The organism is Bacillus cereus, from assembly GCF_002561295.1.
GTDB lineage: Bacteria > Bacillota > Bacilli > Bacillales > Bacillaceae_G > Bacillus_A > Bacillus_A cereus_S.
Window position 1 is genome coordinate 1 of sequence record NZ_NTUG01000002.1, and the last position, 57,671, is coordinate 57,671.

Consider the following 57,671-nt stretch of genomic DNA (forward strand, 5'->3'; position numbering starts at 1 on the left):
ATTGGGGTGCAGTTCAAACTAGCTCTTTTTACCAAAAAATAAAGACACATATAAATCCAGAAATGGCTAAATAGCTATAATAATAAAAGACCTTTTCTCTTGTTTTTTCGTTCGTTCGAAATAATACAATGGTTGGTTCAATTAGTCCAATTGTAAAGCAAAGTAGACCAAGGAGCATACAGCCGATAGAAAAAGCATACAAGGCAACTTGTACTTGTTGGAATGGAATCATCCATTTTAATAAAAATGCAATAAGTGCGGTATAGCAGATGCTACCAATGTATTTGTTTAAAGCTGTATTAGAACGAAAACCAGGAAGCTTTTTCAAAAAGGATCGGGAAACAACTTCTGTTTGCAAAGAAGTATGTTCTTCGATTATTTTTTGGGCTTCTTTTCCTTTATGGAAGAGAGAAAGAATCCAATTACGCTTTCCTTGGAAAACAAATTGTGATGTTGTTAAATAATGATCAATTTTCACTTTGTTCCAATCGTTCCAAGGGTGACGTTCACATAGCTTTAGTTTGCTTTCTGTTGTTTTATCGTATTGATAAACACTAATCCCTTCCTCGTCAAAGGTAGCATAGTACGTTTCTCTTGAAAATGTGCCTAAATCAATTGGACAGTAGAAAAGTAATTCCTTTTTTAAATAAAAGTATTCTTTCCTTAAGTTTTTTTTCATCGTCTCTTGAATAGAGTGTCTTTTTTCTTTCTTCATGACATTTCCTCCGTATTAAGAAAATGCTCTTATCTTAACAATTCAACATCTTATCACTTTTCTGTATGGATGACTAGGGAATTGCGAAGGAAAAATTCGAATTGTAAAAAATATGGATTGTGTTGTCAAATAAAGTGCAACTTTAATCAGTGTGTTTTTCTTCATTCCCACTGATTATTAGCTTTCACCAATCGTTTTTTACGAGTCCATCCATCTTCATCGTTTCAGTGAGGTCTACTGCCCGTTAATGCGAGAGGATTGGCTGGTTCTAGCTAATGAAAGAATCATTAGTATAAGGGGGGAAAGAACATGGATTCAAGTTAGTATAAGATATTTGTAATGAAATTATGCTTACTATTCGTAAGTTATAAACATTTTTGTTCACAACTGTATGATGATGTTGTATAATGGGGAAGAAAATAGAATATCGGTCTATCTTCGGGGCAGGGTGAAAATCCCGACCGGCGGTGATGAACAGCTATTTTTTGTTCTAAGCCCGCGAGCCGTTAAGGCAGGATTTGGTGAGATTCCAAAGCCGACAGTACAGTCTGGATGGGAGAAGATGGAGGTTCAAGCGTTCAAAAAAGATAGATCTTTGAACGTCTGTTTGATGTGCCTAAAAATTCTCCCTTTGTGTAAAACGCAAAGGGTTTTTTTATGACAGAAATAGGCATAGCAGAACCTTTCCACTTTCCATGAGATGATCGATGGAAAAGGAGAGAGAAAGATGAAACAAAAAAACAGTGTGGTACAAATGGTGAGCGTGGCGATGCTTAGTAGTATTGCGTACTTGCTTATGATGTTGGATTTCCCGTTTCCGGGACTTCCACCGTTTTTAAAAATTGATTTTAGTGATGTTCCAGCTTTAATTGCGGCGATTATTTTTAGTCCGGTTGCGGGTGTAATTGTAGAAGCAATAAAAAATATTCTTCACTACGGAATTCAAGGGAGTTTAACAGGGGTTCCAGTTGGAGAAATGGCGAATTTTATTGCAGGATGTTTATTTATTGGGCCAGCAGCTTTCTTATTCCGAAAGTATCGTACAGTAAAAAGCTTAACAACGGGATTGATGTTAGGGACGGTTACGATGGCAGTGATTATGAGCGTGTTAAATTATTTCATCATTTTACCAGCTTACACTTGGTTTTTAGATCAGCCTGCTATGTCTAGTGGTGTTATGCGACAAACGATTGTAGCGGCAATTCTTCCATTTAATTTAATTAAGGGAATTGTTGTAACAATTGTATTTGTAGCGTTGTTCTCACGCTTGAAAGTGTGGGTATTTGCAAAAATGAAAAACGCATAGAAGTGTTGGCCATCAGCGAGAGAGAAGCGTTGATGGCTTTTTTAATTTGTGAGTGAGATGAATAACAAAAAATCCCCTCATAAAAATGAGGGGATTTTTTGAAGTTAATAAAAAGACTATTCGAATTTTAAAGCGTCGCCATCGAATGATTCGTCAGCAACTTTAATTGAATCTGTTGGACAACCTTCAAATGCATCCATCATGTCTTCGATTAATACATCTGGAATTTCAACGATACCTTGGTTATCATCTAATGTTACAAATGCAATACCTTCATCATCGTAATCATAAATGTCTGGTGCAGCAGCGCCGCATGCTCCACATGCGATGCAAGTGTCTTTGTCAACAATTGTATATTTTGCCATATTTTTTCCCTCCTGATAATATGTATGTGAAAACATTCGCTATAAAAATTATAACCTTATTGTAAAACGGTTTTTCAAACTTTTCAACATAAAATTATAATGATATTCCTTATCAATTAGAGTGTCAACTTATTTTTGATTTATTTCACAAGATTTTCAAAATGCCTAAATGCTGTACAGTTTGATACAATAGAAACTATAGATGTAATTGAAAGGTGGAAGCGGCGATGCAGTTACAATATACTTTATTATATTGTATGAAACAATTAAATGGCGAACGAACTGTTTCTTCCATTTATCACCTTTTAAAGGGGAAACGTTCTTCACAAACATTACAAGATGGAAATATATTTCATATTTCTTTTCTGTTTGGGATATACAAATCATTACAACGTTCTGATTATGATCTGGAAATTGAACAAGTCGTACATAAAGAATGGATTCAAATCGTACATGAAAATACATACATTTTAACTGATACGGGAAAACGACAGTTGGAAACTTGGGAAAAAACACTTTCTTTTCCGCAGTATTTACATGGTTTGCACTATGGGGATCTTGGTGAAATCTTTTGGAAACGACTTTCATTAATTATTCAAACGGTATCAAATTTACAACAGCAAAATGCGAGGTTTATTCCAATCCAACAAGATACAGAGGTAATGATGTGGGTTAAGCAGTTTCTCATTGGGGTGCCATACGCAAGAAGTGAGCTTGCAAAAGGTTTATGGAAAGAGATGCATATGCTGTTAAAAAATATGTCGCCAATAGAGGCAACGATTTTTACGTATCGACTAACTGGGTATGAGCGAATTGGATATACTTTAAAGCAACTTGCAGAAATTACAAACCAAGATATATTTCGTGTATATCTTCTATTTTGGGGTACTGTTCATTTCTTTATTCAATCTGTTCGAGATAATGGGAGCGACTTTCCGTTACTGGCTAAGATTATTTCGTATCCGAATGAAAGAGCAGATTTGTTTAGTTTATCAACACAAAAAACGTATCAACTTTGGAGACAAGGACGTTCTTTGGATGAAATTGCAACAATTAGAAACTTAAAGGTCGCAACAATAGAGGACCATTTTGTTGAGATTGCATTACGAGAAAAAGATTTTTCAATCGAAATGTTTATGGAAAAAAATAAAATTAAGCATGTACAGCGCATTATTGCAACGTTACAAACACGTAAGTTACGTGTGTTAAAGCAAGCAGTAGGAGAGACGGTTTCTTATTTTGAAATTCGTCTTGTGTTAGCGCAAATGGGGGTTGTAAATGAGGCTTGAGGATTATTTGTATAAGTGGTTTGGTTATAACGAATTTCGTCAAGGACAGAAAGAAGTTATTGCGGATTTATTACAAGGAAAAGATGTTGTAGCGATGCTTCCAACTGGAAGAGGAAAATCAATGTGTTATCAGCTTCCAGGCCTTATGCAAGATGGGACAGTGCTAATTGTTTCACCACTGCTTTCCTTAATGGAAGATCAAGTAACGCAGCTTAAATATGTAGTGAAGGATCGTGTGATTGCGCTTAATAGTTTTCGTACATTAGTTGAAAAAAAGAAAGCTATAAAAAGATTATCTTCTTATAAATTTGTCTTTGTCTCGCCTGAAATGTTGCAATCTGAAGTAATAATAAGAGAACTAAAAAAGATTCGTATTTCGTTATTTGTTGTAGATGAAGCACATTGTATTTCGCAGTGGGGTTACGATTTTCGAACGGATTATAAAAAAATAGATCAAGTGATAGAAGAGATTGGACACCCCTCTGTATTAGCATTAACAGCCACTGCAACAAAAGAAGTATTACAAGATATTGTAAACAGCTTAAAGCTTACGAATGTAGTAGAGCATTTGTACTCGATTGATCGTCCGAATATTGCAATGGAAGTACAATTTGTACAAACAATAGAAGAGAAAAAAGAAGCACTTCTCACGCACGTAACTTACTTACAAGGACCAGGAATTATTTATTGTTCAAGTAGGGCATGGACGGAGCGTCTGACAGAATATTTAAGGAGTAAAGGTATAGCAGATGTTGCATTTTACCATGGTGGAATGGAACATGAAGAACGGATGCTAATTCAACAACAATTTATGAATGATCAATTGCAACTTGTTATATGTACAAGTGCATTTGGTATGGGGGTAAATAAGGCGAATACAAGGTATATTATTCATTTTCATTATCCAGCAAATATTGCTTCTTATTTACAAGAAATTGGTAGAGCGGGAAGGGATGAAGAGGCGAGTATTGCAATTTTACTTTGTAGTCCATTAGATCATGATTTGCCGATTTCTATTATTGCGGATGAATTGCCAAATAAACAACAAATTCAATTTTTATTTTCCTTACTACAAGAAAAAATGTTTCACACGAAAGTATTATCAATAGAAGAGGTAGAAGAAATTTGTTATAATGCTGCGAGGTTTAGTGAGCAACATTGGCGTTTTGTACGTTATCATTTGGAAAAGATGAACGTTATACAACAGAAGAAGCTCATTATGGAATCCTTGTCAGATGAGGTAAAGCAAAAATTACTGTTAGAAATAGAGGAACGTCTTCAGAATAAATATAGTCAACTAGAAAGTATGAAATCGTGGTTGCAGTATAAAGGCTGCCGGCGAGAAAAAATGCTACATCAATTTGGATACGAGAAGGAAGTTCAGATAAAAAATTGCTGTGACTACTGTGGTATTTCAAAAGAGGATTACAAAAAAAGACGAGCAAGGGAATCAATTTTCGACTATAATTGGGAAGCAGAGTTACAATTGCTCTTTGGTATGAGGGAACGGAGGAATGATGAACATTCAAAGGCGTAGTATTGAAGACATAAGTCCGAAAGAAATACGGCTGAATCTATATATAACACAATTAATAATTATTGGTGTTGGCTGTGTGTTAGCCTATATACTATTTCCAAATAGGAATGAATTTTTTGATTTATGGAAATGGGAACCCATTTCCATTCTTGTAATAGGTACATTGGTAGCAGGTGGTATCGTCTTATTTGATTTTATTGCAATGCAAGTGTTGCCGGAATCATGGTTTGATGATGGTGGAATTAATGAACGAATGTTTCAAGGGGTTTCTATAATACAATTATTCATTATTACGTTTGTTATTGGGTTTGCTGAAGAGTTTTTATTTCGAGGTGTATTACAGACATATTTTGGGCTTTTTATTGCAAGTGTTATTTTTGCTGTGTTACATATTCGATATGTGAGGAAACCATTTTTATTTTGTTTTGTATGTACGATTAGTTTTCTGTTTGGATATGTATTTCAATGGACAGGAAATTTGTTTGTAACGATATTTGCACACTTTCTTGTTGATTTTATAATGGGACTTCAATTAAGAAAATAAGTGGAAGGTGGTGGTGAACAGCATGAGAAAACAAATTCCCGATTTTGAAGAAGAGTTAGAAGAAGAGTTGGAAGAAGAGCAAACAGAAGAAGGTTTACCGCCGCGAAGTGAGATTCATAGAAATAAAGAGAAGAAAAAATCTAAATTTAAGATTAATCACTTTTTTGTTCGTGTTTTAACATTTTTATTTATTTTGTTACCGCTTAGTATTTTGTGGTATACCGATAAGTATATTGAAGTGAAAAGTGCACAAAAGAGTGATGCAACTGGAAAAAATGCGTTCGAAGTGATTTTTTTCGATTCAAATAAACATGGTCAGGGAGAAAAGAAGCAGCCGGGAAAATTTGAGACGCATACTGTAAAAGAGGGAGAAACATTCGAAAGTATTGGGAAACAGTACTTCCCGAATGGTGATGGAGCTACAATTATAAAAAACTATAACAATTTACAAGATGATCAGTTAGAAGTGGGAAAGGAATTGAAAATTCCTGTTAAAGAAAAGTAGAGAAGGAATAGCAATAGTAAAATAAAAGACTTGTTGTATGAGTGAATTGAAAAAGGTGAATGAAGCCTTTCCTAACAGATAAGGTCTTATTCACCTTTTTGGTAATATAGTTTAAGTGGATTCTATCTTGCTTGGGGGAAGGTGAGAAAAGTATATGTTATGGATTGGAATAGGTGGCGTATTCGTATGTATTGGTTTTATTTGTCTATTTATGATGTATAGAGAAGCAATGCGTAATACATTGCTGGAACATACTTTATCATTTGTAAATTTCCCGGAAAGCTTTGGAAAGATTCGGATATTCTTTATTTCGGATATCCATAGGAGAGTTATTTCACCTTCTTTAATTGAAAAGGTAAAAGGAAACGTTGATTTTGTTATTATTGGCGGTGATTTAGCAGAAAAGGGTGTATCGTTACCACAAATTACTGCTAATATTCAAGCGTTAAGTAAAATTGGTCCTATATATTTTGTATGGGGAAATAACGATTATGAAATTGACTATCATGAATTAGATGCGTTATTGCTAGAACACGGTGTGAAAATTCTCGATAATACAAGGGTACTGTTTGAATCAGAATGTGGCGACAAGCTTTGTTTATTAGGAGTGGATGATATGGGGCTAGGACGAGATCGTTTAGATTTAGCGCTAGCGGATTGTCAAGAAGAAGGGTTTCGCATTTTGATTAGTCACAATCCTGATATTGTAAGCAAAATGTCAGAGCGCGAACAAATTTCCCTCGTATTAAGTGGACATACTCATGGAGGACAAATTCGTTTATTTCATTCTAAACGTTATCTAAAAGGCGGTGTATATGAGTATCCGTTTACAACGTTATTCGTAAGTAATGGGTATGGAACGACATTGATACCACTACGTTTTCGAGCGCCATCCCAAACGCACTTACTTACTTTGCAAGGAGAAAGTTAAGAGACATTTGGTTTAAAGGTGGGAAAAACATGCCAACTTTAAAAGGGAAATATAATATAAAAGCAGTTTCGAATATGCTCGGAATTCAGCCAAGTACACTACGGGCTTGGGAAAGACGATATCATATTATTGCGCCAAAACGTAATGATGCGGGGCATCGTCTTTATACAGAAGAGCATGTGAGGATTTTAAAATGGCTAATGAACAAAATAAATGAAGGATTTACAATTGGGCAAGCGGTCCAGTTACTAGAGAGCAATCGATTGCAAAATCACAATCCAGCTGAGATGACATATAGTAAAGAAGTTTTTTTAGTGGACGATATCCTTCGTTATTTGTTAAAATTTGATGAAATACATGCCCGTGAATTATTAAACGAGGCATTTGTTATTTATACAATAGAAAAAGTAATTACTCATATATTGATCTTAATTGCTGATAAATTAGAGCTTATGCGCAAAAACGATGAGATTACTTCTGCACAAGAGCGTTATATAGAATCATTTTTATGCTCACGAGTTGGAATGATTTATCATAACACGCAGACGAATGTTACATTGCCAAAAGCCTTGACCATATGTGCACCAGGAGAAGTAAGTACATTATATCTTTTTCTTTTTACAATATATTTACGGTTGCAAGGCTATGAAGCAACGTATTTTGGGACAGGCCTAGAAGAAGATGAGATCAGTGCAGCTGTCAAGCAATATGCGCCTAAATATGTGTTTATATCGTGTTTAAAAGAGAGATATTTGAAAAGAACGCTGAACTTGATTAATGAGTTGCAAGACAAAAATCCGAAAATCTACACTGGATTTGTTGGGCCTGCAAGCCAATTTGTTTCAGATAAAGATAGGGATGGACTTCAACATATATTCATTGGTGATACAAAAAAAGAATGGGATGAATGGTTAAAAATTTCGGAATAGTTGTTCGAAAAGAACCATCTATTATCTATTTCATATAATAAAAATTAGATACAACGGTTACGTAGGGAGGTTACAAGATGAGGTTGGAACGATTGAATTATAATAAAATTAAAATTTTCCTAACATTTGACGATTTATCTGAGCGAGGGCTAACGAAGGAGGATTTATGGAAAAATGCTCCTAAAGTGCAACAGTTATTTCGTGATATGATGCAAGAAGCAAATGAAGAACTTGGATTTGAAGCAGACGGTCCAATTGCAGTTGAGGTTTTTTCTTTACAGGCACAAGGAATGGTTGTAATTGTTACAAAAGAAAATCATGAAGCGGATACAGATGATGAGTTTCGTGATGAATTTATTGAGATGCAAGTAACTCTAGACGAGAGCGAACATATATTGTATGAATTTGCAACATTTGAAGATGTGATTACTTTGGCGGATCGTTTGTATAATCTCGGTGTAACCGGAGGGAAGCTTTATTCTTGGGATGGACGCTTTTATCTTTGGATGGAAGAAGAACCGGCGTTATTGAAGGCGGATATTATTGCTATTTTAGCAGAATACGGTAATTCTTCCACAGTAACGATTTATCGTATTATGGAATATGGAAAAGAACTAATGGATGCTCAAGCAATTCAGCAAATATATAAGTATTTTATCGCAAAACAAAACCTCAGCTAGTATAAATAGCTTGAGGTTTTGTTTGTATTTTGCAATGATAGGAGATTAAAATATATTATTTTATAAAAAATATTTAAATATTTAAGTATTTTACTTTTCTAAAAGTAAGAAAAGGACTATAATAATGTTGAAAACGCTTGCAACAGGAAATAGTTTGTATATATTTGTTAGCGTTTTCTATTGCATTCCAAATTTAACGGTGTATACTAGGCAATGAAGGTTTACTAAACAAGTGAAATTACAGGGGGTTTACTTACTATGGTAGCCGAAAAGGGAGCTCAAACACAAACACAACAAAGGGAACAACACTTTGAATTATTAAATTCAACACAAATTGTTATTAGTGAAGCACTAGAAAAATTGGGTTATCCAAACGAAGTGTATGAATTACTTAAAGAACCAGTTCGTATGATGACAGTGAAAATTCCAGTTCGTATGGATGATGGGACTGTTAAAATATTTACAGGATATCGCGCGCAGCACAACGATGCTGTTGGTCCAACGAAAGGTGGAATTCGCTTCCATCCAAACGTAACAGAAAATGAAGTGAAAGCACTTTCTATTTGGATGAGTTTAAAATGTGGTATTGTTGATTTACCATATGGTGGAGGTAAAGGTGGTATCATTTGTGATCCGCGTGAAATGTCTTTCCGTGAATTAGAAAGATTAAGTCGTGGATATGTACGAGCAATTAGCCAAATTGTTGGTCCGACAAAAGATATTCCTGCTCCAGATGTATTTACAAACTCACAAATTATGGCATGGATGATGGATGAATATAGCCGCATCGATGAATTTAACTCGCCAGGATTTATTACAGGGAAACCACTTGTATTAGGTGGATCTCATGGCCGCGAAACAGCGACTGCAAAAGGTGTAACAATCTGTATTCGTGAAGCTGCGAAAAAACGTGGTATCGACATTAAAGGCGCTCGCGTTGTTGTTCAAGGATTTGGGAACGCTGGTAGCTTCTTAGCTAAGTTTATGCATGATGCTGGTGCAAAAGTAATTGCAATTTCTGATGCTTATGGTGCATTGCATGATCCAAATGGATTGGATATCGATTACTTACTTGATCGTCGTGACAGCTTTGGAACAGTAACGAAATTATTTAACAATACAATTTCAAACAAAGAGTTATTAGAACTTGATTGTGATATTTTAGTTCCAGCTGCAATTGAGAACCAAATTACTGGAGAGAACGCTGCGGATATTAAAGCGAAAATTGTTGTAGAAGCAGCAAATGGTCCAACTACATTAGAAGCAACTAAAATTTTAACAGAACGCGGTATTTTACTTGTTCCTGACGTATTAGCAAGTGCCGGTGGTGTTACTGTATCTTACTTCGAATGGGTACAAAATAACCAAGGTTACTACTGGACAGAAGAAGAAGTAGAACAACGCTTAGAAAAAGTAATGGTAAGATCATTCGATTCTATCTATGAAACATCACAAGTTCGTAAAGTAAACATGCGTTTAGCAGCCTATATGGTTGGTGTACGTAAAATGGCAGAAGCTAGCCGCTTTAGAGGTTGGGTATAATAGAAAGAAAAGTTTAGAGAAAACGTGGTTTCCTTCAAGGGAGCCACGTTTTTTTATCATTTTAACCGAGAAGACCCCCTCCTCTAAACGAAGTGAAGGTGGGAGTAGTTCAATGAAGTGCAGTATAAGGATTATGGAAAAGAGAATTGTATATTTAGAAGAGGTTTTAAAGAAAAAGGATTCAAGTGAAAAAGTGAGTGTAATGGATCGTATCTTTGTTGTTTGGAATATGTATTGTGGGAACAGTGATTGCTATAGTCTGGGGAACTATAATATTATTTTTAAAGTGAATTGGATAAAGTGAAACTTGACTTTACTGTCTGCTAATACGGGATAAATTGTGATTGTTAATAGAAGGGGGTGTGTTAGAAATGGAAGTTTAATTATAAAAAAACGAAAAAGAACGCTTGTTCTACACGAACATCTGTGCTATACTCTCCTTAGATAAACAAAACGGAAACAAAATAAGGAGAGATTAATAATGAAAATGACAGCAAACCAAAGATTTATGATGCCAACAGATGTTATGGAACGGGTAGAAGTTTTACGAGGAAAACATGTGAAACGTTCATCTTTGTTACAATCCGTGAATAAATTTTTCGGTTTAGATACAAAGGAAGACTGTGTTTGGTTTTATGGATTTTATGGAACAGCTGTAAGTATTTTGTTATTTATGGTATTTACGTCGAATATTTTTGATTTTCTATTTGCGTAAGAAATGCGATATACATATATGATTTTTTGTTTTTTAACATATAAGTTGCTACTACGAAAAATAGCAGGTGATCTACACACACTCTTTTTCTCTCTTTGTTTTTAACTTGGCATGGGGCAGGAAAAGGGTCTGACCGCTTCGATGCATGACTGAATGCTCTCTTCTAATTAAAAAGAGAAGTTTTGTATCAGTTTTTAAATTTTTATTTATATGGACATTAAAGTTGAATATATATAAGGAAGAGAGGTAATTTTCTAGAGCGGAGTTGATAGACATGGTGATGTTCCCGATAGAACGGAATTATATTGGATATGGAAGCTCAAGACCAGGAATCCGTCTTTCGAAGGTAAGATTCATTGTAAGTCATGATACTGGGAATCCAGGTAGTAATGCTATAGGAAATCGTGATTACTTTAACGAAATTCAGCCGAAAGCATCAGCACATACTTTTGTAGATGATACGACTATTTTAGAAATTATTCCGATTGATGAGGTTGCATATCATGTAAGATATAATGTACCGACAGATAATGACTTGTTTGGTTATGATGCAAATAAAGCGGCGATTGGTGTTGAAATGTGCTACGGAGGAAATGTTAACTTTTGGGATTCATATACACGATTTACATGGTACCATGCCTATTTATGTCATACATTCAATTTGAATCCAAAAACTGACATTGTATCGCATAAAACGCTAGATCCGGCAAGAAAGATTGATCCGGAAAACGTACTGGGGCAACAAGGAATAAGATTCAAACAATTTTTAGCGGACGTCTATCGAATGTACGTATCGTTTAGATGACAAATATATGAAAAATGAATACAATAAAGATAGGTGCCTACTGCTGAAAGTAGGTTTTTTCTTGTTTTATAAAATAGAGATTGAAGCAGAAGACTAGGAGTGAACCGAGTATGCAAAAAGAAACAGCTATTATAATCGGGGGCGGACCATGTGGATTAGCAGCGGCGATTTCACTGCAGCGAGAGGGAATTGATCCACTAGTAATTGAAAAAGGAAACATTGTGAATGCGATTTATCATTATCCAACGCACCAAATGTTTTTTTCCTCTAGTGAAAAGCTTGAGATTGGTGATGTTGCTTTTATTATAGAAAATCGTAAACCAGTTCGTAATCAAGCGCTTGCGTATTATCGTGAAGTGGTAAAACGTAAAAGTGTGCGTGTAAATGCATTTGAACGTGTAGAACAAGTCCAAAAAGATGGGAACATATTTAGAGTAAATACAATGAAGCGTGATGGGAAAAAGGAGATATATACTGCAAAATATATTGTAGTAGCAACGGGGTATTATGACAATCCAAACTATATGAACATTCCCGGGGAAAAATTAGAGAAAGTCTCTCATTATTTTAAAGAAGCACATCCGTATTTTGACAGTGATGTAGTTGTAATAGGAGGGAAAAATTCAAGTGTAGATGCAGCGCTAGAACTTGTAAAGGCAGGAGCGCGTGTAACGGTATTGTATCGCGGGGGAGAATATTCACAGAGTATTAAGCCGTGGATTTTACCTGAATTTGAAGCATTAGTGCGTAATGGTACAATTCAAATGCAGTTCCATGCTCATGTAAAAGAAATTACTGAACATACACTTACGTATACAAGTAACGGGGAATCATTTACGATTCAAAATGATTTTGTGTTTGCAATGACGGGATATCATCCAGATCATAGCTTCTTAACAAAAATGGGAGTAGAAATTGATAAAGAAACAGGGCGTCCCATGTATACAGAAGAAACGATGGAAACGAATATTGATAATATCTTTATTGCAGGTGTTATTGCAGCTGGAAATAATGCGAATGAAATCTTTATTGAGAATGGAAGATTTCATGGCGAAGCAATTGTAAAAACAGTTGTGTCAAGAGAACAAAAATAAGCTGTCGAATTTCGACAGCTTATTTTTAATCGTGCATAAACATTTGTTGGATTTTGTCTTGAGAGTGAGCGCATTCTAAAGCAACAAGTAACTTAATTCGAGCTTTTTGAGCGTTTAAACCGTATGTGAAGACAATACCCATATCTTTTAATTGTTTTCCGCCACCTTCATAGGAATATACGTCTTGGACAATTCCGTTAAAGCAGCGAGAAACGAGAACGATTGGAATTCCTTTATTTATTAAGCGTTGCAGGCTAGGCAGTGTTCTTGGTGGTAAATTTCCTTGACCAAGTGCTTCGATTACAATTCCATCTACAGGTAAGTTTTCAATGGCTGACAGTAGTGTATCATCCATTCCAGCGTAAGCCTTTAATACAACAACATTTTTAGAAACTTGTCCAACTACGTATGTTTCATGGTGTACAAGCGCATGGTGGAAGACAACTCCACGCTTTGTAACCATACCAATTGGCCCGTATTGAGGGCTTTGGAATGTTGCAACATTGCTTGTGTGTGTCTTTGTTACATTAGTTGCACAGTGAATTTCATCGTTTAACACGACAAGAACACCTTTTCCAAGTGCTTCGTTGCTACTTGCAACCTTTACAGCGGATAAAAAGTTATATAAACCGTCAGCGCCTAATTCGTTGCTAGAGCGCATTGCGCCTGTTACAATAATTGGGATATTAGCTTGTACAGTTAAATCTAAAAAGTATGCAGTCTCTTCTAATGTATCTGTACCATGTGTAATAACAACCCCATGGATGTCTTCGTTTTTTACTCTTTCGTCAATGATAACTTGTAATTGTAACATCTCACGAGGAGTCATATGAGGTGATGGAAGATGAAAGACATCTTCAACAATTAAATCAATATTCTCTTCTAAATCAGGAATGAATTTTAAAAGAGGATTTTGTTCCCCTGGTTGTACAACCCCAGTTTCTTTATCTTCCTCCATTGCGATTGTTCCACCTGTGTGTAAAACTAGGATTTTTTTCAATGCTTATACCCCTCTCCAGTCAAAAAATACATTTAGAACATACCATGTTTTGGTTAGATTCGACAATGGAAATGTATAAAAGTTCGTATTAGAAATGAAAATAAAGGTAGTTGCTTTGAAGTTGGAGATATTTGAAGCGAGAAGTTTTGAGTTTTTGCTATATAAGTTGCTGGAATAGGTATGAAAATGAAAAGAGGACATTTTTTGAAAAAAATTGAGGGAGTTTTAATTCGTATATTATTAGTTCAATTTATTTGTCTCTGTATTATTCAATTACTCTTTACGCAAGAATCTACCGTACGATATTTATCAAAAATTGTTTATTATGAAGGAGTTACAGGGCAAGATATAACTGATGTTTTACAAGTGAATAAGTAGTTTTCATTTTCTTCTAGTAAGGTTTGTGCTACAATAATTGGGGATTTAATCGACGTGAAACAAGTGCAGAGAAGCAGGGGATTTACACCTGCTTTTCGTTTTGTTTTATAAGTGAAAAAATGAGGTGCTACAATGGATAAACGAATTTCAATTGCGATAGATGGTCCAGCAGCAGCTGGGAAGAGTACAGTTGCAAAGATTGTCGCGAAAGAACTTTCTTATGTGTATATTGACACAGGTGCGATGTATCGTACGCTTACATACGCCGCTCTTAAACAGAATGAAGATATCGAAAATGAAGCAAGTTTAATGCGAGTTTTAAATAATGTAAATATCGAGTTTCAACAAGGTGAAAATACACAGCTAGTTTTCTTGAACGGTCAGGATGTATCTGAAGCAATTCGTACACCAGACGTAACGAACCGTGTATCGATTGTTGCGAAACATCGTCTTGTTCGTGAAGAAATGGTACGTCGTCAACAAGCTCTAGCAGAAAAGGGTGGAGTGGTCATGGATGGCCGTGATATTGGTACCCATGTGTTACCTAATGCAGAAGTGAAAATTTTTATGCTTGCTTCTGTTCAAGAGAGAGCGGAGCGTAGACATCTTGAAAACACGAAGAAAGGTTTCGCTTCTAGTCTAGAACAATTGAAAAAAGAAATCGCACATCGTGATAAATTGGATTCAGAACGTGAAGTTTCTCCGCTGAAAAAAGCAGATGATGCGTTAGAACTAGATACAACTTCCTTATCAATTGAAGAGGTTGTCAAAAACATTATGAATATTGTTTCTGGAGCATTTGCAAAATAAAGAAAGGGGGGTACCTCTTTCTTTTTTTATTTAAAAAATTAGCAAGAGGAGAATAGTGAGGCACTTTGCTTGACAAATAAGTCGATTTGTAAGAAGTTAGTAAAAGAAGAGGAAGTGTCAGAATATATTCGCTATTATATTTGAAAACATACTTTATTCGAAGTGATTTTGCTGTATACTATTTATATAGGTTTCTATATCTTCTATAAAATGTAGAACAAATAATAGATTATTGTGTGTAGTAAAAGCGAGTATGTGCTAAAACACTCTTATAACATGCAAATGAAAGCATTTGTTTTCATTTCGTATATACATAAAAAAGCTTTGTCAATTCTGTAGGGAGGTATTTCCATGGTAGAGAAAATGAATGAAGAAGTTGTGGATTCAAAAGCATTACAAGTGGGTGACGTTGTTACAGGTTCTGTAACAAAAGTTGAAGAAAAGCAAGTTCTTGTAAATGTTGGATACAAAACAGATGGCGTTATTCCAATTAGTGAATTAGCTAACGTTCATATTGAAAAAGCAAGCGATGTTGTAGGATTAGACCAAACTCTTGAATTAAAAGTTATTAAATTAGAAGACGATGATCTTGTATTATCGAAACGTGCTGTTGACGCAGAAAAAGCATGGGTAGAACTGCAAGAGAAATTCACTTCAGGTGAAGTGTTTGATGTCACTGTAAAAGATATTGTGAATGGTGGTTTAGTGGTGGATCTTGGTGTTCGTGGATTTATTCCAGCTTCACTTGTAGAACTACACTATGTAGAAGATTTTACAGATTATAAAGGGAAAACATTAGCGGTGAAAATCGTTGAATTAGATCGTGAAAAGAATCGTGTGATTCTTTCTCATAAAGCAGTTGTAGAGCAAGAATTAGAATCGAAGAAAAAAGACGCGATTTCTTCTCTAAAAGAAGGAGATGTTGTAGAAGGTACAGTTCAACGTTTAACTGACTTCGGTGCTTTTGTGAATGTTGGTGGCGTAGATGGTTTAGTACACATTTCTCAAATTTCTCATGATCGTGTTGAACAGCCAGCTGATGTGTTAACACAAGGACAAAGTGTAAAAGTTAAAGTATTATCGGTGGATGCAGATACGCAGCGCATTTCTTTATCGATTAAAGCAGCTCAGCCAGGACCTTGGGAAAATGTTGCTGCTGAAGTTAAGCCAGGTGACATTCGAGAGGGGCTTGTGAAGCGAATTGTTACATTCGGTGCTTTCGTTGAAATTTTACCAGGTGTAGAAGGGCTTGTGCATGTATCACAAATTGCGAATCGCCATGTAAAAAATCCAAATGAAGTATTAGAAATGGGACAAGAAGTGAAAGTGAAAGTGCTTGAAGTACATGCAGCCGAAAAACGCATTTCTTTAAGTATAAAAGAAGCTATTGAAGAAAATAATGAAACAGAAGATTACAGCCAATATGAGCCAAATTCTGAGTCCGCAACTTTCCAATTTGGCGATATTATTGGTGAACAACTGAAAAAATTAAAGAAATAAAATAAATGTGGAGACGGCTCGCTCAGAATCGTAGGTCATTGGAACTCCCGACCGAGGGGGCGAAATGGCCGGAGATTCTAGCCGTCGGAACTGGATATAAAGAGGGGTACAAGTGGTAAGGGCAAAACGAAAATTAGATCATATTGAATACGCTCTTTCTACCGGACAGTCTCGTATACATGGCTTTCATGACATTGCTTTTGTCCATCAAAGCTTGCCAAATTCAAGTTATGAAAATGTTACATGTGAAACTCAAATCGGCGAACTTTCACTAAGTTCGCCGATTTTTATCAATGCGATGACTGGCGGTGGTGGAGAGCAAACATTATATATTAATGAGCAGCTAGCATATGCAGCAAAACACCACAACTTAGCAATGGCTGTTGGTTCTCAAATGGCAGCGTTAAAAGATGAAAGAGAAGCAAACTCTTATCGAATTGTTCGAAAGGTAAACCAAAATGGGATTGTTTTTGCAAATTTGGGTAGCGAGGCGAGTGTTGAACAGGCAAAGCGAGCGGTTGATATGATTGAGGCGAATGCTTTGCAAATTCATTTGAACGTCATTCAAGAATTAACAATGCCAGAAGGAGATCGGGACTTTACAGGTGTATTAGAACGCATTGAAAAGATAGTTCTAAGTGCTGAAGTGCCTATTATTGTGAAAGAAGTAGGTTTTGGCATGAGTAAAGAAACTGTGCAACAGTTAGCTGATGTAGGTGTAACTGCTGTAGATGTTGGTGGACAAGGTGGTACGAATTTTGCTGCTGTGGAAAATGAAAGAAGGCAGCGTATGCTTTCTTACTTTAACGATTGGGGCATTCAGACGGTAGCCTCTATAATAGAAGCATCCTCTACAAATAATAACCTCTCTCTTATTGCATCTGGTGGTATACAAACTGCACTTGATGTAGCAAAAGCAATTGCGCTAGGGGCACAAACAACTGCTTTTGCGGGATATTTTTTACGTATATTGATAACTGATGGTATAGAGAAATTAATTGATGAAATAGAACTTTTACATACGGATTTACAGTTTATTATGACGGCTCTTGGAGCGAGTACGCTGTCTGAGCTTCAGCAAGTACCACTTATTGTGAAGGGTGATACGTATCACTGGTTGTCGCAGCGTGGAATTGATACGACAAATTACAGTATGAGATAGAGTTTTAATAGGAGATGAAAAGAAAAAATCAGCCATTGGTTGTTTTTTTCTTTTTTTATGTGAAAGATGTATGCATAAAATTATTTTACAATAATACATAGTCTATGTGTGTGAAAAATGCTCTGAGACAAAATAAGACTTTAATCAGTAGGGTTACATCTCCAATCTAAATTCTTTGCTTTTCCTAGAATCTTGATGTGAAAATTTTCTTACCTAAATCTAGTTAAAATCATACAGTTTAAAGAAAATGAACTACATCTAAAAATTGAATGGAAAATTTTATAATGTTTAGGCAAAAAAGATGGTTTCGATGCTGTAGCGAAACCATCTTTTTTGTTGATTAACGGTTCAATTCAATTGGGTGCTATGTTGAATTTTTGAAAATTAGTAGCTGTTTGATGTTTAGTGCTGATTTTGTTGACGTGCTTGCTCTGGTGTATCAAGACCTGTTGCACCAGGGGATTGTAATGATTGATCACGATCTGATTCAACGCGGCGTGATTGTTTTAACTTCTTTTCTTGACGATCTTTTCCCATTGTTATCTACACCTCCCTTTAATAGAAAGTGTTGCTGTTATAAGAAAAAACTATGCAAGAAGAAGAAAAGGATTAGTTTTCATAAAAAGTTCCCATAATGGAAATGATAGGAGGGTGAAATATGGATGGGAGCTATTTTTATTTTTTAATGTGGATGGGCTGGATTGTTACAACATTTTTTTTGAAAAAAGATGAAATGCGATGGAAAATAAGTGCTGGTATTTTAATGCTTATTATTTGTTCACAAATTACTGTATCCATTGCTTCTTTCGTTATATCAATAAATGCATTTATACTCGGCGGTATTTCTTTTTTGGGGATTGCTCTATATTCTATATGGAAAAAAATTTATGCTGTATTGTCAGGACTTATTATTGCTATGTTATACACAAGTTTTCACTTGTTAGAGGTGTATGATCCAATTTGGATTGTTATTGATCGGACTTTTATGTTAAGTGGCGCCCTTGTGTATGCGTCAATTTTATTACACCGAGATCGAGTATTACGTCTATGTTCTTTATATGCTGGAGCCTTACAAGGAGAAATCTTGGTAACCTTTATTTTTAGAAGGCTTCATTTTCCGTACGAATTTGGTAGTTTGACATTTTTGGATATCATGGCTGTTTCTACACTATTTGTTATGATGGCATCTTACATTGTAAAAGTATCGGCGTATAAGGAGCGATTTAGAAAAAAACATGTAAAAGAAAGGCAAGGGTAATACATGACTGAATATACATCAGCTATTTTATGTGGCGTCATTGCTGGAACGGTAACACGGATTTTGATGCTTCGTACAGATACGAGGCAGTATCCGACACGTTTGCATGGGAAAATCATTCACGTTGCTATGGGCTTAATCGCAGCAGCTTTAGGAGCAATTGCTATTCCATCTATTTTGAAAAAGGATTTTTCAGCAATTACCTTCCTTACACTAGCGGCATCTCAATTTCGAGATGTGAGAAATATGGAAAGGAATACACTGCAGCAATTAGATGGATATGAGCTTGTACCACGTGGAAACACGTATATTGAGGGGATTGCATTAGTATTTGAAAGTCGTAACTATTTAGCGATGTTAACATCATTTGCGACAACATTTGCATATATAGGATTTCATTCATGGATTGCTGGGGTAGTGGCTGGATTAATAGGTTTTTTTATTGCTAAAACATTAATGTCTGGTAAAAGGTTACGTGATCTTGTGGACGTTGAGCATGTGCCTCTCCGTTTTGAAGGAGCAGGACTATATATTGATAATATTTATATTATGAATATTGGATTACCAGCAAGGCAAGAAGAAATTATGAAGTATGGAATGGGATTTATTTTAAATCCTAAATCGATCGATGCGATGGTAACGATTTCTAATCTTGGACAAAGACAAGCGATACTGCACGATGTTTCGGTAGCGCTCGGGATATTTAGAGACTCTGGAACTCCAGCGTTAGTACCGTTAGCTAAGCGGGATTTAGAAGATGGCAGAGTCGGTATATTTGTATTGCCTCAAGATCAAGATGTCAAAAAAGCAATCGCAGTAATAGGAAATGTACCGACATTAGAGAGTGCGGTTCATATGTCATCAGAGGCCCCGAAAGGAAGGGGAGATGTGCGATGATGTTAGAAAACTGTATCCTTGCTGTAATTACAACGACGCCAGGAAAGTTTGCGGGTGGAGCACCGTTATTCGTCTGTGAATCAAAAGAAGAAATGGAATTTGTAGCAAATAATTTAGAAGCGATTCTAGATGGGATTGCTCACCGCTTACAAGAGAATGTATATATTATTGTGAAACATTAGTAACGTGTGATATAATATGAGGTGTTTTGATATGATGAGAAATATTCTGGAATGCAAATCCCTTCTTGCACAAAGAGGGGTTTTTTACATAATAAACAGAAGCAAGTTGAAAGGATGAAATGATATGCCGAAACCAGTAGTGGCAATAGTAGGACGCCCAAACGTAGGGAAATCTACTATTTTTAATAGAATTGTTGGAGAGAGAGTTTCCATTGTAGAAGATATCCCAGGTGTAACACGAGATCGTATTTATAGCGCCGGTGAATGGTTAAATCATGAATTTAATATTATTGATACAGGTGGTATTGATATTGGAGACGAGCCGTTCTTGACACAAATTCGTCAACAAGCGGAAGTTGCGATTGATGAATCAGATGTTATCATTTTTATGACAAATGGCCGCGATGGTGTAACTGCTGCGGATGAAGAAGTGGCAAAGATTTTATATCGTTCTAAAAAGCCGGTTGTATTAGCTGTGAATAAAGTTGACAATCCAGAGATGCGTAATGATATTTACGATTTCTATGCATTAGGATTTGGTGAGCCGTTCCCGATTTCAGGTACACACGGATTAGGTTTAGGTGATTTATTAGATGAAGCAGCAAAGCATTTTCCGAAAATTGAAGAGGAAGCATATGATGACGAGACAATTCGTTTCTCATTAATTGGCCGTCCGAACGTAGGGAAATCTTCACTAGTAAATGCATTGCTTGGTCAAGAGCGTGTAATTGTAAGTAACGTAGCAGGAACGACTCGTGATGCTGTCGATACACCGTACAGTAAAGATGGTCAAGATTACGTAATCATCGATACGGCTGGTATGCGTAAAAAAGGAAAAGTATATGAAAGTACCGAAAAGTATAGTGTACTTCGTGCACTAAGAGCAATTGAGCGCTCTGACGTCGTCTTAGTTGTTTTAGACGGTGAAGAAGGAATTATTGAGCAAGATAAAAAAATTGCTGGTTATGCACATGACTCAGGACGAGCGGTTATTATCGTTGTGAATAAATGGGATGCTGTTAAAAAAGACGAAAAGACAATGAAAGCATTTGAAGAAAATATTCGTGCGCACTTCCAATTTTTAGACTATGCACCGATTGTATTCTTATCTGCGAAAACGAAGAAGCGTACACAGACGTTATTACCAGTTATTAATGAAGTAAATGAAAGTCATAGCATTCGCGTACAAACAAACGTATTAAACGACGTGATTATGGATGCTGTTGCGATGAATCCAACACCAACGCATAATGGACAACGTTTGAAAATCTTCTACGCAACACAAGTTGCGGTGAAACCACCAACATTTGTTGTCTTTGTAAATGATCCAGAATTAATGCACTTTTCATATGAGCGTTTCTTAAAGAATCGTTTGCGTGAGTCGTTTGGCTTCGTAGGAACGCCGATTCGAATTATTTCTAGAGCAAGAGACTAATGGAGAGGATGTGATTTTATGAAAAAAATCACAGTAGTAGGAGCAGGGAGCTGGGGCACAGCGTTAGCGATGGTATTAGCTGACAATGGTCATGATGTACGCATTTGGGGAAATCGATCAGAGCTCATGGAGGAAATCAATATGAAACATGAGAACGGTCGATATCTGCCAGGAATTACATTGCCAAGCACAATCGTAGCATATCCTTCCTTAGAAGAAGCATTAGTAGATGTAGATACAGTACTTTTAGTCGTACCAACGAAAGCGTATCGCGAAGTGCTGCGAAATATGAAAGGTATAGTTTCACAGCCAATTACTTGGATCCATGCAAGTAAAGGGATTGAACCAGGTACTTCAAAACGTATTTCGGAAATGATTGAAGAAGAAATTCCAGCGCATCTTATTCGTGATGTTGTTGTTTTATCAGGACCGAGCCATGCGGAAGAGGTTGGGCTTCGTCAAGCTACAACAGTCACTGCAGCTGCTAAACGTATGGAGGCAGCTGAAGACGTGCAAGATTTATTTATGAATAGTTACTTCCGTGTATATACGAATCCTGATATCGTCGGCGTGGAGCTTGGCGGTGCATTAAAAAATATTATTGCGCTAGCTGCTGGTATAACAGATGGCCTCGGTTTAGGTGATAATGCAAAAGCGGCTCTTATGACGCGCGGTTTAACAGAGATTGCTCGTTTAGGAAGAAAGATGGGCGGCAATCCACTAACATTTGCGGGTCTAACGGGAATGGGTGACTTAATTGTAACTTGTACAAGTGTTCATAGCCGAAATTGGCGTGCTGGAAATATGCTTGGAAAAGGACATTCTTTAGAAGAAGTACTAGATAGTATGGGAATGGTCGTTGAAGGTGTACGGACAACGAAAGCGGCATACGAGATGGCTCAGAAAGTGGAAGTTGAAATGCCGATTACAGCAGCTTTATATGATGTCTTATTCAATGGGAATAACGTAAAAGATGCGGTAGGCTCATTGATGGGGCGTGTTCGTAAACATGAAGTTGAAGCGATACCTGATTTATTATAAGAAAAAGCTGTATACGTGCAAAAAAAGCACGTATACAGCTTTTTGTTTTTCTAGGTCTTTTCACCATTTATTTCTTTTTGCATACGATGGATTGTAACTTGAAGAGAGGGTGAAGGAAATGGATAATAACATTTTCAATAATATTGAGAAAGAAGCGAAAGTAAATAAAGACGATATTTTTAAATTAGCGTCATCCGTACAAAATGCGAATTTACGTGATGAAAAAGTACTTCGTCAATTAATTCATCAAGTCGCAGTAATGGCGGGTAGAGAGGTGCCAAAGGAGCAAGAAGATCAAATTGTAAAAGCGATTATTAATAATAATATGCCAACAGACTTTAGTTCGTTAAGTAAAATGTTTAAAAAGTAAAGTATGAGAAACAAAGGGTTCGAGGGTTGCATACGATAGCTATGAAGTATGAAGAAATGGGATTAGAGCTGTTTGTGGGCATATTTGGTCAACCGAAGCGAAGATAATAGATTCGCTTCGGTTTTATTTTTGGGGGAAATATAGTTATCTTAACATCTAGTAAAAAGTCAAGGGGAGTTTTAGTGATCTAAAAAAGAAAGGTCTTGTATTATTTTTTATTTCTTTAAATTTTTTAATTTGTTAAAATAATATAAAAACAACTTAACGATTAAGGGGTGTGCATATGTCTGAAGGACTGATCAAAATGTGGTTTTCTTTAGGGGCAATGGGATTTATGTTTATTGCGGTAGTTTTTATTTTATTAAGTAGACATAAAATGAAGAATAAAATTTTGAAAGGGATTACAGCGATGGTTGCTTATACACTTATGATTATATCTGGGCTTGTTATTTTCCTTGTTGTGTTTAGTGGACCGGTTGAACAATAAGAATGAATAACCAATACTCTTTGTTTTTAAGTAGATTGTGAGAATACAGGTGGAGATGTATAAACAAGTTTGAATCGATGTGAGTGAGAAAATAAAGGATGGATTGTCTGTGAAAAAAACCTATATTATTTTAATATTTTGTTGTATAAGCCTTTTATCGGGATGTATGTATCCTAGAGAAAATATGAAACAAAATGCTGTCCCTTATGAAGATCAGCTGCAAGCTGTTCAAAAGGCAGTCAATACATATAAGGAACAAAATGGTGGTTTATTACCAATTAAAACACGTGATATTAATACACCGATTTATCAAAAATACCCCATTGATTTTCAAAAAATTGCACCACGTTACATACAAGAAGCACCTGGAAATGCGTATGAAAGTGGTGGGGTATATCAATATGTATTAGTAGATGTAGAAGCAAACCCGACGGTAAAGTTACTTGATATCAGGATGGCGGAACAAATACGAGATGTTCAGTTGAAGTTGCAAATGTATCGTGATGATCATCAATACCCACCTTTTAAAAAGGTGATTGCAGATGGTGTGTATGAACTGGATTTCAAAAAAATGGGATATAAAGATGTGCCACAAGTAACGAGTCCATATTCAGGAAAGGGATTGCCGCTTGTAGTTAATGAAAAAGGAGAGATTTTTGTTGATTACCGTATGGATTTATATGAAATGTTACAAAAAAACGGAGAAAAAGTGAAGGAGGGGGAAGATATTCGGAATATGCTTTTTAAAGATACACCATTTGTTCCAGCGTATTCCTTACCATATACGGTAAAAAACGGAGAACCAATTTTTTTTAAATGATAAGTCATGAACCTTTCTTCTAGCGAATAAGTTCTAGAAGAAAGGTTTTTTCATGTAATACAACTTATGATGAAAACAAAAAGTTTCTTTTAAAATAGTCATATGAATTTAGGACAAAATCATATGATATATTGTCCGCACTTCTAGAACATTTTATATGATAGGAAGCACCAATGAAGGTTATTACATGTGAATACAAATTTGTATTATTCCCAAAAAATTTGAGGGAGGGAATCACTTGGAAAAGGTTGATATTTTTAAAGATATCGCCGAGCGTACAGGCGGTGATATTTATTTAGGGGTTGTAGGAGCTGTTCGAACAGGGAAATCAACGTTCATTAAAAAATTTATGGAGCTTGTTGTTATTCCGAATATCGAGAATGATTCAGATCGTCAGAGAGCACAAGATGAATTACCTCAAAGTGCTGCTGGACGTACGATTATGACAACAGAACCGAAATTTGTTCCAAACCAAGCGGTTTCCATCCAAGTTGATGACGGCCTTGAAGTGAATATACGATTAGTAGATTGTGTAGGTTATACGGTTCCTGGGGCGAAAGGGTATGAAGATGAGAATGGCCCACGAATGATTAATACACCTTGGTATGAAGAGCCTATCCCGTTTCATGAGGCTGCTGAAATCGGAACGCGTAAAGTAATTCAAGAGCATTCTACTATTGGGGTTGTCATTACAACTGATGGAACGATTGGGGAAATTCCAAGACGGGATTATATAGAAGCAGAAGAACGTGTTATTAATGAGTTAAAAGAAGTTGGTAAACCATTTATCATGATTATTAATACGGTACAGCCGTATCACCCAGATACAGAACAGTTACGTCAAAGTTTATCAGAGGAGCATGATATTCCTGTATTAGCAATGAGTGTCGAGAGTTTGAGAGAAACAGATGTTTATAATGTACTTCGTGAAGCTTTATTTGAATTCCCGGTTTTAGAAGTGAATGTAAATCTACCAAGCTGGGTTATGGTACTAAATGAAGGACATTGGTTACGTCAAAGTTACCAAGAAGCGGTTCAAGAAACAGTGAAAGATATAAAAAGGCTTCGTGATGTAGACCGAGTTGTTTGGCAGTTTAGTCAATATGAGTTTATTGATCGAGCGAGCTTAGCAGGGATTGATATGGGGCAAGGAGTTGCGGAGATTGACTTATATGCGCCTGATGAGTTGTACGATCAAATATTAAAAGAAGTTGTGGGGGTAGAAATTAGAGGGAAAGACCATTTATTAAAGCTTATGCTTGATCTTTCTCATGCGAAAACGGAGTATGATCAAGTTTCAGATGCTTTAAGGATGGTCAAACAAACAGGGTATGGTGTGGCTGCACCTGCTTTAGCTGATATGAGTCTAGATGAGCCGGAAATTATTCGCCATGGATCGCGTTTTGGTGTGAAATTAAAGGCTGTTGCACCATCTATTCATATGATTAAAGTGGATGTTGAATCTACATTTGAACCAATTATTGGTACCGAAAAGCAAAGTGAAGAACTTGTCCGTTATTTAATGCAAGATTTTGAGGATGATCCGCTTTCTATATGGAATTCCGATATCTTTGGACGCTCGCTGAGTTCAATTGTTCGAGAAGGAATTCAAGCAAAATTGTCTTTAATGCCTGAAAATGCACGCTATAAATTAAAAGAAACGCTCGAAAGAATTATTAACGAAGGATCTGGCGGATTAATTGCCATTATTTTATAACCAAAGGCCCCCTGTGCTAGCAGGGGGCTTTTTTTATTCCGTATTAATGGCAGTAATCTCCCACTGATTAAAGTTTCACTTTATCTCTGTTATTCGAAGGTAGTAACACCTCTATTGAAAAATGAGGAGAGTTGGTAGAGAGAGTGGTATGAAAACGCATGTTTCGGGAGTGGACGGCAAATAAACAGCAATTATCTAACAATTTGTAGCATATTGTCAAGTTTCATCGATTTTTCACATTTTCACAGTAACAATTTCTTTAAAAATATTGAATTATACAGGAGAATCGTATAATATAGGCGTTGATAATGATTTATCTACATCTTTGTAGTATAGAATTTGTAAAAATTGCCTACAAATGAAAGTAAGACTCATTTTATGATCATTATACAGTCTTATCTTTGGGAGGAGGTGAATGGCATGAACAAGACAGATTTAATCAATGCTGTTGCAGAAGCAAGTTCCCTTTCTAAAAAGGACGCAACAAAAGCAGTTGACGCTGTTTTTGATTCTATCTTAGAAGCTTTAAAACAAGGTGATAAAGTACAATTGATCGGATTCGGTAACTTCGAAGTTCGTGAGCGTGCGGCTCGTAAAGGACGTAACCCACAAACTGGTGAGGAAATTGAAATCGCTGCAAGTAAAGTACCTGCATTCAAACCTGGTAAAGCGTTAAAAGATGCGGTTAAATAATCCTTACATATTAACAGGGAAGAAGAGTTTCCTTTTTTGGGAACTCTTCTTTTTGCTTTTAAAATCATAAATATGCTAGAATGTGTTCGTATCACTTTTAGGTTTTTCGGGAGGGTTAAGCGGATGGCAAAAATTAACTTAGAACAAATCGAGCAAGCAGTGCGTCTTATTCTAGAAGCGATTGGAGATGATCCGAATCGTGAAGGAGTACTTGATACGCCGAAACGTGTTGCAAAAATGTATGCAGAAGTATTTTCAGGTATGCATGAAGATCCAAAGGAACATTTGCATAAAGTGTTCGGAGAAGATCACGAGGAGCTTGTATTAGTAAAAGATATTCCATTTTATTCGATGTGTGAGCACCATCTTGTTCCGTTTTACGGAGTTGCTCATGTTGCATATATTCCACGTGGTGGAAAAGTAACAGGTTTAAGTAAATTAGCTCGGACTGTAGAGACAATTGCACGTCGTCCACAACTTCAAGAACGTATTACTTCAACAGTCGCTAATTCTATTATGGAAGTACTAGAACCTCATGGTGTGATGGTAGTTGTTGAAGCAGAGCATATGTGTATGACAATGCGCGGCGTGAAAAAGCCGGGTGCAAAAACGGTAACGACATCAGTACGCGGTGTACTGGAAAATGACGCAGCGGCACGCAGCGAAATTTTGTCTTTTATTCAGACAAAGTAAAGGAAAGCGGGAAACTGCTTTTCTTTTTTATTTATGAGTGTTATATGAATAGAAATCCAAAGTATAGTTTGTTTTGATTCCCCAAGTTTTGGTTATAGAAAATAGAATGTATGTGTTATAATAAGTTTTATGAATTAGAAAACAAGGGTGATTTTTTGTGTGTGACATCTACGGAGGATATGCGGATATAAAGGAGCAGTTACTAGTAAAACTGCGCCATCCTTATTTTATAAACTATATTGAAGAACCATTTATTGATGAAGAAAAAGTAGTGCTTTTGTATGCTGCTTTAAAAAGTGCAAATTTACATAAAGAACAAATTGACCATTATGTGGTAACGATCATGCTCGTGCAGATTGCTCTTGATACACATGAAAGGGTGTCAAATAAAGCAGATAAAGAAACGAGCGGATTTCATAAACGTCGTCAACTTACCGTTCTTGCAGGGGACTATTATAGTGGACTGTATTATTATTTACTTTCAATGAATTGTGATATTGTACTGATTCGTGCGCTAGCTGAAGGAATTAAAGAAATTAATGAACATAAAATTATGTTATATCAGAAAGTATATCAAACGGTTGATGAAGTGATGGGGAGTATGATGAAAATTGAATCTGCACTTCTGCAAAAAACGTGTGATCATTTTCATGTATCACATTGGAAACCGTTTATAGCGTATGTATTAGGAAGAAACCGTCTTCAAAAAGAGTATCAATTGCATGCCGAAAGAAAAAGTGCACCTGTTTTTCAAGCGGTTCAAACGATTCTATCAAATGATGGTGACAGAAGCGTGAAAACCATCTATAAAGAGTGGTTGGAAGAAGTGGACAAACAAGAACGTGCATTTCTACAAAATCATAAAGAAATTGGGGATGTAATTTCTACTTTAAAAGGTCAATTAAAAACATAAGCAATTTTATATTGGAAGAAGGTAAGAGCATGCAGCAGTCAAAAGAAGAAAGAGTACATGATGTATTTGAGAAAATCTCTGATAAATACGATGTAATGAATTCGGTTATAAGTTTTCAAAGGCATAAAGCATGGCGAAAAGAAACGATGCGAATTATGGATGTACAACCTGGAAGTAAGGCGTTAGATGTGTGTTGTGGAACTGCTGATTGGACAATTGCACTTGCTAATGCTGTAGGTCCAAACGGAGCGGTACATGGTTTAGACTTTAGTGAAAATATGCTAGCTGTCGGTAAAGAAAAGGTAAAAGCGTTAGGATTGACGCAAGTGGAGCTTTTGCATGGAAATGCAATGGAACTTCCGTTTGAAGATAATACATTTGATTATGTAACAATTGGGTTTGGATTACGGAATGTTCCAGATTATATGCATGTATTAAAAGAAATGACGCGTGTCGTAAAACCGGGTGGAAAAGTAATTTGTTTGGAAACATCACAACCAACGATGATTGGTTTTCGTCAGGGATACGTTTTATATTTTAAATATATCATGCCGTTATTTGGAAAAATGTTCGCAAAAAGTTATAAGGAATATTCGTGGCTTCAGGAGTCTGCTAGCACATTCCCAGGGATGAAAGAATTAGCAAATATGTTTGAGTCCGCTGGGCTTGAGCGTGTACAAGTGAAACCATTTACTTTTGGAGTAGCAGCTATGCATTTAGGGGTTAAACCAAAATCAAATTAGAAAAAAGACGTTTTAGGTTAAGGTGGACAATATGAAGTTACAACTTATGTACTCTTTTTTACGATCGGATATTAATGTGATAGAAAAAGAATTAAAAAAAGTTGTTGCCTCAGAGCAACAACTCATTGAAGATGCAGCATTGCAACTTATTGAAGCTGGTGGGAAACGGATTCGTCCTGTTTTTGTGCTCCTTGCCGGGAAGTTCGGTGACTATAAGCTAGAGACGATTAAACATGTAGCGGTGGCACTAGAGCTTATTCATATGGCTTCTCTTGTTCATGATGATGTAATTGATGCAGCGCTTTTGCGAAGAAATAGTGCAACTGTAAATGCAAAATGGGGAGATCGTATTGCAATGTATACGGGAGATTATTTGTTTGCAAAGTCTCTTGAATGTATTACAAATTTAGAGGTTCCAGAAGCTCACCGGGCATTGTCATATACAATTTTGGAAGTATGTAAAGGTGAAATTGAACAAATTAAGGATAAGTATAACTATAATCAAAATTTAAGAACATATTTACGACGAATTAAGAGAAAAACGGCATTGTTGATTGCGGCTAGCTGTCAATTAGGCGCCATTGCTTCTGGTGCAAGTCGTGACACTGTAAATCGCTTGTTTTGGTATGGTTATTTTGTCGGGATGTCTTATCAAATCATTGATGATATTTTAGATTTCGTCTCAACAGAAGAGAAACTAGGAAAACCTGCTGGTGGAGATTTATTGCAAGGAAATGTTACACTTCCAGCTTTGTATGCAATGGAAGATCCGAAGCTTCGTGAAAAAATTGTATCTGTTCATGAAAATACAACTGCAAGTGAGATGAAAGAAATTATTCACGATATAAAAACAAGTCCAGCAATCGACCAGGCATTTGCTTTTAGTGAACGTTATTTACATAAAGCATTAGAGGTAATAAAACCATTGCCACGCGGGCAAGCGAAATATGCATTACAAAATGTTGCAAAGTATATTGGAAAACGAAAATTTTAATGACTTTCTTTTACAAATAAAATAATCTCTCTATTTCAAAACTATTGCACAATTGTGATAACGGTGTTAATATGTGTGTGGGGATATACAATTACATACATAATTCAGAAGTGGAGAGATTTTTTATGGAAAAAACATTTCTAATGGTAAAACCAGACGGCGTACAACGTGCTTTCATCGGGGAAATTGTAGCTCGTTTTGAGAAAAAGGGCTTTCAATTAGTTGGTGCGAAATTAATGCAAGTGACTCCAGAAATTGCAGGAGAACATTACGCTGAACATAAGGAAAGACCTTTCTTTGGTGAATTAGTAGATTTCATTACATCTGGTCCTGTTTTTGCAATGGTATGGCAAGGTGAAGGTGTAGTAGATACTGCTCGTAATATGATGGGTAAAACAAGACCTCATGAAGCGGCACCAGGTACAATTCGTGGCGATTTTGGTGTAACAGTTGCGAAAAACATTATCCATGGATCTGATTCTTTAGAAAGTGCAGAACGTGAGATTGGTATTTTCTTCAAAGAAGAAGAGTTAGTAGATTACTCAAAATTAATGAATCAATGGATTTACTAATTATTTTGAAATAATTTGTAAACGCTTTAATCACTGTGATAATAGTGAAAAGTGCAAGGGGATAATGACTTCCTCTTGCACTTTTTTAGTTTCAAATAGTTACGAAGGTAAGCCTGGTGTGATATATTGATACATAAAGTAAAGTTTCTTAATTAATAGAAACTTTACTTTATGTATGAACAGGATAAAAAATTATGTTTAAGCGAACAGTATGTGTTCTGCCCTACTATTTTCGTTTTTAGTATGGCGTTGTAGTATTGCTAGAACAAATGAAATAAATACAAGAAAAGAGGAATAACCGATGAGATATATTACAGCTGGTGAGTCCCATGGTCCGCAACTTACAACGATTTTAGAGGGTATTCCAGCAGGTTTATCGTTAGTAGTAGAGGATATAAATGAAGAGTTAGCAAGAAGACAAAAAGGGTATGGCCGCGGAAGGCGTATGCAAATTGAAAAAGATCAAGTGCAAATTGTCAGTGGTGTTAGACATGGATATACACTTGGGTCTCCAATTGCACTTGTTGTTGAAAATAAAGATTTTACCCATTGGACAAAGATTATGGGAGCAGATCCGTTAACTGAACAAGAAGCAAAAGAGATGAAAAGACAAATTACAAGACCGAGACCTGGTCATGCCGATCTAAATGGTGCAATTAAATATGGGCACCGTGATATGAGAAATGTACTTGAACGTTCTTCGGCACGTGAAACGACAGTTCGGGTTGCAGCAGGGGCTGTTGCGAAAAAACTTTTAGCTGAGTTAGGTGTAAAGGTTGCAGGACATGTAATTGAAATTGGCGGTGTGCAGGCAGAAAAACTTACATATGATTCAATAGAACGATTACAAGAAATTACAGAGGAATCTCCTGTTCGTTGTCTAGATGAAGAAGCAGGTAAAAAAATGATGCAGGCAATTGATGATGCAAAAGCGAGTGGAGATTCAATTGGTGGGATTGTAGAAGTAATTGTAGAAGGAATGCCAATAGGGATAGGAAGTTATGTTCATTATGATCGAAAGCTTGACGCGAAATTAGCAGCTGCAATCATGAGTATTAATGCTTTTAAAGGTGTGGAAATTGGGATTGGATTTGAAGCAGCGCATAAACCAGGGAGTCAAGTGCATGATGAAATTCTTTGGGATAAAGAAGATGGGTATACAAGGAGAACAAATCATGCGGGTGGATTAGAAGGTGGTATGACAACAGGGATGCCTATCGTCGTTCGCGGTGTCATGAAACCAATTCCAACCTTGTATAAACCTCTTCAAAGTGTTGATATTGATACGAAAGAATCTTTTTCAGCGAGCATTGAACGTTCTGATAGTTGTGCTGTACCAGCAGCTAGTGTTGTAGCAGAAGCGGTTGTTGCCTGGGAACTAGCGGTAGCTTTAGTAGAGCAATTTGGAGCGGATCGTATAGATTGTATTCGTGAAAATATAAACAAACATAATGAATATGCGAGGGAATTTTAATGAAAAAAATACATATTCAGACGCAGTCTAAAGAGTATGATGTATATATAGGGAAAGATGCGTTGTCGCATTTGACAACGCTTGTTCGAAATATGGATCCGGTTGTTTCTAATATAATGATTATTTCTGATGAATCTGTTGCTTCTTTTCATCTAGAGGAAATTAAGAAGGCATTGCAAGTAGAAAAACACGTTTTTTCATTTGTCGTTCCAAGTGGAGAAAAAGAAAAATCATTTGAGAATTTTTATGCGGCTCATACTTCAGCGCTTGAAAATGGGATGGATCGACATTCTTTAGTTGTTGCACTTGGTGGAGGAATGATTGGTGATTTAGCTGGTTTTATTGCGGCGACATTTATGCGTGGTATTCGCTTCATTCAAGTTCCGACAACGTTACTAGCGCATGATAGTGCAGTTGGTGGAAAAGTTGCAATTAATCATCCGCTAGGAAAAAATATGATTGGAGCGTTTCATCAGCCAGAAGCGGTGCTCTACCATACACCATTTTTAAATTCGTTACCAGAAAAAGAATGGCGTTCCGGATTTGCTGAAGCAATAAAACATGCTTTGATTGGTGATGTGGAATTATATCGTTGGTTAAAGCGTGAAGTGAAGACATTAGAAGATATAAGAGATGAAAAGTTAATTTATATTTTAAAGAGAGCGATCCCTGTAAAAGCGAATATCGTGGCTCAAGATGAAACGGAGCAAGGGGTGCGCGCTCATTTGAACTTTGGGCATACATTAGGACATGCGCTCGAAAAAGAAATGGGATATGGGAACATCACGCATGGTGATGGGGTTGCGATTGGTATGTTATTTGCCATGTTTTTAAGTGAGCAAATTTATAAAATAGACCTTGGTTATAAAGAAATGAAGCGTTGGTTTTCTCAATATGGTTATCCGAACATGCCAAGAAATTTAAATACAGAACGTCTTGTGCAGATTATGAAACAAGATAAAAAAGCAAATGCAGGAATAATTCGTATGGTGCTTATGCAGGAATATGGGGTAGTAAATGTCGTATCTATTTCAGATGAGACTGTCCATACTGCATTAGAAGCATTTCAAAGAGAAGAGAAGTCTGTGTAATTCGCGCAATTTGTGGCGTGATTCCAGCTGGTTATAATAAGATTGAAGAAATATTGACTGTAACAGATCGTTTCGTGAAAGCGATAGATGTACCCAATGTTTTGCAGAAATGTATTCGTGTAATGATGACAGTCGTACAAAGAAAGGTATAACATGAAGTCAAGCATGTATATGTAGAGATGGCAACCATACTTCGGCCTACTCTAGTAAAATGACAGGGGGAATCCAAATGAGAGTAAAAGAGCAGTTATTAACTTTGAAAGCATATGTACCTGGCAAAAACATTGAAGAAGTAAAAAGAGAATATGGGTTATCTAAAATTGTGAAATTAGCATCTAATGAAAACCCGTTTGGGTGTTCAAAACGGGTAACGGACGCGTTAGCTTCCCTAGGTACGCAATATGCTTTATATCCTGATGGAGCAGCTTTTGAACTTCGTGAAAAAGTAGCTGCGCACCTTCATGTGAAAGCAGAGCAACTTTTGTTTGGTAGTGGGTTGGATGAAGTGATTCAAATGATTAGCCGTGCTTTATTACATAAAGGTACAAATGTTGTAATGGCAAATCCAACTTTTTCACAGTATTACCACCACGCTGTGATTGAAGGAGCAGAGGTTCGGGAAGTATCGCTTAAAGAAGGTGTTCATGATTTGGATGCGATGCTTACAAAAATTGATGAAAACACACAAATTGTATGGATTTGTAATCCAAATAACCCAACAGGCACTTATGTAGAAAAGCAAAAGTTACTTTCATTTTTAGAGGCAGTTCCAAAGTCAGTGCTTGTTATTATGGATGAAGCATACTATGAATATGCGGGAGCTGAAGACTATCCGCAAACATTGCCGCTTCTTGAAAAATATGAAAATCTTATGGTGTTGCGCACATTTTCAAAAGCATATGGTTTAGCTGCTTTTCGCATTGGTTATGCCGTAGGGAATAAAAAACTGATACAGCAATTAGAAGTGGCGCGATTACCATTTAATACGTCGACTGTTGCGCAAGCTGTAGCATCGGTTGCAATAGAAGATCAGGCATTTTTGCAAGAATGTATAAAGCAAAATGCCGAAGGATTAAATCAGTATTATACGTTCTGTAAGGAATACGATGTTTTTTATTATCCATCACAAACAAATTTCATCTTTTTAAAACTTGGAATCCCTGGTAATGAAGCATTTGAAAGATTAATGCGAAAAGGATATGTTGTTCGTTCAGGTGCTGCGTTTGGTCTGCCAGATGGTATTCGTATTACAGTTGGTTTGAAAGAAGAGAATGAGGAAATTATTACTTTGCTTACAGAGCTTGTGAAAGAACAGAGGAAAAAAGAAGAAACATATTCTTAAGAAAAGTCACGGCTCCTGTTTAAGGAGTCGTTTTCTTTTACGGTATACATATTTGCCTGATGAAGAAGGAAAGCGGTACAATAAAGGTATATATAAACTGATAAGGTAAGATGGAGTGTTTTAGGAGGGAGAGAGCTTTGGTCTGCATAGCAGCTGCCGGTGCTTTGTTCCGCCCGATGAAAAGTGAAGCGATGCCTCGCGGTATGATTATTCATGGGAAGAAGTTGTAAGGGGATGTCATTCATAGTCATGGAGGTCATCGCATTGGTATGATGCTTACAATTGCGTCTTGTATAGTAGAAGGACAAATTGAAAACGGTGATGCAGTCGCAAGATGTTATCCGAAATTTTTTGAGCAGCTAGGATTATTGTGAGGATTCTTTTCTGCTCCTTTTAGTTGCTTCCATCACAACTGTTGTTTATGATTAATGAACAGAAGAGAATATTATAAGAATTGAAGGAGATATGTATGCAAAAGTTTGAACAGGCTGTTTCTTATATTGAAAATGGAGAAGCGGAAAAAGGCTTAACACAATTAAAAGAATTGCTAAAACAAGGGACGGATGAAGAGAAGTATGATATTGCTCGCTACTATCATACACTAGGGTTTATGGATGAAGCGTTAGCGATTACAGAAGATTTACGTTTGTTATATCCAGAAGAAAGTGAGTTTACAATATTTTTAGCAGAATTATATATTGATTTAGATAAAGAGGATGAGGCAATTGAAGTGCTTCACGATATCTCTGAAGACGATGAACTGTATGTTCAATCTTTACTACTTGTGGCGGATCTATTTCAAATGCAGGGCTTTGATGATGTTGCAGAGCAAAAGCTATTAAAAGCAAAAGAAATGATGCCAGAAGAGCCTGTTATTACTTTTGGACTTGCAGAGCTGTATAGCAGTAAAGGGGAAGAGCAAAAAGCGATTGCTTATTATCAGGCATTACTTTCTGATCATAAAGTAATGGGAGGCGTTGTAATTGCTCTTCGTTTAGCTGAAACGTTAAGTGCAATTGGAAACTGGGAAGAAGCAATTACGTACTATGAAGAAGGGTTAGAAGAACAAAAAGATATTCATTCTTTATTTGGATATGCATTTACACTTTATCAAGGTGAAGAGTATCAAAGGTCGATTGGAGCTTGGAAAGAATTAAAAGAACTAGACCCAGAATATGCATCCTTATATATGTATTTAGCTAAATGTTATGAGAAGGAAGGCATGCTTCAAGAAAGCTATGAAACACTTCACGAAGGAATTAAAATTGATGAGTTATCCGTGCCTCTTTATGTAGAACTTGCGAATATTGCAGCAAAGATAGGGAAATTAACAGAAGCAGAAGAATTGCTTCAAAAAGCATTACAGCTTGATCCAGGACACTTAGGTGCAATATTAAAATATGCATATATTTTAAAAGAACAAGAGAAATATGAAGAATTAATTGCTGTTGTAGAAAATGCAATGGATAGTGGAGAACAAGATACACAATTACTTTGGGACCTGGCATTTGCGAAAAAACAATTAGAAATGTATTCTGATGCATTAAAACACTATGAGAGTGCATATACTTCTTTTAAGAATCATTCGGATTTCTTGGAAGAGTACGGTTATTTTCTATTAGAAGAAGGGCTGCGAAAAGAAGCGAAAGAAGTGTTTACACGCTTACTACAACTAGACCCAACACAAATTCACATCGAAGAATTACTATATAATTTAGAGGATTTTTCGTAAGTTGGAAGGAAAGTGAATGCTGCTTCTTGAATCTAAATAAGAAAAGAGAAAGACAGAGGAGGGACTGAGCGCTATGAATACCCCTGTTTCTGTAAACGAGAAGAAGGATTTTGTAAAATGGTTTTTAAACAATTATCAACTGAAACAGCGTGAATGTGTATGGATTTTAAATTATTTAATGAGTCATGATCAATTAATGCACAAGGTCCACTTCGTAGAACATGCAAAATATTGCCCTCGTGGTTTAGTGATGTCAGCAAATTGTGTAAAAGATACACCATTTCACTTCTTTAAACAAAATGTGATGACGACGGATGCAGAAAAGTCGTTTCATGACATTCGTTTAAATCGAGATGAGGATATTTATATTCAACTTAATTTTAAATCATCGTTCCAAAATGCAAATTATGTAGCGGTATTAGAAGAAAATCCATACTTGCCAAAGCATATTGAAGTAAATGAAAAAGATCGTTTACTTGCAGAACGATTTTTAGAAGAGAGTGTATTTTCATTTCGAAAGAATCGACTGTTACAGCAAATTGATGAAGCACTGGACAATCAAGATAAGGAAGCTTTTTGTAAGCTAACAGAGGCATTGAAGAGTTTGTAGGAATGATAATTTTATTTAATTTTGACAAATTTCTGACTGTTCGAAGAAAAACTACCTATATTAGGTAGTTTTTCTTTTTTTACCTGTTTTAGTATGGTTTAATATATATAAAGTGAAAGTTCTGTCATTTAGAGTGGGATTATATGCAAAGGAGGGAATGTATGGTGAAATGGGCTGTAAAAGATGTAGAACAATTTGAACAAGCTAGAGAGTATGTGGATACTTGTATTATCCCCCTTCTTTCTATTTCCGTAGCGAAAGAAATGAAGAGTGTTGTAGCACAAGGAGAATTTATTGAAATTTTAAGTATGGAGCTAGAAAGAGAATATAAAGGAAGAGTGTTTTTGTTGCCCTCGTTTACTTATTTAGCGGAACAACAACAGGAGGAGCAAGAACGTTTGCAAAGTTGGACAAGGCATTTGCAAGAGCAAGGATTGAAACATATTGCTTATGTTACAAGTGACTTTGCGTGGAAAGAGGGAGGAACCGCATTACAAGGACATTTATTTTGGTTACCAGCTTTATCGCTAGAGGAATTTAGTGATCAGGCGAAAAGAGAAGTGATTCATGCGCATATAAAAAATATAATGGAATTATTGACTGAAAAATGGGAAAATAAAAAATAAGCAGATAGTTCTTATGATTATGAGTAGTATGATATTGACCTGCGCATGTGGGTATTATATCATGATAGTGTCCTAGTTTTTATTTTTATACTGTTTTGTCACGGGGGGACAATTTCTGATAGAGGGGGGAAATTTTCGTGAGCGAGAAAGAACATCGTGTGTCAAGAAGACAATTTTTAAATTACACACTTACAGGTGTGGGGGGATTTATGGCAGCTGGGATTTTAATGCCGATGACGCGCTTTGCACTTGATCCAGTTTTAAGGAAAGAGGCAGTGGGGGATATGGTTGCTGTTGCGCAAGTTAAAGAGGTTACGACAGAACCAAAACGCTTCGACTTTAAAGTGAAACAAGTTGATGGTTGGTATAAGTCAGAAGAACCAAAATCGGCATGGGTGTATAAAAATGAAAGCGGCGACATTGTAGCGCTCTCTCCGGTGTGTAAACATTTAGGATGTACGGTAAACTGGAATTCGGACAAGAGTCATCCAAATCAATTCTTTTGTCCTTGTCATGCGGGGCGTTATACGAAAGATGGTAAGAATGTGAAGGGAACTCCACCGCTTGCACCGCTTGATTTGTATGATGCAAAAGTAAAGGATGGTACGCTTTATCTAGGTAAAGCAAAGCCACAAGGGGGTGCGAAATAGATGCTAAATAAAATTTATGATTGGGTGGACGAGAGGCTGGATATTACACCGATATGGCGTGATATTGCAGACCATGAAGTGCCAGAACATGTAAACCCAGCGCATCACTTTTCAGCATTTGTCTATTGCTTTGGGGGATTAACGTTTTTTGTTACTGTCATTCAAATTTTATCAGGTATGTTTTTAACAATGTATTATGTACCTGATATTAAAAATGCTTGGGAATCCGTTTATTATTTACAAAATGAAGTTGCATATGGACAAATTGTTCGCGGTATGCACCATTGGGGCGCTAGTCTTGTAATTGTAATGATGTTTTTACATACCCTTAGAGTTTTCTTCCAAGGTGCATATAAGAAACCTCGTGAATTAAACTGGATTGTCGGTGTTCTTATTTTCTTTGTTATGTTAGGTCTTGGTTTTACCGGATATTTATTACCATGGGATATGAAAGCTTTATTTGCAACAAAAGTAGGGATTCAAATCGCGGAGCAAACACCGCTTATCGGCCCTTATATTAAAACATTACTTGCTGGTCATTCCGAAATTGTCGGTGCTCAAACATTAACTCGCTTCTTTGCTATTCACGTCTTCTTCTTACCAGCAGCACTTCTAGGCTTAATGGCCTTCCACTTCATCATGATTCGCAAACAAGGTATTTCAGGTCCGCTATAAGAGATTGCTAATTTGAAAGAATGGGAGAAAAACTGAATTGAAGGAGGGAGATTATGCATCGCGGCAAAGGGATGAAGTTTGTGGGAGATTCACGAGTACCTGTTGCACGTAAACCGAATATTCCGAAAGATTATTCTGAATATCCAGGGAAAACCGAAGCATTTTGGCCGAACTTCTTATTGAAAGAATGGATGGTTGGTGCGGTTTTTTTAATCGGTTATTTATGCTTGACGGTGGCGCACCCGTCACCACTTGAGAGAATGGCGGATCCTACGGATGCGGGATATATACCACTTCCAGACTGGTACTTCTTATTTTTATATCAATTGTTAAAATACTCCTATGCATCAGGTCCGTTTACTGTAATTGGCGCATTTATTATGCCAGGGATTGCATTTGGTGCATTGCTGTTAGCTCCATTTTTAGATCGAGGTCCTGAAAGACGTCCATTGAAACGTCCGGTTGCAACTGGATTTATGCTTCTAGCAATTGCTTCTATTATCTTTTTAACATGGGAATCTGTGGTGCATCACGATTGGGATGCTGCAAAAAAACAAGGTGCGATTGTTAAAACGGTTCAAGTTGATAAAAACGAAGAAGGTTATAAACTTGTACAAAAAAATACATGTTTAACATGTCATGGTGATAACTTACAAGGTGGTGCTGCAGCGCCAGCACTGCAAAACTTAACGTTAAAACCAGATGAAATTGCAAAGATTGCGAAAGATGGAAAAGGTGCAATGCCTAAAGGAGTATTTAAAGGCACGGATGAAGAATTGAAGAAACTTTCGGAATTTATTGCAAAATATAATAAAAAATAAGAGAGGGCTGACTACAATTTTTGTAGTCAGCTTTTCTATTTAGAAGAAAAAGTTTGGTATAATATATATATCCATTTTAAGTTTCCGGCATATAAGTCGCGGTTATGAAAACAAAAGAATTTCCCTACTCATTTTGACTTTCTGTTTTCACGCGGAATGGGGCGGGAAAAGGAACTGACCGCTCCTACCCATGAGCGGATGCTCTCTCCCGCCTAAAAGAAAAGGTTTATGTCGGTCTTTCAATGCGTATTTATATAATAAAGAACTACTATATTTGAAAGGTGTTGTACAGATAGATTGGCTTATTTGTATGCTGTATTAAGGCAGCGTTCCGTTTTATTATGCTTACTTATTATTAACATTTTAGGGACAATATACGGATTTATTTGGTATGGAGATCAACTGCTAGATACTTCATTTATATTTTGGCCATTTGTTCCTGATAGTCCGATGGCAAGTTTCTTTTTTGTTTTTGTGTTACTGGCCTTTTTATACAATAAAAATTGGGGATTAATAGAAGCTTTTGCAATCGTTTCCTTAATGAAATATGGTATATGGGCTGTTGTTGTAAATGCTATTATGTTTATGGTTAAGGGCGACCTTGGGTTTATGGGTTACATGTTGGTGCTTTCTCATTTTGCAATGGCTGTGCAAGGTTTACTGTATGCTCCGTTTTATCGTATAAAAAAATGGCATTTTATTGTGGTGAGTATATGGACGTTACATAATGATGTAATTGATTATTTGTTTTGGCAAATGCCGAGATATGGTATTATGCATTTGTTTGTGGAACAAATCGGTTATTTTACATTTTGGCTAAGTATTGTTGTGCTAGCTATTACATACTATTGTTGCTTGAGAGGGAATCGAAAGCAGTTTTCGCTATGAATTTAAATAAAGAATTGGGGAAAATAAATGAAGCAAAATAAGCTAGGGGTAAGAGTGCTAGATAGTTTTATAAATTCTATTGTTGCGTATTGTATAGCATTTTTTATTTTTGCACTTGCAACTACAATTGTTGTATACGGAAAATGGTTATATTATGCAGATATAAACTTTTTAAATATACCAGATTTGGCTAATATGACAGAGCTGGAGATCAAGAAAAATTATGATGCACTAATTACGTATCTCTCTCCTTTTTACCAAGGTGCATTACAGTTTCCTACATTGGATATGTCAACAAATGGAAGGGTTCATTTTGTTGATGTGAAAAATATTTTAGTGAACATTCAATATGGAATGTGTATGGCGCTTGTGGTTGCTTTATTGGGCGGGTGGTATTTATTACGTAAACGAAAAGTGAGATTTTTATTACATGGCGCAATTTTGACTATTATATTTCCGATTGCGCTTGTTTTACCTATTATAATTAATTTTGAAAAGAGTTTTGTTTTATTTCATAAACTTCTTTTTAGTAATGATTATTGGCAGTTTGATAGCGAAAAGGATCCCGTTATTCTCATGTTACCAGAACAATTTTTCATGCATGCAGCATGTGCCATTTTGTTATTCATTTTATGCGGTAGCGCTATTTGTTATTTTGCGTATCGTTATTTACGAAAAAAGGAAAGAGCTTCTATGAACCATCTTAGTTCATAAAGAAAACCTTTAAGTGAGGTTTCTTTAATCTCTCACCTAACTGCAGAATTGTGAGGTGGAAGTCTTCCTGCCTTAAAATAGCGGTATAAAATATTTTTCAACCTTGCTCTGTTCTATTCTTGTCCACCTTAACATATTTTGTACTAGTAGTTATAGGGGGGACCGGAATGAAGAGAGCCTTAATTCGAATGATAGCGTGTTTGATTATATTGTTTCCAGTACGTATATATGCTGAAGAATGGAAAGAGCTGACGGGGTTATTAGACGATTCTTTACAACTTGTAAAACAAGAAGAATATGAGAAAGCAACGCAAGTATTACAGCATTTCTCAGAGCAGTTTGTATTACGAGAGAATCAAAAAGAGAATAAACTAGCATCTATGCATTTTCGAGTCATTTCTTTAGCGTACGACAAAGCGCAACAATCACTTGAGGAAGAAAGTGTAGACCGTCAAATAAAGATAGATGATGTATTGGCATTACAATTGGTGGTGGATGCGGAAGTGTCTAAGTATCAACCGCTTTGGGTAGAAAGAGAAGGGCGTGTTATGGGGGCTTTTGCTAAAGTAGAGAAAGCGCTTCAAATAGAAGATGATGAACGATTCCAACAATCGCTAAATACATTTTTACATGAATTTGGTGTGATTTATCCAAGTTTAATGATTGCGTTGCCAGAAAATCAATCACAGCGTGTAAATGCCCATCTATCGTATTTGGATGAATTCCGTAACGTTATGTTAAAAAATAAAAGCGGGCAAACGCAATTAGGGATTATAAAAGGAGATTTACAAAAAATATTTCAAACAGCAAAAAAAGATGAAGTGGATTCTTCTCTCATATGGTTTATGACAATTACAGGTGGACTTATTTTCTTTACATTAACATACGTCGGTTGGAGAAAGTATAAGGGAGAGAAAGCAAAACGTACGAGCGGGATACATTCTAAAAACCAATAAGGCTACGAATTTAGATATGGATTGTAAGGTTTCTTTATTGACAATGTGTAAAGAAGAAAATAAAATGAGAAGTACTAATAATTACGACTTCAATGGAGGTTCATGATGGGTTTTTACTTGGTTTATTTCGCGATCATTATGATCATACCGTTGTATGCACAATCAAAAGTACGCAGTGCTTATAGTAAGTATTCACAAGTGTATTCAACATCGGGTATGACAGGAGCGGAAGTAGCTCGAAAAATTTTAGATGAAAATGGTTTATATAACGTAGCTGTAGAAGAAACGCCAGGACATTTGTCAGATCACTATGATCCAACGGCTAAAACGGTTCGTTTGTCAACTGATAACTATTATGGTCATTCAGTTGCTGGAACAGCTGTAGCAGCCCATGAAGTAGGGCATGCGATTCAAGATGCGAAAGATTATAAATTTATGCGTTTTCGCCATTCTTTAGTTCCGGTTGCAAACTTCGGATCGAATATGTCATGGGTGTTTATTATGATTGGTATATTTGCGACGATGTCAAAATTGTTGTTATTAGGAATCGTTTTAATGGCAGCAGGTGTAGTTTTCCAACTTGTTACATTACCGGTTGAGTTTGATGCTTCAAAACGTGCGATGCAGCAAATTGAAGCACTAGGAATTGTATCGACAGATGAATATGGGCAAGCTCGTAAAGTATTGAATGCGGCAGCATTAACATATGTGGCAGCGGCGGCGGTAGCAGTATTTGAACTACTTCGTCTCGTATTAGTTTACACAGGTATGCAACGTAGCGATGACTAAAGACTATCGATTTCGATAGTCTTTTTGTTTTGAAATCTATTTAGGGATTTTAAAGGAGAAAAGAGAGCGTAATGAATTTTAGGGAGAAAGTTATAATAAGAAGTATAGGGAAAGTGACCATGAGTGAAGGTGATGAAAATGAAATATCCAGATTCGTTAGTGGAGCAGGTGAGAGAGCGTAGTGTTAATTATGCATTAGAGGGTTTTTTATGTGGACAAGGTCCCAAAAAATCAAAACTAATGCTTGTTGGAGAAGCACCTGGAGAAACTGAAATCCATAACGGGATTCCATTTAGCGGTAGAGCAGGTAAGGAGTTAATGGGATTTTTAGAACGGATTGGCCTTACAAGGGAGGAAGTATATATTACGAGTGCTGTGCGTAGTAGGCCTTATAAATGGAGGGAGAAAAGAGAGCGGAGTGGACAAGTCGTTCAAAAGAAATATAATCGCACTCCCAATCAGAGGGAAATACTTGTGCATGCTCCTTTATTAGATTATGAGATGGAACATGTGCAAGCACCAGTTATTGTGACACTTGGAAATATTGCATTAAAGCGTTTAGTGGGACCAAATAAAAAGATTACTGATGTGCATGGACAATTATTGCAGCAGCCAATACAAAGATTGAAAAATAATCAAAGTACAGATTTTATATGGACTGAGAAGGTATTTAATATTTTCCCGACATTTCATCCTGCTTCCATTTTTTATAATAGAAGTTTATTGGATTTGATTTATGAGGATTTAGAAAAGTTGAGGGAGTACATATAGTAGAATTGTAAAACACCTAGAAAAGCTTATTTAGTTGTGAAAGCTTTTCTAGGTACAAATTTATAATTGAAGGAGAAGGATCCACGTAGCTAATTATGTAACGGATTTTTATTCTCATCTAATGTAAACCCTTCGCCGACAACATCATGTACGTCACTCACTGCAACAAATGCATGGGGATCTACAGAAGTAATAATGTTTTTTAGTTTTACGATTTCATTTTTCGCAACAACACAATAGAGTACATTTCGTTCGATCTTTGTATAGGAACCAACTGCTTTCAAGAAAGTTGCACCACGCTCCATTTCGGATAAAATTTTGGCAGCAATTTCGTCATTTTTGTCAGAAATAATGGTAGCTCCTTTCGCTGCATATGCCCCTTCTTGCATGAAGTCAATGACTTTGGCACCAATAAAGACAGCAACTAATGTATACATGCCTTCGCGATAAGATAAATATGTAAGAATGGAAACGATGATGACAACAGCATCAAACATAAACATTGTTTTTCCCATACTCCAGCCTATATACTTATGTGCTAATCGGGCGATAATATCGACACCACCAGTGGTTCCTCCATATTTAAATATAATTCCGAGTCCAATCCCGATAAATGCTCCAGCGAACAATGCCGCTAATGTCATATCGTTTTGTAAGTTTAAATGTAGATTTAGTGATTCGTAACGCTGGAAAATCCATAGAAATAAGGAGACGCTAAATGTTCCAATTAATGTATACAGGAAAGTTGTTCGACCAAGCAATTTCCAACCGACGAAAAAGATTGGGATGTTTAAGATTAAGTTTGTATAAGAGGGGTCGAGTGAAAATAGAAAATATAATAATAGCGTAATGCCTGTAAATCCACCTTCTGCTAAATGGTTTTCAATATTAATATTAACGATACCAAAAGAGAAAATAGCGGAACCAAGCAAAATAAATATAATGTTTCGAATTTTTAAGTTAGTTTTCATGTAGCAAGCCCCCTAATATGTAAGTGTTACTTCGTTCCGCTGAAATAGCTCATGGCGAAGAAGAAAATTAAGAATAGTATGTCACTTGTATGGTTGTAATTGGTAAGAAGTAACTTTTTGCAGGAAGAACGTCTGCAAAAGAAAGTTTCATTTTACCCCGCTCAAACGGCTGATAGAAGAAAAAGCCAAGAAGAAAGAGCAGACCATCCGTAAGAGCCCGATTGGTTCAACTAATCTTTTGCAAGAAAAGCATTTGCAAAAGAAAGTTTCACTTTACCCCGCTCAAACGGCTGGTAGAAGAAAAAGCCAAGAAGAAAGATCGGACCATCTGTAAGAGCCCGATTGGTTCAATTAATCTTTTGCAGGAAGAATGTTTGCAAAAGAAAGTTTCACTTTAATTATAGTCTATCCAAAAAAACGTGGCAAATAGGGATGAAAGAGGAATAATATTTGTCAAATTGCGATGAATTGGCTAACATGAAAGAGGAAGGATTAGAGGTGAACATACATGGAACAAAAAACGATGAAAGATATGCAGAAGGAAGTAGATGCATATATTAGTCAATTTAAAGAAGGTTATTTTAGCCCGCTTGCAATGATGGCTCGCCTAACAGAAGAGATGGGTGAACTCGCGAGAGAAGTGAATCACTATTACGGTGAGAAGCCGAAGAAAACGACTGAAAAAGAACGAACAATTGAAGAAGAACTTGGAGATGTATTATTTGTTATGATTTGCATGGCAAATAGCTTACATATTGATTTAGAAACAGCACATGACATTGTGATGAATAAATTTAATACACGTGATAAAGATCGCTGGACACGTATTGAAGAGGGAGAGAACGAATAATGAAAGATATTAAAGTAATTATTGCAGGACCAAGAGGACGTATGGGACATGAGGCAGTGCTTCTTATGGAAAGAACGCCACATTTTCAATTAGTGGCGGCAGTTGATTATAAGCATGGTGGGGAAAAAATTTCTAATCTTCCTGGAATGCCTGCGTTAGATACACCAATCTATGCTGATTTACATACTTGTTTAAATGACGTGGAAGCAGATGTATTACTAGATTTAACGACTCCAGAAATCGGAAAAAAGCATGTTACACTTGCAGTTGAGCATGGTCTTCGCTCAGTTATCGGTACGACAGGGTTTACAGAAGAAGAACTTCAGCATTTGACAGATACTGCAAAAGAAAAACAAGTCGGTACGATTATTGCTCCGAATTTTGCAATTGGTGCAGTACTTATGATGAAATTTTCTCAAATGGCAGCGAAATATTTCCAAGATGTTGAAGTGATTGAATTGCATCACGATCAAAAATTAGACGCACCATCAGGTACAGCTGTAAAAACGGTAGATTTAATTCGTCAAAATCGCCAGCCAAAACAACAAGGTCATCCAAATGAAACAGAACAATTAAAAGGAGCACGTGGTGCGAATGTGGATGGGATTCATATTCATAGCGTACGTTTACCAGGGCTGATTGCACATCAGGAAGTATTATTCGGCGGAGATGGACAGATGCTAACAGTTCGTCATGACTCATTTAACCGAGCTTCATTTATGTCTGGAGTAAAATTATCTATTGAAACAGTAATGAATCTTGATCATCTTGTATACGGTTTAGAGAATATCATCGACTAAGGAGAGAGAAAACGGATGAAAATTGCTTTAATTGCACATGACAAAAAGAAAAATGACATGGTTTCGTTTGCATACGCATATACACCAATTTTTGAACAACATGAACTTTTTGCGACGGGAACAACCGGGCTACGCATTATGGAGGCAACTGGACTCGCTGTTACAAGATATCAATCTGGTCCTCTTGGAGGGGACCAAGAGATTGGTGCAATGATTGCAAAAAATGATTTAGATATGGTAATTTTCTTCCGAGATCCGCTAACATCACAACCACATGAACCAGATGTAAATGCATTGCTTCGTTTGTGTGATGTGTATGCAATTCCACTTGCAACGAACATGGCAAGTGCTGAAATGTTAATGCATGCATTAGACCGGGGAGATTTGGACTATCGAAAGTTAAGAAAATGAGGGGAACAACTATGAGTGGATTACATATATTAGCGTTTGGTGCTCATGCCGATGATGTTGAAATCGGCATGGCGGGCACCATTGTAAAATATACGAAACAAGGATATAAAGTTGGCATTTGTGATTTAACGGAAGCTGATTTGTCTTCCAACGGAACGGTAGAATTAAGAAAAAAAGAGGCGCAGGAAGCTGCTCGTATTATGGGAGTTGAAACGCGAATTAATTTAGCAATGCCAGACCGTGGTTTGTATATAAAAGAAGAGCATATACGTGAAATCGTAAAGATTATTCGTACATATAAGCCAACGCTAATTTTTGCACCATACTATGAAGATCGTCATCCAGATCATGCAAATTGTGCAAAACTGGTGGAAGAAGCTGTATTTTCAGCGGGTGTTCGCAAATATATGCCAGAAATACCACCGCATCGAGTACAATCTTTTTATTATTATATGATAAATGGTTTTCATAAGCCGAATTTCTGTATAGATATTAGTGAACAGCTTTCTAAAAAGGTGGCAGCACTAGAAGCGTATGAAAGTCAGTTTACAACTGGAAGTGATGGTGTGAAGACGCCTTTAACCGAAGGATATGTTGAAACGGTAATCGCTCGTGAGAAAATGTTTGGAAAAGAAGTTGGAGTTATGTATGCCGAAGGGTTTATGAGTAAAAAGCCAGTTTTATTACATGCTGATTTAATAGGGGGATGTAAATGAAATTGAAAATAGGTATTACATGTTATCCTTCTGTCGGTGGTTCTGGAGTAGTGGGAACGGAACTTGGAAAACAACTAGCGGAACGCGGTCACGAGATTCATTTTATTACATCAGGTGTTCCATTCCGATTAAATAAAGTATATCCAAACATTTACTTTCACGAAGTAACGGTAAATCAATATTCTGTCTTTCAATATCCACCTTATGATTTAGCGTTAGCAAGTAAAATGGCGGAAGTTGCACAGAGAGAAAACCTTGATATTTTACATGTGCATTATGCAATACCGCATGCCATTTGTGCATATTTAGCGAAACAAATGATTGGAGACAAGATTAAGATTGTTACAACGTTGCATGGAACGGATATTACCGTACTTGGATCAGATCCGTCACTAAATAATTTAATCCGCTTTGGTATTGAACAATCTGATGTTGTGACAGCTGTATCTCACTCATTAATTCAAGAAACGAATGAACTTGTAAAGCCAAACAAAGAAATTCAGGCCGTATATAATTTTATCGATGAACGTGTTTATTTTAAACGAGATATGTCCCAACTAAAAAAAGAGTATGGCATACGTGAGGATGAAAAGGTACTCATTCATATTTCGAATTTTCGCAAGGTCAAGCGAGTACAAGATGTTGTCCAGTCATTTGCAAAAATTGTAAAAGAAGTGGATGCAAAATTATTACTTGTTGGTGATGGGCCAGAATTTTGTACAATTTTACAGTTGGTGAAAAGCCTACATATTGAAGAACATGTTTTATTTTTAGGAAAACAAGATAATGTTGCAGAACTTCTTGCTATGAGTGATTTAATGTTACTTTTATCTGAGAAAGAAAGTTTTGGTCTTGTTTTACTAGAAGCGATGGCTTGTGGTGTGCCATGTATTGGAACACGGGTTGGGGGCATTCCAGAGGTTATTAAACATGGTGAAACAGGATATATATGCGAAGTTGGTGATCCGCTTGGAGTAGCTAAACAAGCGATTCAACTATTTAAGAATAAAAAGCTTCACCAAAATATGGCAGAGCAAGCGATGGAAGCTGTATATGAGCAATTTCGTTCAGAAAATATCGTTTCACAATATGAGGCGATTTATTATGACATACTAAGGAATGACAAAAATGAAACGATTTAAACAAGCTGGAGCAATTATTGAGATATTGAAAAAACATGGGCATGAGGCATATTTTGTTGGAGGAAGTGTACGTGATTTCATTATTAATAGACCAATTGGTGATATTGATATTGCAACATCAGCTCTTCCAGACGAAGTGATGCACTTATTCCCAAGACATGTCCCTGTAGGTCTTGAACATGGTACGGTTATCGTTGTTCAAGAAGGCGTTCCCTATGAAGTGACAACGTTCCGAACAGAGAGTGATTATGAAGATTTTCGTAGACCAAGTAGTGTTCAGTTTGTTCGTTCATTAGAGGAAGATTTAAAACGCCGAGATTTTACTATGAATGCGATTGCGATGAATGAAGAAGGAGCAATTATTGATTTGTTCTCTGGGCAAGAAGCCATTCGTAAACAAGAGATTGCAACAGTCGGGAATGCGGCAGATCGTTTTCAAGAAGACGCATTACGCATGATGCGCGGTATTCGTTTTGTGAGCACATTAGGATTTTCTTTGGAGGAAAAAACGAAGCAGGCAATTGAAAAGTATGGGCACTTACTAGAACATATAGCGATTGAACGAATTACAGTTGAGTTTGAAAAGTTATTGACAGGTACATGTTGTGTAAAAGGGCTCCAGGAGCTCGTAGAGACAAAATTATTTACCCACTTACCATATTTACAAATGTCCGAAGAGAGGCTTTTAGAAGCTACACAATATAACTGGGGTTATTTTGAAACTGATATTGAGGCTTGGGCATTTTTCCTACATTGCATCGGAGAAGAACATCCATCTGTATTTTTGCGTCAGTGGAAATTTTCCAATAAAAAAATAAAAGATATTGTTGCTGTTCTATTAGCAATTCGCGCTAGAAAAACAAAGCATTGGGATGCAGTCTTTTTATACAAAACAAGTTTGCCTACTGCGTTAATGGCTGAAAGAGTATATCAAGTTATTATAAAAAAATATGATATGTCTTTTGTAAATCATGTGCAATCATTATTTGATTCATTATCCATTCACAATCGTCAGGAAATGAAAATAAGTGGCAATGATTTGTTAGGTTGGACAGAAAAAACGCCAGGACCATGGGTGTCAGAAGTTTTGCAAAAGATTGAAGAAGAAATTTTACAAGAACGATTAGAAAATAAGAAAGAGAAAATAAGGGAGTGGCTACACGGGTGCAATCTACTATAAGAAAACAATTATTACAAGTTTTTTCTGAAGCAGATGGAGAGTTTGTATCTGGTCAAACAATTAGTGACAAGCTCGGCTGCTCAAGAACAGCTGTTTGGAAGCATATGGAGGACCTTCGAAGTGAAGGGTATGAATTAGAAGCTGTGCGCCGCCTTGGCTATCGGATTGCTAGTAAGCCAGATAAAGTAACATCGAATGAAATTCAATTAGGTTTACAGACAGAATTTATAGGGCGAACGGTCTATTTTGAAGAATCTGTAGAGTCTACGCAGCATATTGCTGCAAAACTTGCATATGAAGGGGCAGCTGAGGGAACGATTGTCGTTGCGGAAGAACAAACAGCTGGCCGCGGTCGCTTGAGTAGAAAATGGCATTCACCAAAAGGAACGGGCATCTGGATGAGTATTATTTTACGTCCAGCTATTCCTGTTCATCATGCCCCTCAGCTGACTTTATTAGCAGCTGTTAGTGTGGCACAAGCGATTGAAAAATGTATAGGTGTGAATGTTGGAATTAAATGGCCTAATGATATTTTGATTGAAGGGAAAAAGGCTGTTGGTATTTTAACAGAGATGCAGGCTGATCCAGACAAAATTAATGCAGTTATTATGGGAATTGGAATTAATGCAAACCAAAGCAAAGAACATTTTGCAGATGATATTAAAGAAATTGCAACATCTTTAGCGATTGAATCTGGAAAGCCAATTGTGCGAGCGGAACTTATGCAACAGATTTTTTTACAGATGGAAAAATTATATGAAGAATATATAAAGAATGGTTTCTCGGTTATTAAACTTTTATGGGAAAGCTACGCGATAAGTATCGGGAAAGAAATTACAGCTCGAACGATGAAAGAGACGATTACAGGTACAGCAAAAGGGATTACAGCAGATGGTGTACTTATACTAGAAGATCGTACAGGTCACATTCATCATATTCATTCTGCGGATATAGAAATTAAGTAAAGGGAAGTTCCAATTTGGAGCTTCTTTTTATTTGTACAATTGATAACAGTTGTATGTAATGTAGTATTGTTTCTTTTTTATGTAATTTCACATACCGTAATAAGATAGAAAATTATTTTTTCGAAAAAATGTAGCAATGTTATTTCTTAGTTTGCTATAATTAGTTCGAATATGGGCAGTATCTGATTGAACTGCACCATTATTGTAAGCGATGAAGAAAAATAATTTGGATTCTGCCTTGATCCAACAACGGACTGGGACAGAGGGATGAATTTTGCCGACTAACACAACCCTTCTGCCCTTTTATGGCCAGAGGGGTTTTTTATATGATTTCGGCCATCTCCTCTCTCCTGAATAAAGGAGGAGTAGTTTTTGAAAACGACAACGGATTTTTTGAAAATGAAAGAGAAAGGTGAGCCGATCACGATGCTCACGGCGTATGATTATCCATCTGCAAAGCTTTCAGAAGAAGCGGAAGTTGATATGATTTTAGTAGGAGATTCGCTTGGAATGGTTGTACTTGGATACGATTCAACAATTCCAGTGACGGTAGATGATATGATTCATCATACGAAAGCAGTACGCCGCGGAGCAAAGGAGACTTTTATTGTAACGGATATGCCGTTTATGTCTTACCACGTATCACTGCAAGAAACGATGCACAATGCGCGCCGTATTGTACAAGAAAGCGGAGCACATGCAGTGAAAGTTGAAGGTGCAGGCGAAGTTGTATCAATCATTCATTATTTAACAAATGCTGGAATTCCTGTTGTGGCACATCTTGGCTTAACACCACAATCTGTTGGGGTATTAGGTGGATATAAAGTGCAAGGAAAAGATGTTGAGAGTGCAAAGAAATTATTGGAAGATGCGAAGAAATGTGAAGAAGCGGGAGCAATAGCAATTGTATTAGAATGTGTACCAATGCAGTTAGCGAAGATGGTATCAGATGAGCTAGTGATTCCTACGATTGGAATTGGTGCAGGAAAAGATGTAGATGGTCAAGTACTTGTTTATCATGATTTAATTTCGTATGGAGTAAGCCGTGTTCCGAAATTTGTGAAGCAATATACTTCAGTTCAAGAAGAGATTGTACGCGGAATCAAGCAATATGTTGCTGAAGTGAAAACGGGACAATTTCCGGAAGAAAAACACTCATTCACAATGAAAGAGGAAGAGTATGTAGCATTATACGGGGGAAAACAATGATGAAGATTATAACGACAGTACAAGAGATGCAGCAGGTTGCAAGTGAAATTCGTGCAAGTGGGAAGGAAATTGGCTTTGTTCCAACAATGGGTTATTTACATGAAGGACATGCGACTTTATTACGTCAAGCAAGAAAAGAAAATGAAGTTGTTATGTTAAGTGTATTTGTAAATCCATTGCAATTTGGACCAAATGAAGATTTGGATCGTTATCCAAGGGATATTGATAGAGATGAAAGAGTAGCAAAAGAAGCTGGTGTTGACTACTTATTCTATCCAAGTGTAGAAGAAATGTATCCAGCAGAACAGACAACAAAAGTGGAAGTTGTAAAGCGGACGGATGTGTTATGTGGAAAGCAGCGACCAGTACATTTCGCAGGTGTTGCAACTGTATTGATGAAGCTATTTAATATTACAATGCCAACTCGTGCTTACTTTGGCATGAAAGATGCACAGCAAGTTGCAGTTATTGAAGGATTTATAAACGACTTTAATATTCCAATTACGATAGTGCCTGTTGATATCGTAAGAGAAGAGGATGGATTAGCGCGAAGCTCTCGAAATGTGTATTTATCAGAAAGAGAACGCGCAGAGGCTCCTCATTTATATCGTAGCTTATGTATAGCGAAGGAACAAATTGAAACTGGAGAACGTAATCCAAAAATCGTTACAAGTCTTGTGAAGGAATATATTGAAAAACATACACAAGGAATTGTTGATTATGCGGACATATATGCGTATCCAACTTTAACAGAATTAGAAATGATTCAAGGAAGAATCATTCTTGCGATCGCAGTGAAGTTTGAGAATGCACGTTTAATTGACAATATTACATTAACGGTTAAATAAGGAGGAGTCATCTATGTTTCGCACAATGATGAGAGCGAAGTTACACCGAGCGACTGTAACAGAGGCAAATTTAAATTATGTAGGTAGTATTACAATTGATGAAGACTTGATGGACGCAGTGGAGATTGTAGAAAATGAAAAAGTACAAATTGTAAATAATAATAATGGAGCTCGCTTAGAGACGTATGTAATTAAGGGGGAACGCGGCAGCGGTGTTGTTTGTTTAAATGGTGCAGCTGCAAGACTTGTACAACCTGGAGATAAAGTTATTATTATTTGTTACGGTCTCGTAGCGGGAGAAGAAGTATATAAACAAGTACCAAAAATTGCGGTGTTAGATGATAACAATCAAATTATTGAAATGTTAGGTGCTGAAAAAGCAGGTACAATTTTATAAACAGAAAGGCTATTCCTAATGGGATGGCCTTTTTTGTTTCTCCGCATGGACGAAATCAGGTGATTTTGTGCATCTTTTCATTAAGATGATTCAAAACGTGGTATAGTAACAATATATGAATTTTTGTTGTTTGAAAGGTAAGAAATTGAGGTGTTACATATGAGTAAGCGTTATGTCGTTGTCGATTTAGAGACGACAGGGAACTCCTGGAAAGATGGGAAGGACAAAATTACACAAGTTGCAGCTGTTGTAGTAGAAGATGGAGAGATACTCGAGATTTTTTCATCTTTTGTTAACCCGGAGAGAGAGATTCCCCCATTTATTACAGAATTAACAGGGATTGATGAAGATCTCGTGAAACAAGCCCCGCTATTTTGCGATGTAGCGCCGATGATAGTTGAACTGTTGCAGGGTGCCTATTTTGTTGCACATAACGTTCACTTTGATTGGAGTTTTTTGAAAGAAGAATTAAAACAAGCTGGATATGGGGAAGTGAACTGTCAAAAAATTGATACGGTCGAATTGGCACAAATCTTATTACCGACAGCTGATAGCTATAAATTGCGTGATCTAGCAAAACAACATGAGTTAGAACATGATCAACCGCATCGTGCGGATAGTGATGCTCTTGTGACAGCGGAATTATTTTTACAATTTCTAAATCAATTAGAACAATTACCGCTTGTTACATTACAATCTTTATATGAGCTAAGTGATGTATTTCAAAGTGATATAGCAAATATCATTTCAGAAAATATTTTAAATAAAGTGATGCTTGGTACAGAATGTGCTAAGGAATATGAAATATATCGAAATATTGCACTTCGAAAACGAAAATATTCATTAGAAATTGGTGAAGATTGCTCATCTAAATTTGATGCCTTTTTGAACAAGTCAATGGAGCAGCTTGGGCTACAGATGCCAACTTTTGAAAAAAGAGAAAGTCAACAACGAATGATGAAGGAAGTATATACAGCACTGAGAGACTCTCGTTTTTCATTGATTGAAGCGGGGACAGGAACAGGGAAAACACTGGCATATTTGCTCCCAAGCATTTATTTTGCAAAGAAAAAAGAAGAGACGGTTGTGATTAGTACGCAAACGGTACAATTGCAACAACAAATGATTGAAAAGGAAATCCCGTTATTGCAAAATATATTACCATTTCCATTCGAAGTGGCTCTTTTAAAAGGAAGAAAACACTACCTTTGCTTACATAAATTTGAATATGCATTGCAAGAAGAAGAGAAGAATTATGATGCTGCGCTTACGAAAGCAAAAATTTTAGTATGGTTACTGCAAACGGAGACTGGTGATCGTGACGAGTTGAATATCCCAGAAGGTGGAAAATTACTGTGGGATCGTATTTGTAGTGATACATATAGTCCAGTTGCTATGCAAAGTAATTGGTTTAGTCGCTGTTTTTATCAAAGAGCAAAAAACAAAGCATTATTTGCAGATATTGTTATTACAAATCATGCGCTATTATTTCAAGATTTTATTAGTGAAGATCCACTTTTGGCGTCTTGTGAACATATTATCTTTGATGAGGCTCATCATATTGAAGAAACAGCGACTAGGATACTTGGAGAGCAATTTTCATGTATGTATTTTCAATTGATCTTATCGCGTTTTGGTACGTTAGAAACGGATGATATGCTCTCAAAGGTGTATGAAATGATGAAAAAGACTCAGCAATCGTCACGCTCAACTTTTCGTATGGTGAGTCATCGATTGAAGGAAATTAAATTCGACGCGGATGAGTTATTTCAAATGTTCCGCACATTTATATTTCAGCAAACAAAGCAAGAAAAAGGGGCAAATAATATGCCACTTATTTATCGATATGATGCAGGGCAAGAGGATGGAAAGCTATGGAGAAGTATAGCCGAGTTAACAAATCGTTTTGTATATGAGTTAAGAAAAATACTGATTATATTAGAGAAACAAGCAGAGGTATTACAAAGTAAAGTGGAATGGGAAACGCAAGTCATTACAGGTGAATTTATGCATCTAATTGAGTTGCTCCGTAAGATGGTTGACTCATTGCACATGCTAATTTTAGAAAAAACAACAAGTGTAACCTGGATGGAAACGGAAACGAAAGGTACAATTCATTCCACAGTGTTATATGCACAACCCGTCCATATAGGAGAAAGGTTTGCAGATGATTTTTTAGCAAAAAAACGAAGTGTTATTTTTACTTCGGCGACGTTAACGGTCAATGATACATTTGATTATATGAAAGAACAACTTGGATTATATGACTTTGCACCAGACACATTAACAGTTCCATCACCGTTTCATTATGAGGAACAAGTAAAATTAATGGTTCCGACAGATGTTCCTCTTATTAAACAAGTAAGTGAGGATGTGTATATAAGAGAAATATCACACCATATTAAAAAGATTGCTAAAGCAACAAATGGGCGAATGCTCGTTTTATTTACATCCTATGAGATGTTGAAGGCAACATATACAAATTTAAAACAAGCGGAAGAATTAGATGATTTTGTATTATTAACGCAAAGTGTTCATAATCGTAGCCGCAGTCGCTTAGTTCGGAAATTTCAAGAGTTTGATAAGTCGATTTTGTTAGGCACAAGTAGTTTTTGGGAGGGCATTGATATTCCTGGAGATGCATTAAGCTGTCTTGTTATTGTTCGGTTGCCGTTTACGCCGCCAAATCAGCCAATGATGGAAGCGAAAAGTGAATGGATAAAAAATAAGGGAGAAGATGTATTTGCCAAGCTAGCACTTCCGCAAGCGATTCTTCGCTTTAAGCAGGGATTTGGTCGGTTAATTCGCACAATGACGGATACTGGGACAGTGTTTGTGTTAGATCGTCGTTTGACCAATTCTTTTTATGGAAAAAGATTTATGCAATCTATTCCGAAAGTTCCTCTTTATGAAGGAACGCTAGAAGAACTGCTGAATCGATTAGAAGAATAAATTGAAATGTTATGCAGTGAGAGTTTACATTCTTTACAGGAAAGTTGCTTTTTACCAATTGTTTTTGATGAAGGTACTTTGCGTTTTATTGTTTTAAGATAGAGCGAATTATAATCAGTAAGCATGGGGGAAAAGTAACTAAGAAAAAACATACCTGAAGTACGATGTACTTCAGGTATGGAATGTGGGTAGGAGGAAATTTATTTTTCTTACTTCTTGTATACAAATGTTTCAGTTTTGGATTTGAACCCTTTTTTTGCTGAACATGTCCTGCTATAATAGATGGGTGATGAAGCAGGGGTTGTAAAGAATGTACTCTTATTGTAACCGTATTGCGTTCTTCTATAATTAGAAATTTTTGTGTAACGGAGGAGCTTTCATGGAGAAAAAAATCGAAGTCCTATCAACGACGCGTATTAAATATTCGTCTGATTTATATAAAATTGTTGATAGTTTGAACCGCACTTTAAAAGAACAGGACCTCATGTTCGGGTTGGCATTAGACGAAAACGAAAAAGAAACAGCAGTATTTACGATATATAGAACGTAGTGATACAATGAAAAAGTGGATCTTTGCCATCATTATCGTTATCGTTGCCATTGGATTATATGGGGTGCATGTTTATAATACGACAATGGAAAAGAAAATTCCGAAAGAGTCAAAAGTTGTAGAAATTGCAAAAGAAAAAGCAAAGCTTACAAAAGTAAATTCTGTTGATTATTTTAACGGAGAATCTTCATATACAGTCGTACAGGGTGTAGATGAAAAAGGGGAAAAAATCATTGTTTGGGTACCTGAGAAAAAAGGAGATGTTTTGGTAAAGAAACAGAGCGAAGGTATTTCTGAAAAAGATGCTTTGCAAATTGTTGCTAAAGAGCAGAAACCAAAACAATTCCTGAAAGCAAAATTAGGCGCTGAAAAGAATGTACCATTATGGGAAGTTACATATATTGATGATGAAAATCGTTATATTTACTATTATCTTGCATTTCAAGATGGTAAGTTTTTGAAGCGATATAACATTGAAAAATAGATGTAGGGGGAAACCACAAATGAAATTAGCAAAGAGAGTAGCTGCTTTAACACCGTCTGCAACTTTAGAAATTACAGCAAAGGCACAAGCATTAAAAGCTGAAGGACATGATGTAATTGGATTAGGAGCAGGAGAACCTGACTTTAATACGCCAGAACACATTATGGATGCCGCACATAAAGCAATGTTAGAAGGACATACGAAATATACACCGACTGGTGGATTAGCAACATTAAAAAAAGAAATTGCGCAGAAATTTACTCGTGATCAAGGATTAGCGTATGATGAGGCTGAAATTATTGTATGTAATGGTGCGAAGCATGCACTTTATACATTGTTCCAAGTGCTACTTGACGAAGGAGATGAAGTGATTATCCCAACTCCTTATTGGGTAAGTTATCCTGAGCAAGTAAAACTTGCTGGTGGTGAACCAGT

Annotated in this window: 63 protein-coding genes, 2 pseudogenes and 1 riboswitch (1 of these 66 running past the window's edge); of the genes and pseudogenes, 60 read left to right on the plus strand and 5 right to left on the minus strand. The window is 36.4% G+C overall.

The window, feature by feature from the left end:
- Nucleotides 1-28: 28 nt before the first annotated feature.
- Entirely contained in the window at nucleotides 29-715 is a 687-nt protein-coding gene (locus CN373_RS00550; protein ID WP_000711795.1) for a hypothetical protein, read from the minus strand.
- A gap of 430 nt (nucleotides 716-1,145) precedes the next feature.
- A riboswitch (FMN riboswitch) is annotated at nucleotides 1,146-1,283 on the plus strand.
- Nucleotides 1,284-1,442: 159 nt separating this feature from the next.
- Between CN373_RS00550 and CN373_RS00555 the strand changes: the two genes are divergently transcribed.
- Nucleotides 1,443-2,021, plus strand: coding sequence for an ECF transporter S component (locus tag CN373_RS00555; protein ID WP_000810860.1), 579 nt, complete (start codon nucleotides 1,443-1,445; stop codon nucleotides 2,019-2,021).
- Nucleotides 2,022-2,137: 116 nt separating this feature from the next.
- Here the strand turns inward: CN373_RS00555 and CN373_RS00560 are convergent, their stop codons facing one another.
- Nucleotides 2,138-2,386, minus strand: coding sequence for a ferredoxin (locus CN373_RS00560; RefSeq protein WP_001151993.1), 249 nt, complete (start codon nucleotides 2,384-2,386; stop codon nucleotides 2,138-2,140).
- 227 nt (nucleotides 2,387-2,613) lie between these two features.
- Between CN373_RS00560 and CN373_RS00565 the strand changes: the two genes are divergently transcribed.
- The 11 genes from CN373_RS00565 (at nucleotide 2,614) to CN373_RS00615 (ending at nucleotide 12,957) form a co-directional block, all read left to right on the plus strand.
- Complete coding sequence (locus CN373_RS00565; RefSeq protein ID WP_001176988.1) at nucleotides 2,614-3,675, plus strand: helix-turn-helix domain-containing protein; 1,062 nt, start codon at nucleotides 2,614-2,616, stop codon at nucleotides 3,673-3,675.
- A complete protein-coding gene (locus CN373_RS00570; protein ID WP_098358613.1) occupies nucleotides 3,665-5,212 on the plus strand; it encodes a RecQ family ATP-dependent DNA helicase in 1,548 nt (515 codons plus the stop codon). Before CN373_RS00565 ends, CN373_RS00570 begins: the two co-directional genes overlap by 11 nt.
- Nucleotides 5,193-5,756 (plus strand): CPBP family intramembrane glutamic endopeptidase, encoded by a 564-nt coding sequence (locus CN373_RS00575; RefSeq protein WP_001025788.1) that lies wholly within the window; start codon nucleotides 5,193-5,195, stop codon nucleotides 5,754-5,756. The genes CN373_RS00570 and CN373_RS00575 overlap by 20 nt, the downstream gene beginning before the upstream one ends.
- Nucleotides 5,757-5,778: 22 nt before the next feature.
- Nucleotides 5,779-6,261 carry a LysM peptidoglycan-binding domain-containing protein gene (locus CN373_RS00580; RefSeq protein WP_001231249.1) on the plus strand — a complete coding sequence of 161 codons (483 nt, stop codon included), beginning with the start codon at nucleotides 5,779-5,781 and terminating at the stop codon, nucleotides 6,259-6,261.
- 154 nt (nucleotides 6,262-6,415) lie between these two features.
- Entirely contained in the window at nucleotides 6,416-7,192 is a 777-nt protein-coding gene (locus CN373_RS00585) for a metallophosphoesterase (protein ID WP_000964390.1), read from the plus strand.
- Between the two features lie 29 nt (nucleotides 7,193-7,221).
- A complete protein-coding gene (locus CN373_RS00590) occupies nucleotides 7,222-8,121 on the plus strand; it encodes a MerR family transcriptional regulator (protein ID WP_001142609.1) in 900 nt (299 codons plus the stop codon).
- 77 nt (nucleotides 8,122-8,198) lie between these two features.
- Entirely contained in the window at nucleotides 8,199-8,801 is a 603-nt protein-coding gene (locus CN373_RS00595) for a genetic competence negative regulator (protein ID WP_001235388.1), read from the plus strand.
- Between the two features lie 258 nt (nucleotides 8,802-9,059).
- Nucleotides 9,060-10,343, plus strand: coding sequence for an NAD-specific glutamate dehydrogenase (gene gudB / locus CN373_RS00600; protein ID WP_000225167.1), 1,284 nt, complete (start codon nucleotides 9,060-9,062; stop codon nucleotides 10,341-10,343).
- 478 nt (nucleotides 10,344-10,821) lie between these two features.
- Entirely contained in the window at nucleotides 10,822-11,058 is a 237-nt protein-coding gene (locus tag CN373_RS00605; protein WP_033664042.1) for a DUF3961 domain-containing protein, read from the plus strand.
- Between the two features lie 274 nt (nucleotides 11,059-11,332).
- The gene (locus CN373_RS00610; protein WP_098358614.1) at nucleotides 11,333-11,863 is read left to right on the plus strand and encodes a peptidoglycan recognition protein family protein; all 531 of its coding nucleotides are present in this window, start codon (nucleotides 11,333-11,335) and stop codon (nucleotides 11,861-11,863) included.
- Between the two features lie 110 nt (nucleotides 11,864-11,973).
- Entirely contained in the window at nucleotides 11,974-12,957 is a 984-nt protein-coding gene (locus CN373_RS00615; RefSeq protein WP_001168504.1) for a YpdA family putative bacillithiol disulfide reductase, read from the plus strand.
- 25 nt (nucleotides 12,958-12,982) lie between these two features.
- Here the strand turns inward: CN373_RS00615 and CN373_RS00620 are convergent, their stop codons facing one another.
- The gene (locus CN373_RS00620) at nucleotides 12,983-13,957 is read right to left on the minus strand and encodes an asparaginase (protein WP_000723055.1); all 975 of its coding nucleotides are present in this window, start codon (nucleotides 13,955-13,957) and stop codon (nucleotides 12,983-12,985) included.
- Between the two features lie 204 nt (nucleotides 13,958-14,161).
- On the opposite strand from CN373_RS00620, the gene CN373_RS25430 reads away from it, so the two are divergent.
- The 4 genes from CN373_RS25430 (at nucleotide 14,162) to fni (ending at nucleotide 17,807) form a co-directional block, all read left to right on the plus strand.
- On the plus strand, nucleotides 14,162-14,335 hold the full coding sequence (locus CN373_RS25430) for a DUF5359 family protein (protein ID WP_000717817.1): 174 nt from the start codon (nucleotides 14,162-14,164) through the stop codon (nucleotides 14,333-14,335).
- 132 nt (nucleotides 14,336-14,467) lie between these two features.
- Nucleotides 14,468-15,145, plus strand: coding sequence for a (d)CMP kinase (gene cmk / locus CN373_RS00630; protein ID WP_000361248.1), 678 nt, complete (start codon nucleotides 14,468-14,470; stop codon nucleotides 15,143-15,145).
- Between the two features lie 351 nt (nucleotides 15,146-15,496).
- On the plus strand, nucleotides 15,497-16,645 hold the full coding sequence (gene rpsA, locus CN373_RS00635) for a 30S ribosomal protein S1 (RefSeq protein ID WP_000229580.1): 1,149 nt from the start codon (nucleotides 15,497-15,499) through the stop codon (nucleotides 16,643-16,645).
- Between the two features lie 112 nt (nucleotides 16,646-16,757).
- On the plus strand, nucleotides 16,758-17,807 hold the full coding sequence (gene fni, locus CN373_RS00640) for a type 2 isopentenyl-diphosphate Delta-isomerase (protein WP_000251024.1): 1,050 nt from the start codon (nucleotides 16,758-16,760) through the stop codon (nucleotides 17,805-17,807).
- Nucleotides 17,808-18,209: 402 nt separating this feature from the next.
- On the opposite strand, the gene CN373_RS00645 is transcribed toward fni, so the two are convergent.
- Complete coding sequence (locus tag CN373_RS00645) at nucleotides 18,210-18,344, minus strand: YpzI family protein (RefSeq protein WP_098358615.1); 135 nt, start codon at nucleotides 18,342-18,344, stop codon at nucleotides 18,210-18,212.
- A 121-nt stretch (nucleotides 18,345-18,465) separates the two neighbouring features.
- Here CN373_RS00645 and CN373_RS00650 point away from each other — a divergent pair.
- From CN373_RS00650 to CN373_RS00790, 30 genes and pseudogenes are all read left to right on the plus strand, one after another.
- Nucleotides 18,466-19,076, plus strand: a pseudogene (locus CN373_RS00650) (YphA family membrane protein).
- Nucleotides 19,069-19,962 carry a YIEGIA family protein gene (locus tag CN373_RS00655; protein WP_000141604.1) on the plus strand — a complete coding sequence of 298 codons (894 nt, stop codon included), beginning with the start codon at nucleotides 19,069-19,071 and terminating at the stop codon, nucleotides 19,960-19,962. Before CN373_RS00650 ends, CN373_RS00655 begins: the two are co-directional and overlap by 8 nt.
- A complete protein-coding gene (locus tag CN373_RS00660; protein ID WP_000979035.1) occupies nucleotides 19,959-20,144 on the plus strand; it encodes a capping complex subunit for YIEGIA in 186 nt (61 codons plus the stop codon). The genes CN373_RS00655 and CN373_RS00660 overlap by 4 nt, the downstream gene beginning before the upstream one ends.
- A gap of 124 nt (nucleotides 20,145-20,268) precedes the next feature.
- Nucleotides 20,269-21,579, plus strand: a complete 1,311-nt coding sequence (gene der, locus CN373_RS00665; protein ID WP_001125901.1) for a ribosome biogenesis GTPase Der — start codon at nucleotides 20,269-20,271, stop codon at nucleotides 21,577-21,579.
- An 18-nt stretch (nucleotides 21,580-21,597) separates the two neighbouring features.
- Nucleotides 21,598-22,620, plus strand: a complete 1,023-nt coding sequence (locus tag CN373_RS00670) for an NAD(P)H-dependent glycerol-3-phosphate dehydrogenase (RefSeq protein WP_000724567.1) — start codon at nucleotides 21,598-21,600, stop codon at nucleotides 22,618-22,620.
- Between the two features lie 118 nt (nucleotides 22,621-22,738).
- The gene (locus CN373_RS00675) at nucleotides 22,739-22,990 is read left to right on the plus strand and encodes a stage VI sporulation protein F (protein WP_000369751.1); all 252 of its coding nucleotides are present in this window, start codon (nucleotides 22,739-22,741) and stop codon (nucleotides 22,988-22,990) included.
- 283 nt (nucleotides 22,991-23,273) lie between these two features.
- Entirely contained in the window at nucleotides 23,274-23,477 is a 204-nt protein-coding gene (locus CN373_RS00680) for a DUF2768 domain-containing protein (protein WP_001288999.1), read from the plus strand.
- Between the two features lie 109 nt (nucleotides 23,478-23,586).
- A complete protein-coding gene (locus CN373_RS00685) occupies nucleotides 23,587-24,297 on the plus strand; it encodes a hypothetical protein (protein ID WP_098358616.1) in 711 nt (236 codons plus the stop codon).
- 238 nt (nucleotides 24,298-24,535) lie between these two features.
- Nucleotides 24,536-26,014: a stage IV sporulation protein A gene (spoIVA, locus tag CN373_RS00690; RefSeq protein ID WP_000416524.1), complete on the plus strand. Its 1,479-nt coding sequence runs from the start codon at nucleotides 24,536-24,538 to the stop codon at nucleotides 26,012-26,014.
- 420 nt (nucleotides 26,015-26,434) lie between these two features.
- A complete protein-coding gene (locus CN373_RS00695; protein WP_001043860.1) occupies nucleotides 26,435-26,707 on the plus strand; it encodes an HU family DNA-binding protein in 273 nt (90 codons plus the stop codon).
- Between the two features lie 123 nt (nucleotides 26,708-26,830).
- Nucleotides 26,831-27,400 carry a GTP cyclohydrolase I FolE gene (gene folE / locus CN373_RS00700; protein WP_098358617.1) on the plus strand — a complete coding sequence of 190 codons (570 nt, stop codon included), beginning with the start codon at nucleotides 26,831-26,833 and terminating at the stop codon, nucleotides 27,398-27,400.
- A gap of 157 nt (nucleotides 27,401-27,557) precedes the next feature.
- Nucleotides 27,558-28,313: a heptaprenyl diphosphate synthase component 1 gene (locus CN373_RS00705; protein WP_000332835.1), complete on the plus strand. Its 756-nt coding sequence runs from the start codon at nucleotides 27,558-27,560 to the stop codon at nucleotides 28,311-28,313.
- Between the two features lie 29 nt (nucleotides 28,314-28,342).
- Entirely contained in the window at nucleotides 28,343-29,056 is a 714-nt protein-coding gene (locus tag CN373_RS00710; RefSeq protein WP_098358618.1) for a demethylmenaquinone methyltransferase, read from the plus strand.
- Nucleotides 29,057-29,087: 31 nt separating this feature from the next.
- Nucleotides 29,088-30,050 (plus strand): heptaprenyl diphosphate synthase component II, encoded by a 963-nt coding sequence (gene hepT / locus CN373_RS00715; RefSeq protein ID WP_098358619.1) that lies wholly within the window; start codon nucleotides 29,088-29,090, stop codon nucleotides 30,048-30,050.
- Between the two features lie 125 nt (nucleotides 30,051-30,175).
- Nucleotides 30,176-30,622 (plus strand): nucleoside-diphosphate kinase, encoded by a 447-nt coding sequence (ndk, locus tag CN373_RS00720; protein ID WP_000415880.1) that lies wholly within the window; start codon nucleotides 30,176-30,178, stop codon nucleotides 30,620-30,622.
- 301 nt (nucleotides 30,623-30,923) lie between these two features.
- Nucleotides 30,924-32,096 (plus strand): chorismate synthase, encoded by a 1,173-nt coding sequence (gene aroC, locus CN373_RS00725; protein WP_001269392.1) that lies wholly within the window; start codon nucleotides 30,924-30,926, stop codon nucleotides 32,094-32,096.
- Entirely contained in the window at nucleotides 32,096-33,187 is a 1,092-nt protein-coding gene (gene aroB / locus CN373_RS00730; RefSeq protein ID WP_000719840.1) for a 3-dehydroquinate synthase, read from the plus strand. Before aroC ends, aroB begins: the two co-directional genes overlap by 1 nt.
- A gap of 229 nt (nucleotides 33,188-33,416) precedes the next feature.
- Nucleotides 33,417-34,529, plus strand: a complete 1,113-nt coding sequence (gene hisC, locus CN373_RS00735; protein ID WP_098358620.1) for a histidinol-phosphate transaminase — start codon at nucleotides 33,417-33,419, stop codon at nucleotides 34,527-34,529.
- 179 nt (nucleotides 34,530-34,708) lie between these two features.
- Nucleotides 34,709-34,903, plus strand: a pseudogene (locus CN373_RS25030) (3-phosphoshikimate 1-carboxyvinyltransferase); the annotation flags it as partial.
- A gap of 95 nt (nucleotides 34,904-34,998) precedes the next feature.
- The gene (locus CN373_RS00740) at nucleotides 34,999-36,261 is read left to right on the plus strand and encodes a tetratricopeptide repeat protein (RefSeq protein WP_098358621.1); all 1,263 of its coding nucleotides are present in this window, start codon (nucleotides 34,999-35,001) and stop codon (nucleotides 36,259-36,261) included.
- 73 nt (nucleotides 36,262-36,334) lie between these two features.
- The gene (locus CN373_RS00745; RefSeq protein ID WP_001095920.1) at nucleotides 36,335-36,871 is read left to right on the plus strand and encodes a ReoY family proteolytic degradation factor; all 537 of its coding nucleotides are present in this window, start codon (nucleotides 36,335-36,337) and stop codon (nucleotides 36,869-36,871) included.
- A 164-nt stretch (nucleotides 36,872-37,035) separates the two neighbouring features.
- Nucleotides 37,036-37,497 carry a YpiF family protein gene (locus CN373_RS00750; protein ID WP_098358719.1) on the plus strand — a complete coding sequence of 154 codons (462 nt, stop codon included), beginning with the start codon at nucleotides 37,036-37,038 and terminating at the stop codon, nucleotides 37,495-37,497.
- 137 nt (nucleotides 37,498-37,634) lie between these two features.
- Nucleotides 37,635-38,147, plus strand: coding sequence for a ubiquinol-cytochrome c reductase iron-sulfur subunit (locus tag CN373_RS00755; protein WP_001290425.1), 513 nt, complete (start codon nucleotides 37,635-37,637; stop codon nucleotides 38,145-38,147).
- Entirely contained in the window at nucleotides 38,148-38,822 is a 675-nt protein-coding gene (qcrB, locus tag CN373_RS00760) for a menaquinol-cytochrome c reductase cytochrome b subunit (protein WP_000932700.1), read from the plus strand.
- Between the two features lie 53 nt (nucleotides 38,823-38,875).
- Nucleotides 38,876-39,643 carry a menaquinol-cytochrome c reductase cytochrome b/c subunit gene (gene qcrC, locus CN373_RS00765; protein ID WP_098358622.1) on the plus strand — a complete coding sequence of 256 codons (768 nt, stop codon included), beginning with the start codon at nucleotides 38,876-38,878 and terminating at the stop codon, nucleotides 39,641-39,643.
- A 297-nt stretch (nucleotides 39,644-39,940) separates the two neighbouring features.
- Complete coding sequence (locus tag CN373_RS00770) at nucleotides 39,941-40,531, plus strand: DUF1405 domain-containing protein (protein ID WP_000323858.1); 591 nt, start codon at nucleotides 39,941-39,943, stop codon at nucleotides 40,529-40,531.
- A 27-nt stretch (nucleotides 40,532-40,558) separates the two neighbouring features.
- A complete protein-coding gene (locus CN373_RS00775) occupies nucleotides 40,559-41,245 on the plus strand; it encodes a TIGR01906 family membrane protein (RefSeq protein WP_000812407.1) in 687 nt (228 codons plus the stop codon).
- Nucleotides 41,246-41,412: 167 nt separating this feature from the next.
- On the plus strand, nucleotides 41,413-42,201 hold the full coding sequence (gene ypjB, locus CN373_RS00780; RefSeq protein WP_000816795.1) for a sporulation protein YpjB: 789 nt from the start codon (nucleotides 41,413-41,415) through the stop codon (nucleotides 42,199-42,201).
- 105 nt (nucleotides 42,202-42,306) lie between these two features.
- Nucleotides 42,307-42,990, plus strand: coding sequence for a zinc metallopeptidase (locus tag CN373_RS00785; protein WP_098358623.1), 684 nt, complete (start codon nucleotides 42,307-42,309; stop codon nucleotides 42,988-42,990).
- A 138-nt stretch (nucleotides 42,991-43,128) separates the two neighbouring features.
- On the plus strand, nucleotides 43,129-43,761 hold the full coding sequence (locus tag CN373_RS00790; RefSeq protein ID WP_000876883.1) for a uracil-DNA glycosylase: 633 nt from the start codon (nucleotides 43,129-43,131) through the stop codon (nucleotides 43,759-43,761).
- 89 nt (nucleotides 43,762-43,850) lie between these two features.
- Here CN373_RS00790 and CN373_RS00795 read toward each other — a convergent pair whose 3' ends face one another.
- Complete coding sequence (locus CN373_RS00795) at nucleotides 43,851-44,732, minus strand: YitT family protein (RefSeq protein WP_000856250.1); 882 nt, start codon at nucleotides 44,730-44,732, stop codon at nucleotides 43,851-43,853.
- Between the two features lie 508 nt (nucleotides 44,733-45,240).
- Here CN373_RS00795 and CN373_RS00800 point away from each other — a divergent pair.
- The 14 genes from CN373_RS00800 to aspB form a co-directional block, all read left to right on the plus strand.
- Nucleotides 45,241-45,582, plus strand: coding sequence for a nucleotide pyrophosphohydrolase (locus CN373_RS00800; RefSeq protein ID WP_000436086.1), 342 nt, complete (start codon nucleotides 45,241-45,243; stop codon nucleotides 45,580-45,582).
- Nucleotides 45,582-46,382 carry a 4-hydroxy-tetrahydrodipicolinate reductase gene (gene dapB / locus CN373_RS00805; protein WP_098358624.1) on the plus strand — a complete coding sequence of 267 codons (801 nt, stop codon included), beginning with the start codon at nucleotides 45,582-45,584 and terminating at the stop codon, nucleotides 46,380-46,382. The genes CN373_RS00800 and dapB overlap by 1 nt, the downstream gene beginning before the upstream one ends.
- Before the next feature lie 15 nt (nucleotides 46,383-46,397).
- A complete protein-coding gene (gene mgsA / locus CN373_RS00810; protein ID WP_000684769.1) occupies nucleotides 46,398-46,793 on the plus strand; it encodes a methylglyoxal synthase in 396 nt (131 codons plus the stop codon).
- 11 nt (nucleotides 46,794-46,804) lie between these two features.
- Nucleotides 46,805-47,509 (plus strand): bacillithiol biosynthesis deacetylase BshB1, encoded by a 705-nt coding sequence (gene bshB1, locus CN373_RS00815; protein ID WP_000015678.1) that lies wholly within the window; start codon nucleotides 46,805-46,807, stop codon nucleotides 47,507-47,509.
- Nucleotides 47,506-48,651: an N-acetyl-alpha-D-glucosaminyl L-malate synthase BshA gene (gene bshA, locus CN373_RS00820; protein ID WP_000768320.1), complete on the plus strand. Its 1,146-nt coding sequence runs from the start codon at nucleotides 47,506-47,508 to the stop codon at nucleotides 48,649-48,651. Before bshB1 ends, bshA begins: the two co-directional genes overlap by 4 nt.
- The gene (locus tag CN373_RS00825; protein ID WP_098358625.1) at nucleotides 48,638-49,831 is read left to right on the plus strand and encodes a CCA tRNA nucleotidyltransferase; all 1,194 of its coding nucleotides are present in this window, start codon (nucleotides 48,638-48,640) and stop codon (nucleotides 49,829-49,831) included. The genes bshA and CN373_RS00825 overlap by 14 nt, the downstream gene beginning before the upstream one ends.
- Nucleotides 49,816-50,796 carry a biotin--[acetyl-CoA-carboxylase] ligase gene (locus CN373_RS00830; protein ID WP_098358626.1) on the plus strand — a complete coding sequence of 327 codons (981 nt, stop codon included), beginning with the start codon at nucleotides 49,816-49,818 and terminating at the stop codon, nucleotides 50,794-50,796. The genes CN373_RS00825 and CN373_RS00830 overlap by 16 nt, the downstream gene beginning before the upstream one ends.
- A 372-nt stretch (nucleotides 50,797-51,168) precedes the next feature.
- On the plus strand, nucleotides 51,169-52,005 hold the full coding sequence (panB, locus tag CN373_RS00840; RefSeq protein ID WP_098358627.1) for a 3-methyl-2-oxobutanoate hydroxymethyltransferase: 837 nt from the start codon (nucleotides 51,169-51,171) through the stop codon (nucleotides 52,003-52,005).
- Nucleotides 52,005-52,853, plus strand: coding sequence for a pantoate--beta-alanine ligase (gene panC / locus CN373_RS00845; protein WP_002056280.1), 849 nt, complete (start codon nucleotides 52,005-52,007; stop codon nucleotides 52,851-52,853). The genes panB and panC overlap by 1 nt, the downstream gene beginning before the upstream one ends.
- Before the next feature lie 13 nt (nucleotides 52,854-52,866).
- Nucleotides 52,867-53,250, plus strand: coding sequence for an aspartate 1-decarboxylase (gene panD, locus CN373_RS00850; protein WP_000490174.1), 384 nt, complete (start codon nucleotides 52,867-52,869; stop codon nucleotides 53,248-53,250).
- Between the two features lie 159 nt (nucleotides 53,251-53,409).
- On the plus strand, nucleotides 53,410-56,202 hold the full coding sequence (dinG, locus tag CN373_RS00855) for an ATP-dependent DNA helicase DinG (protein WP_098358628.1): 2,793 nt from the start codon (nucleotides 53,410-53,412) through the stop codon (nucleotides 56,200-56,202).
- A 379-nt stretch (nucleotides 56,203-56,581) separates the two neighbouring features.
- Nucleotides 56,582-56,752, plus strand: a complete 171-nt coding sequence (locus CN373_RS00860; protein WP_000412180.1) for a YpmA family protein — start codon at nucleotides 56,582-56,584, stop codon at nucleotides 56,750-56,752.
- A 7-nt stretch (nucleotides 56,753-56,759) separates the two neighbouring features.
- Nucleotides 56,760-57,236 carry a DUF5590 domain-containing protein gene (locus tag CN373_RS00865; RefSeq protein WP_000758734.1) on the plus strand — a complete coding sequence of 159 codons (477 nt, stop codon included), beginning with the start codon at nucleotides 56,760-56,762 and terminating at the stop codon, nucleotides 57,234-57,236.
- Between the two features lie 19 nt (nucleotides 57,237-57,255).
- Nucleotides 57,256-57,671, plus strand: the beginning of a protein-coding gene (gene aspB / locus CN373_RS00870) for an aspartate transaminase AspB (protein ID WP_000761543.1). Its footprint extends 772 nt past the window's final position; only the first 416 of its 1,188 coding nucleotides appear in the window; it begins with the start codon at nucleotides 57,256-57,258; the stop codon falls past the right edge of the window.

Excerpts from the sequence above, each read along its gene's own strand:
- CN373_RS00550 (WP_000711795.1), bottom strand. The coding sequence starts at position 715 with ATGAAGAAAGAAAAAAGACACTCTATTCAAGAGACGATGAAAAAAAAC.
- CN373_RS00555 (WP_000810860.1), top strand. The coding sequence starts at position 1,443 with ATGAAACAAAAAAACAGTGTGGTACAAATGGTGAGCGTGGCGATGCTT.
- CN373_RS00560 (WP_001151993.1), bottom strand. The coding sequence starts at position 2,386 with ATGGCAAAATATACAATTGTTGACAAAGACACTTGCATCGCATGTGGA.
- CN373_RS00565 (WP_001176988.1), top strand. The coding sequence starts at position 2,614 with ATGCAGTTACAATATACTTTATTATATTGTATGAAACAATTAAATGGC.
- CN373_RS00570 (WP_098358613.1), top strand. The coding sequence starts at position 3,665 with ATGAGGCTTGAGGATTATTTGTATAAGTGGTTTGGTTATAACGAATTT.
- CN373_RS00575 (WP_001025788.1), top strand. The coding sequence starts at position 5,193 with ATGAACATTCAAAGGCGTAGTATTGAAGACATAAGTCCGAAAGAAATA.
- CN373_RS00580 (WP_001231249.1), top strand. The coding sequence starts at position 5,779 with ATGAGAAAACAAATTCCCGATTTTGAAGAAGAGTTAGAAGAAGAGTTG.
- CN373_RS00585 (WP_000964390.1), top strand. The coding sequence starts at position 6,416 with ATGTTATGGATTGGAATAGGTGGCGTATTCGTATGTATTGGTTTTATT.
- CN373_RS00590 (WP_001142609.1), top strand. The coding sequence starts at position 7,222 with ATGCCAACTTTAAAAGGGAAATATAATATAAAAGCAGTTTCGAATATG.
- CN373_RS00595 (WP_001235388.1), top strand. The coding sequence starts at position 8,199 with ATGAGGTTGGAACGATTGAATTATAATAAAATTAAAATTTTCCTAACA.
- gudB (WP_000225167.1), top strand. The coding sequence starts at position 9,060 with ATGGTAGCCGAAAAGGGAGCTCAAACACAAACACAACAAAGGGAACAA.
- CN373_RS00610 (WP_098358614.1), top strand. The coding sequence starts at position 11,333 with ATGGTGATGTTCCCGATAGAACGGAATTATATTGGATATGGAAGCTCA.
- CN373_RS00615 (WP_001168504.1), top strand. The coding sequence starts at position 11,974 with ATGCAAAAAGAAACAGCTATTATAATCGGGGGCGGACCATGTGGATTA.
- cmk (WP_000361248.1), top strand. The coding sequence starts at position 14,468 with ATGGATAAACGAATTTCAATTGCGATAGATGGTCCAGCAGCAGCTGGG.
- rpsA (WP_000229580.1), top strand. The coding sequence starts at position 15,497 with ATGGTAGAGAAAATGAATGAAGAAGTTGTGGATTCAAAAGCATTACAA.
- CN373_RS00645 (WP_098358615.1), bottom strand. The coding sequence starts at position 18,344 with ATGGGAAAAGATCGTCAAGAAAAGAAGTTAAAACAATCACGCCGCGTT.
- CN373_RS00655 (WP_000141604.1), top strand. The coding sequence starts at position 19,069 with ATGACTGAATATACATCAGCTATTTTATGTGGCGTCATTGCTGGAACG.
- CN373_RS00660 (WP_000979035.1), top strand. The coding sequence starts at position 19,959 with ATGATGTTAGAAAACTGTATCCTTGCTGTAATTACAACGACGCCAGGA.
- der (WP_001125901.1), top strand. The coding sequence starts at position 20,269 with ATGCCGAAACCAGTAGTGGCAATAGTAGGACGCCCAAACGTAGGGAAA.
- CN373_RS00670 (WP_000724567.1), top strand. The coding sequence starts at position 21,598 with ATGAAAAAAATCACAGTAGTAGGAGCAGGGAGCTGGGGCACAGCGTTA.
- CN373_RS00675 (WP_000369751.1), top strand. The coding sequence starts at position 22,739 with ATGGATAATAACATTTTCAATAATATTGAGAAAGAAGCGAAAGTAAAT.
- CN373_RS00680 (WP_001288999.1), top strand. The coding sequence starts at position 23,274 with ATGTCTGAAGGACTGATCAAAATGTGGTTTTCTTTAGGGGCAATGGGA.
- CN373_RS00695 (WP_001043860.1), top strand. The coding sequence starts at position 26,435 with ATGAACAAGACAGATTTAATCAATGCTGTTGCAGAAGCAAGTTCCCTT.
- folE (WP_098358617.1), top strand. The coding sequence starts at position 26,831 with ATGGCAAAAATTAACTTAGAACAAATCGAGCAAGCAGTGCGTCTTATT.
- CN373_RS00710 (WP_098358618.1), top strand. The coding sequence starts at position 28,343 with ATGCAGCAGTCAAAAGAAGAAAGAGTACATGATGTATTTGAGAAAATC.
- hepT (WP_098358619.1), top strand. The coding sequence starts at position 29,088 with ATGAAGTTACAACTTATGTACTCTTTTTTACGATCGGATATTAATGTG.
- ndk (WP_000415880.1), top strand. The coding sequence starts at position 30,176 with ATGGAAAAAACATTTCTAATGGTAAAACCAGACGGCGTACAACGTGCT.
- aroC (WP_001269392.1), top strand. The coding sequence starts at position 30,924 with ATGAGATATATTACAGCTGGTGAGTCCCATGGTCCGCAACTTACAACG.
- aroB (WP_000719840.1), top strand. The coding sequence starts at position 32,096 with ATGAAAAAAATACATATTCAGACGCAGTCTAAAGAGTATGATGTATAT.
- hisC (WP_098358620.1), top strand. The coding sequence starts at position 33,417 with ATGAGAGTAAAAGAGCAGTTATTAACTTTGAAAGCATATGTACCTGGC.
- CN373_RS00740 (WP_098358621.1), top strand. The coding sequence starts at position 34,999 with ATGCAAAAGTTTGAACAGGCTGTTTCTTATATTGAAAATGGAGAAGCG.
- CN373_RS00745 (WP_001095920.1), top strand. The coding sequence starts at position 36,335 with ATGAATACCCCTGTTTCTGTAAACGAGAAGAAGGATTTTGTAAAATGG.
- qcrB (WP_000932700.1), top strand. The coding sequence starts at position 38,148 with ATGCTAAATAAAATTTATGATTGGGTGGACGAGAGGCTGGATATTACA.
- qcrC (WP_098358622.1), top strand. The coding sequence starts at position 38,876 with ATGCATCGCGGCAAAGGGATGAAGTTTGTGGGAGATTCACGAGTACCT.
- CN373_RS00775 (WP_000812407.1), top strand. The coding sequence starts at position 40,559 with ATGAAGCAAAATAAGCTAGGGGTAAGAGTGCTAGATAGTTTTATAAAT.
- ypjB (WP_000816795.1), top strand. The coding sequence starts at position 41,413 with ATGAAGAGAGCCTTAATTCGAATGATAGCGTGTTTGATTATATTGTTT.
- CN373_RS00785 (WP_098358623.1), top strand. The coding sequence starts at position 42,307 with ATGGGTTTTTACTTGGTTTATTTCGCGATCATTATGATCATACCGTTG.
- CN373_RS00790 (WP_000876883.1), top strand. The coding sequence starts at position 43,129 with ATGAAATATCCAGATTCGTTAGTGGAGCAGGTGAGAGAGCGTAGTGTT.
- CN373_RS00795 (WP_000856250.1), bottom strand. The coding sequence starts at position 44,732 with ATGAAAACTAACTTAAAAATTCGAAACATTATATTTATTTTGCTTGGT.
- CN373_RS00800 (WP_000436086.1), top strand. The coding sequence starts at position 45,241 with ATGGAACAAAAAACGATGAAAGATATGCAGAAGGAAGTAGATGCATAT.
- dapB (WP_098358624.1), top strand. The coding sequence starts at position 45,582 with ATGAAAGATATTAAAGTAATTATTGCAGGACCAAGAGGACGTATGGGA.
- mgsA (WP_000684769.1), top strand. The coding sequence starts at position 46,398 with ATGAAAATTGCTTTAATTGCACATGACAAAAAGAAAAATGACATGGTT.
- bshB1 (WP_000015678.1), top strand. The coding sequence starts at position 46,805 with ATGAGTGGATTACATATATTAGCGTTTGGTGCTCATGCCGATGATGTT.
- bshA (WP_000768320.1), top strand. The coding sequence starts at position 47,506 with ATGAAATTGAAAATAGGTATTACATGTTATCCTTCTGTCGGTGGTTCT.
- CN373_RS00825 (WP_098358625.1), top strand. The coding sequence starts at position 48,638 with ATGAAACGATTTAAACAAGCTGGAGCAATTATTGAGATATTGAAAAAA.
- panC (WP_002056280.1), top strand. The coding sequence starts at position 52,005 with ATGAAGATTATAACGACAGTACAAGAGATGCAGCAGGTTGCAAGTGAA.
- panD (WP_000490174.1), top strand. The coding sequence starts at position 52,867 with ATGTTTCGCACAATGATGAGAGCGAAGTTACACCGAGCGACTGTAACA.
- dinG (WP_098358628.1), top strand. The coding sequence starts at position 53,410 with ATGAGTAAGCGTTATGTCGTTGTCGATTTAGAGACGACAGGGAACTCC.
- CN373_RS00860 (WP_000412180.1), top strand. The coding sequence starts at position 56,582 with ATGGAGAAAAAAATCGAAGTCCTATCAACGACGCGTATTAAATATTCG.
- CN373_RS00865 (WP_000758734.1), top strand. The coding sequence starts at position 56,760 with ATGAAAAAGTGGATCTTTGCCATCATTATCGTTATCGTTGCCATTGGA.